The organism is Scandinavium sp. NPDC088450, assembly GCF_044900545.1.
Lineage (GTDB): Bacteria > Pseudomonadota > Gammaproteobacteria > Enterobacterales > Enterobacteriaceae > Scandinavium.
This window is the reverse complement of sequence record NZ_JBJDNI010000028.1, coordinates 1-56,296: the sequence shown is the minus strand read 5'-3', so window position 1 is coordinate 56,296 and position 56,296 is coordinate 1. Positions and strand designations below refer to the sequence as shown.

General features: G+C 54.3%; 58 protein-coding genes (1 of these 58 cut by a window edge). 30 read left to right on the top strand and 28 right to left on the bottom strand.

What is annotated here, in order from left to right; all coding sequences use genetic code 11:
* Window positions 1-359: the 3' portion of a zinc-binding alcohol dehydrogenase family protein gene (locus ACI2I2_RS20405; protein WP_404659625.1), read on the top strand. 586 nt of this gene lie to the left of the window's left edge; 359 of the gene's 945 nt are visible here — the last part of the coding sequence; its start codon lies off the left edge, out of view; the stop codon is at window positions 357-359.
* A 157-nt stretch (window positions 360-516) separates the two neighbouring features.
* On the opposite strand, the gene ACI2I2_RS20400 is transcribed toward ACI2I2_RS20405, so the two are convergent.
* Both ACI2I2_RS20400 and ompW read right to left on the bottom strand, forming a co-directional pair.
* Window positions 517-1,101 carry a YSC84-related protein gene (locus ACI2I2_RS20400; protein ID WP_404659624.1) on the bottom strand — a complete coding sequence of 195 codons (585 nt, stop codon included), beginning with the start codon at window positions 1,099-1,101 and terminating at the stop codon, window positions 517-519.
* Between the two features lie 152 nt (window positions 1,102-1,253).
* Window positions 1,254-1,886: an outer membrane protein OmpW gene (gene ompW / locus ACI2I2_RS20395; protein ID WP_404659623.1), complete on the bottom strand. Its 633-nt coding sequence runs from the start codon at window positions 1,884-1,886 to the stop codon at window positions 1,254-1,256.
* A gap of 379 nt (window positions 1,887-2,265) precedes the next feature.
* On the opposite strand from ompW, the gene ACI2I2_RS20390 reads away from it, so the two are divergent.
* The 3 genes from ACI2I2_RS20390 to yciA are packed head-to-tail and all read left to right on the top strand — an operon-like array spanning window position 2,266 to window position 3,993.
* Entirely contained in the window at window positions 2,266-3,009 is a 744-nt protein-coding gene (locus ACI2I2_RS20390; RefSeq protein ID WP_404659622.1) for a YciC family protein, read from the top strand.
* A 50-nt stretch (window positions 3,010-3,059) separates the two neighbouring features.
* Window positions 3,060-3,602, top strand: coding sequence for a septation protein A (locus ACI2I2_RS20385; protein WP_404659621.1), 543 nt, complete (start codon window positions 3,060-3,062; stop codon window positions 3,600-3,602).
* The gene (gene yciA / locus ACI2I2_RS20380; RefSeq protein WP_404659620.1) at window positions 3,595-3,993 is read left to right on the top strand and encodes an acyl-CoA thioester hydrolase YciA; all 399 of its coding nucleotides are present in this window, start codon (window positions 3,595-3,597) and stop codon (window positions 3,991-3,993) included. The genes ACI2I2_RS20385 and yciA overlap by 8 nt, the downstream gene beginning before the upstream one ends.
* Before the next feature lie 50 nt (window positions 3,994-4,043).
* On the opposite strand, the gene ACI2I2_RS20375 is transcribed toward yciA, so the two are convergent.
* On the bottom strand, window positions 4,044-4,580 hold the full coding sequence (locus tag ACI2I2_RS20375; RefSeq protein ID WP_404659619.1) for a YniB family protein: 537 nt from the start codon (window positions 4,578-4,580) through the stop codon (window positions 4,044-4,046).
* A gap of 260 nt (window positions 4,581-4,840) precedes the next feature.
* On the opposite strand from ACI2I2_RS20375, the gene hxpB reads away from it, so the two are divergent.
* The 3 genes from hxpB (at window position 4,841) to ACI2I2_RS20360 (ending at window position 7,775) form a co-directional block, all read left to right on the top strand.
* Window positions 4,841-5,509, top strand: coding sequence for a hexitol phosphatase HxpB (gene hxpB / locus ACI2I2_RS20370; RefSeq protein ID WP_404659618.1), 669 nt, complete (start codon window positions 4,841-4,843; stop codon window positions 5,507-5,509).
* A 153-nt stretch (window positions 5,510-5,662) separates the two neighbouring features.
* Entirely contained in the window at window positions 5,663-6,253 is a 591-nt protein-coding gene (locus tag ACI2I2_RS20365) for a metal-dependent hydrolase (protein WP_404659617.1), read from the top strand.
* Window positions 6,254-6,383: 130 nt separating this feature from the next.
* Window positions 6,384-7,775, top strand: a complete 1,392-nt coding sequence (locus ACI2I2_RS20360) for an L-cystine transporter (protein WP_404659616.1) — start codon at window positions 6,384-6,386, stop codon at window positions 7,773-7,775.
* 60 nt (window positions 7,776-7,835) lie between these two features.
* Here the strand turns inward: ACI2I2_RS20360 and dpiA are convergent, their stop codons facing one another.
* On the bottom strand, window positions 7,836-8,516 hold the full coding sequence (gene dpiA, locus ACI2I2_RS20355) for a two-component response regulator DpiA (RefSeq protein ID WP_404659614.1): 681 nt from the start codon (window positions 8,514-8,516) through the stop codon (window positions 7,836-7,838).
* Window positions 8,485-10,146 carry a sensor histidine kinase DpiB gene (gene dpiB / locus ACI2I2_RS20350; RefSeq protein WP_404659652.1) on the bottom strand — a complete coding sequence of 554 codons (1,662 nt, stop codon included), beginning with the start codon at window positions 10,144-10,146 and terminating at the stop codon, window positions 8,485-8,487. The genes dpiA and dpiB overlap by 32 nt, the downstream gene beginning before the upstream one ends.
* 363 nt (window positions 10,147-10,509) lie before the next feature.
* Here dpiB and citC point away from each other — a divergent pair, with 363 nt between their 5' ends.
* The 7 genes from citC to ACI2I2_RS20315 are packed head-to-tail and all read left to right on the top strand — an operon-like array spanning window position 10,510 to window position 17,164.
* Entirely contained in the window at window positions 10,510-11,568 is a 1,059-nt protein-coding gene (citC, locus tag ACI2I2_RS20345; protein ID WP_404659613.1) for a [citrate (pro-3S)-lyase] ligase, read from the top strand.
* Window positions 11,565-11,861, top strand: coding sequence for a citrate lyase acyl carrier protein 1 (citD, locus tag ACI2I2_RS20340; protein ID WP_404659611.1), 297 nt, complete (start codon window positions 11,565-11,567; stop codon window positions 11,859-11,861). The genes citC and citD overlap by 4 nt, the downstream gene beginning before the upstream one ends.
* Entirely contained in the window at window positions 11,858-12,742 is an 885-nt protein-coding gene (locus ACI2I2_RS20335; protein ID WP_404659610.1) for an aldolase/citrate lyase family protein, read from the top strand. The genes citD and ACI2I2_RS20335 overlap by 4 nt, the downstream gene beginning before the upstream one ends.
* Before the next feature lie 9 nt (window positions 12,743-12,751).
* Window positions 12,752-14,260, top strand: coding sequence for a citrate lyase subunit alpha (citF, locus tag ACI2I2_RS20330; protein ID WP_404659608.1), 1,509 nt, complete (start codon window positions 12,752-12,754; stop codon window positions 14,258-14,260).
* A 3-nt stretch (window positions 14,261-14,263) separates the two neighbouring features.
* Entirely contained in the window at window positions 14,264-14,815 is a 552-nt protein-coding gene (gene citX, locus ACI2I2_RS20325) for a citrate lyase holo-[acyl-carrier protein] synthase (protein WP_404659607.1), read from the top strand.
* A complete protein-coding gene (gene citG / locus ACI2I2_RS20320) occupies window positions 14,787-15,671 on the top strand; it encodes a triphosphoribosyl-dephospho-CoA synthase CitG (RefSeq protein WP_404659606.1) in 885 nt (294 codons plus the stop codon). Before citX ends, citG begins: the two co-directional genes overlap by 29 nt.
* A 29-nt stretch (window positions 15,672-15,700) precedes the next feature.
* Entirely contained in the window at window positions 15,701-17,164 is a 1,464-nt protein-coding gene (locus tag ACI2I2_RS20315) for an anion permease (RefSeq protein WP_404659604.1), read from the top strand.
* Window positions 17,165-17,276: 112 nt separating this feature from the next.
* On the opposite strand, the gene cedA is transcribed toward ACI2I2_RS20315, so the two are convergent.
* The 8 genes from cedA to osmE form a co-directional block, all read right to left on the bottom strand.
* Entirely contained in the window at window positions 17,277-17,522 is a 246-nt protein-coding gene (cedA, locus tag ACI2I2_RS20310) for a cell division activator CedA (RefSeq protein WP_404659603.1), read from the bottom strand.
* Between the two features lie 197 nt (window positions 17,523-17,719).
* Entirely contained in the window at window positions 17,720-18,478 is a 759-nt protein-coding gene (chbG, locus tag ACI2I2_RS20305) for a chitin disaccharide deacetylase (RefSeq protein WP_404659601.1), read from the bottom strand.
* A 12-nt stretch (window positions 18,479-18,490) separates the two neighbouring features.
* Entirely contained in the window at window positions 18,491-19,837 is a 1,347-nt protein-coding gene (locus ACI2I2_RS20300; protein ID WP_404659600.1) for a 6-phospho-beta-glucosidase, read from the bottom strand.
* A 97-nt stretch (window positions 19,838-19,934) separates the two neighbouring features.
* Window positions 19,935-20,759: a transcriptional regulator ChbR gene (chbR, locus tag ACI2I2_RS20295; RefSeq protein ID WP_404659598.1), complete on the bottom strand. Its 825-nt coding sequence runs from the start codon at window positions 20,757-20,759 to the stop codon at window positions 19,935-19,937.
* A 30-nt stretch (window positions 20,760-20,789) separates the two neighbouring features.
* A complete protein-coding gene (chbA, locus tag ACI2I2_RS20290) occupies window positions 20,790-21,137 on the bottom strand; it encodes a PTS N,N'-diacetylchitobiose transporter subunit IIA (protein WP_404659597.1) in 348 nt (115 codons plus the stop codon).
* Window positions 21,138-21,191: 54 nt separating this feature from the next.
* Window positions 21,192-22,550: a PTS N,N'-diacetylchitobiose transporter subunit IIC gene (gene chbC, locus ACI2I2_RS20285; RefSeq protein WP_404659596.1), complete on the bottom strand. Its 1,359-nt coding sequence runs from the start codon at window positions 22,548-22,550 to the stop codon at window positions 21,192-21,194.
* Window positions 22,551-22,639: 89 nt separating this feature from the next.
* A complete protein-coding gene (gene chbB / locus ACI2I2_RS20280) occupies window positions 22,640-22,960 on the bottom strand; it encodes a PTS N,N'-diacetylchitobiose transporter subunit IIB (RefSeq protein WP_404659594.1) in 321 nt (106 codons plus the stop codon).
* 297 nt (window positions 22,961-23,257) lie between these two features.
* Window positions 23,258-23,593: an osmotically-inducible lipoprotein OsmE gene (gene osmE / locus ACI2I2_RS20275; protein ID WP_330981946.1), complete on the bottom strand. Its 336-nt coding sequence runs from the start codon at window positions 23,591-23,593 to the stop codon at window positions 23,258-23,260.
* Between the two features lie 222 nt (window positions 23,594-23,815).
* On the opposite strand from osmE, the gene nadE reads away from it, so the two are divergent.
* Window positions 23,816-24,643: an ammonia-dependent NAD(+) synthetase gene (gene nadE, locus ACI2I2_RS20270; RefSeq protein WP_404659592.1), complete on the top strand. Its 828-nt coding sequence runs from the start codon at window positions 23,816-23,818 to the stop codon at window positions 24,641-24,643.
* Window positions 24,644-24,795: 152 nt separating this feature from the next.
* A complete protein-coding gene (gene cho, locus ACI2I2_RS20265; RefSeq protein WP_404659590.1) occupies window positions 24,796-25,668 on the top strand; it encodes an excinuclease Cho in 873 nt (290 codons plus the stop codon).
* On the opposite strand, the gene ves is transcribed toward cho, so the two are convergent.
* From ves to ACI2I2_RS20230, 7 genes are all read right to left on the bottom strand, one after another.
* The gene (gene ves / locus ACI2I2_RS20260; protein WP_404659589.1) at window positions 25,624-26,226 is read right to left on the bottom strand and encodes an environmental stress-induced protein Ves; all 603 of its coding nucleotides are present in this window, start codon (window positions 26,224-26,226) and stop codon (window positions 25,624-25,626) included. The genes cho and ves overlap by 45 nt on opposite strands.
* Before the next feature lie 298 nt (window positions 26,227-26,524).
* Complete coding sequence (gene spy, locus ACI2I2_RS20255) at window positions 26,525-27,013, bottom strand: ATP-independent periplasmic protein-refolding chaperone Spy (RefSeq protein ID WP_404659651.1); 489 nt, start codon at window positions 27,011-27,013, stop codon at window positions 26,525-26,527.
* Between the two features lie 339 nt (window positions 27,014-27,352).
* Window positions 27,353-28,312 (bottom strand): succinylglutamate desuccinylase, encoded by a 960-nt coding sequence (astE, locus tag ACI2I2_RS20250; protein WP_404659587.1) that lies wholly within the window; start codon window positions 28,310-28,312, stop codon window positions 27,353-27,355.
* A gap of 10 nt (window positions 28,313-28,322) precedes the next feature.
* Window positions 28,323-29,648, bottom strand: coding sequence for an N-succinylarginine dihydrolase (astB, locus tag ACI2I2_RS20245; RefSeq protein WP_404659586.1), 1,326 nt, complete (start codon window positions 29,646-29,648; stop codon window positions 28,323-28,325).
* Window positions 29,645-31,123, bottom strand: coding sequence for a succinylglutamate-semialdehyde dehydrogenase (astD, locus tag ACI2I2_RS20240; protein ID WP_404659584.1), 1,479 nt, complete (start codon window positions 31,121-31,123; stop codon window positions 29,645-29,647). The genes astB and astD overlap by 4 nt, the downstream gene beginning before the upstream one ends.
* Window positions 31,120-32,154 carry an arginine N-succinyltransferase gene (astA, locus tag ACI2I2_RS20235; RefSeq protein WP_404659582.1) on the bottom strand — a complete coding sequence of 345 codons (1,035 nt, stop codon included), beginning with the start codon at window positions 32,152-32,154 and terminating at the stop codon, window positions 31,120-31,122. Before astA ends, astD begins: the two co-directional genes overlap by 4 nt.
* The gene (locus tag ACI2I2_RS20230) at window positions 32,151-33,371 is read right to left on the bottom strand and encodes an aspartate aminotransferase family protein (protein ID WP_404659581.1); all 1,221 of its coding nucleotides are present in this window, start codon (window positions 33,369-33,371) and stop codon (window positions 32,151-32,153) included. The genes astA and ACI2I2_RS20230 overlap by 4 nt, the downstream gene beginning before the upstream one ends.
* 406 nt (window positions 33,372-33,777) lie before the next feature.
* Between ACI2I2_RS20230 and ACI2I2_RS20225 the strand changes: the two genes are divergently transcribed.
* The 3 genes from ACI2I2_RS20225 (at window position 33,778) to ACI2I2_RS20215 (ending at window position 37,186) form a co-directional block, all read left to right on the top strand.
* Window positions 33,778-35,187, top strand: a complete 1,410-nt coding sequence (locus ACI2I2_RS20225) for a mercuric reductase (RefSeq protein WP_404659580.1) — start codon at window positions 33,778-33,780, stop codon at window positions 35,185-35,187.
* A gap of 134 nt (window positions 35,188-35,321) precedes the next feature.
* The gene (locus tag ACI2I2_RS20220) at window positions 35,322-36,173 is read left to right on the top strand and encodes an aldo/keto reductase (RefSeq protein WP_404659579.1); all 852 of its coding nucleotides are present in this window, start codon (window positions 35,322-35,324) and stop codon (window positions 36,171-36,173) included.
* A gap of 23 nt (window positions 36,174-36,196) precedes the next feature.
* A complete protein-coding gene (locus tag ACI2I2_RS20215; RefSeq protein ID WP_404659577.1) occupies window positions 36,197-37,186 on the top strand; it encodes an aldo/keto reductase in 990 nt (329 codons plus the stop codon).
* Window positions 37,187-37,219: 33 nt separating this feature from the next.
* Here the strand turns inward: ACI2I2_RS20215 and ACI2I2_RS20210 are convergent, their stop codons facing one another.
* Together ACI2I2_RS20210 and ACI2I2_RS20205 are read right to left on the bottom strand one after the other, a co-directional pair.
* Complete coding sequence (locus tag ACI2I2_RS20210) at window positions 37,220-38,113, bottom strand: LysR family transcriptional regulator (protein ID WP_404659576.1); 894 nt, start codon at window positions 38,111-38,113, stop codon at window positions 37,220-37,222.
* Window positions 38,114-38,370: 257 nt separating this feature from the next.
* The gene (locus ACI2I2_RS20205; protein ID WP_404659575.1) at window positions 38,371-38,871 is read right to left on the bottom strand and encodes an Lrp/AsnC family transcriptional regulator; all 501 of its coding nucleotides are present in this window, start codon (window positions 38,869-38,871) and stop codon (window positions 38,371-38,373) included.
* 83 nt (window positions 38,872-38,954) lie between these two features.
* Between ACI2I2_RS20205 and ACI2I2_RS20200 the strand changes: the two genes are divergently transcribed.
* Both ACI2I2_RS20200 and ACI2I2_RS20195 read left to right on the top strand, forming a co-directional pair.
* Window positions 38,955-40,130, top strand: a complete 1,176-nt coding sequence (locus ACI2I2_RS20200; protein ID WP_404659573.1) for an MFS transporter — start codon at window positions 38,955-38,957, stop codon at window positions 40,128-40,130.
* Window positions 40,131-40,317: 187 nt separating this feature from the next.
* Window positions 40,318-41,472, top strand: coding sequence for a hypothetical protein (locus ACI2I2_RS20195; RefSeq protein WP_404659572.1), 1,155 nt, complete (start codon window positions 40,318-40,320; stop codon window positions 41,470-41,472).
* Window positions 41,473-41,553: 81 nt separating this feature from the next.
* Here the strand turns inward: ACI2I2_RS20195 and ACI2I2_RS20190 are convergent, their stop codons facing one another.
* A complete protein-coding gene (locus tag ACI2I2_RS20190; protein ID WP_404659649.1) occupies window positions 41,554-42,006 on the bottom strand; it encodes a GNAT family N-acetyltransferase in 453 nt (150 codons plus the stop codon).
* Window positions 42,007-42,205: 199 nt separating this feature from the next.
* On the opposite strand from ACI2I2_RS20190, the gene xthA reads away from it, so the two are divergent.
* From xthA to ACI2I2_RS20160, 6 genes are all read left to right on the top strand, one after another.
* Window positions 42,206-43,012 (top strand): exodeoxyribonuclease III, encoded by an 807-nt coding sequence (gene xthA / locus ACI2I2_RS20185; protein WP_404659571.1) that lies wholly within the window; start codon window positions 42,206-42,208, stop codon window positions 43,010-43,012.
* A gap of 19 nt (window positions 43,013-43,031) precedes the next feature.
* On the top strand, window positions 43,032-43,706 hold the full coding sequence (locus ACI2I2_RS20180; protein ID WP_404659570.1) for a TVP38/TMEM64 family protein: 675 nt from the start codon (window positions 43,032-43,034) through the stop codon (window positions 43,704-43,706).
* Between the two features lie 10 nt (window positions 43,707-43,716).
* The gene (locus ACI2I2_RS20175) at window positions 43,717-44,877 is read left to right on the top strand and encodes an ABC transporter substrate-binding protein (RefSeq protein WP_404659568.1); all 1,161 of its coding nucleotides are present in this window, start codon (window positions 43,717-43,719) and stop codon (window positions 44,875-44,877) included.
* Window positions 44,850-46,385 (top strand): thiamine ABC transporter permease, encoded by a 1,536-nt coding sequence (locus tag ACI2I2_RS20170; protein ID WP_404659567.1) that lies wholly within the window; start codon window positions 44,850-44,852, stop codon window positions 46,383-46,385. The genes ACI2I2_RS20175 and ACI2I2_RS20170 overlap by 28 nt, the downstream gene beginning before the upstream one ends.
* Window positions 46,385-47,017, top strand: a complete 633-nt coding sequence (locus ACI2I2_RS20165) for an ATP-binding cassette domain-containing protein (protein ID WP_404659566.1) — start codon at window positions 46,385-46,387, stop codon at window positions 47,015-47,017. Before ACI2I2_RS20170 ends, ACI2I2_RS20165 begins: the two co-directional genes overlap by 1 nt.
* A gap of 75 nt (window positions 47,018-47,092) precedes the next feature.
* Complete coding sequence (locus tag ACI2I2_RS20160) at window positions 47,093-48,400, top strand: sulfurtransferase (RefSeq protein ID WP_404659565.1); 1,308 nt, start codon at window positions 47,093-47,095, stop codon at window positions 48,398-48,400.
* A gap of 124 nt (window positions 48,401-48,524) precedes the next feature.
* Here ACI2I2_RS20160 and ACI2I2_RS20155 read toward each other — a convergent pair whose 3' ends face one another.
* Both ACI2I2_RS20155 and ACI2I2_RS20150 read right to left on the bottom strand, forming a co-directional pair.
* Window positions 48,525-49,136 carry a CDP-alcohol phosphatidyltransferase family protein gene (locus tag ACI2I2_RS20155; protein ID WP_404659564.1) on the bottom strand — a complete coding sequence of 204 codons (612 nt, stop codon included), beginning with the start codon at window positions 49,134-49,136 and terminating at the stop codon, window positions 48,525-48,527.
* Window positions 49,129-49,695 carry a carboxymuconolactone decarboxylase family protein gene (locus tag ACI2I2_RS20150; RefSeq protein ID WP_404659563.1) on the bottom strand — a complete coding sequence of 189 codons (567 nt, stop codon included), beginning with the start codon at window positions 49,693-49,695 and terminating at the stop codon, window positions 49,129-49,131. Before ACI2I2_RS20150 ends, ACI2I2_RS20155 begins: the two co-directional genes overlap by 8 nt.
* Before the next feature lie 78 nt (window positions 49,696-49,773).
* On the opposite strand from ACI2I2_RS20150, the gene ACI2I2_RS20145 reads away from it, so the two are divergent.
* A complete protein-coding gene (locus tag ACI2I2_RS20145) occupies window positions 49,774-50,190 on the top strand; it encodes a pyrimidine (deoxy)nucleoside triphosphate diphosphatase (RefSeq protein WP_404659562.1) in 417 nt (138 codons plus the stop codon).
* Here ACI2I2_RS20145 and ACI2I2_RS20140 read toward each other — a convergent pair.
* Window positions 50,150-50,425, bottom strand: a complete 276-nt coding sequence (locus tag ACI2I2_RS20140; protein ID WP_404659561.1) for a DUF1496 domain-containing protein — start codon at window positions 50,423-50,425, stop codon at window positions 50,150-50,152. The two genes, ACI2I2_RS20145 and ACI2I2_RS20140, sit on opposite strands and share 41 nt — an antisense overlap.
* Before the next feature lie 233 nt (window positions 50,426-50,658).
* On the opposite strand from ACI2I2_RS20140, the gene gdhA reads away from it, so the two are divergent.
* Window positions 50,659-52,002, top strand: a complete 1,344-nt coding sequence (gdhA, locus tag ACI2I2_RS20135; protein WP_404659560.1) for an NADP-specific glutamate dehydrogenase — start codon at window positions 50,659-50,661, stop codon at window positions 52,000-52,002.
* A gap of 169 nt (window positions 52,003-52,171) precedes the next feature.
* Here gdhA and ACI2I2_RS20130 read toward each other — a convergent pair whose 3' ends face one another.
* Complete coding sequence (locus ACI2I2_RS20130; protein WP_404659559.1) at window positions 52,172-54,115, bottom strand: DNA topoisomerase III; 1,944 nt, start codon at window positions 54,113-54,115, stop codon at window positions 52,172-52,174.
* A 4-nt stretch (window positions 54,116-54,119) separates the two neighbouring features.
* Window positions 54,120-55,163: a selenide, water dikinase SelD gene (selD, locus tag ACI2I2_RS20125; RefSeq protein WP_330981969.1), complete on the bottom strand. Its 1,044-nt coding sequence runs from the start codon at window positions 55,161-55,163 to the stop codon at window positions 54,120-54,122.
* 271 nt (window positions 55,164-55,434) lie between these two features.
* Here selD and phoC point away from each other — a divergent pair, with 271 nt between their 5' ends.
* Entirely contained in the window at window positions 55,435-56,181 is a 747-nt protein-coding gene (gene phoC / locus ACI2I2_RS20120) for an acid phosphatase PhoC (protein ID WP_404659558.1), read from the top strand.
* The last annotated feature ends 115 nt before the right edge of the window (window positions 56,182-56,296 follow it).

Here is a 56,296-nt window from a genome sequence, read left to right as displayed (position 1 = left end):
CCGCAGAACAGGTAGATGTGGTGATCGACTATCTTTGGGGCAACAGCGCAGAGAACTTGCTAAAAGCGTTGGCGAAATACTCACCAGGCATCGCTCCTGTTCGTTATGTGCAAGTGGGTTCACTCGCGGGGCAGGAAATCAGTTTGCCCAGCGCTGTTCTGCGCTCATCCCCTCTTCAACTGATGGGCAGCGGGATTGGCAGTCTTCCGATGTCAGCCCTGATTCAGGCGACGGGAGATATGTTACAGGCGGCAGTGCCTGGTCAATTTACGATTGCCCACAAAGTGGTTCCGCTGTCACAAGTCGCTGAAGCCTGGCCGCAGGACGACAGTAAAAATCGCACTGTGTTTATCGTTTAGAAATAGCCACAAAAAAGAAGGGGTTGACGCCATTAATGAGAACCATTATCTTTCTCATTACCGAATAGTTGAGCAAAACACTCAGGTATTCGGTACGACATTGCTCACATTGCTTCCAGTATTATTTGCCCGCACTTGTGCGGGCTTTTTTTCTTTGTTATTTATTCAGATCTTCATCCGGCCAGTACTTGTAGCCGTTCAACATCGCCTGAGCAGCCAGCCCTTTCTCAGTCATTTCATAAACGCTAACTTTTGACGGCAGCGACTGAGTATCTTTTGCTACTGCGCTGGCTGAGGTGCCAGCCCCTGCCCCTTTGTCGTCGTATTTTGCGGCCGCATTCGCATCCGCGCCCACGACATAGCCGTTGGTGATGAATTTATTCAGCGTCTCACGATCGTGGAACACCATCACGGTGCTTAACTGTTTCACGCCCACGCCGACACCTGCGCCGCCCTGAGCCATTTTCATGTAAGTGTCTTTGCCGCTGCGCGAATCTTTCACCACGCCATAGCCGCTACCAAAACCAAACAGGAAAATCTTGCTGCTGTTGCTGGAAAATACAGCATAACCCGAGGAATGCGCGATATCGCTGCGTGCTTCAGGATGCAGGTTGTAGAGCTTACTCAGGGTATCTGTGCGCATTTTTTTAATGGTGGCACGCTGTTCGCTGGCCGTGTCGCCTTTAGCGCTGCACCCGGTGATCGCCAGAGCGGCAACAAGAAAAAGTGATTTATAGTTCATTAGAATAGGTCTGCTTCTGGAAAGAGAAGCGCGCTATTCTAGGCGGAACGGCAGAAGATGCGAGAAATGCCCCTTCGTGAAATGTAAGGAATTTATTTTTAAATCATAAAGATAAAATAATGAGCGGCGTCGTGCAGCCGCTCAATGAGGCATCAGAAGCGGTAGCCTGCTGAGAACATAAACACCCACGGGTCAAGACGCGTATGAATCGTCTGGCTCTGGCCGCCGGCTTTAAATTTCACGTCGGTGTCGATATCCATGTACCAGACGGAGGCGTTAATCAGCCAGTCGCGGTTAATCAGATAATCCACCCCAACCTGCCCCGCTGCGCCCCAGGAATCATCCGCGCTAAGGTCAGACAAACCTGCCGCTTTCCCGGTGTCGTTGAAATCGGTGTTAAAGAAAGTGGTGTAGTTGATCCCCGCGCCCACATAAGGACGCACCTTGCTGTCGGCATCAAAGAAGTACCACTGCGCCATCAACGTTGGCGGTAACAGATTCACTGTGGCAATGGTTCCGGTCGGGCCGGTGCCCACTTTGTTACGGAACGGTGTGGCGGCCAACAGCTCGATACCGATGTTATCGGTCGCCATATAAGTAAAGGTCAGACCCATTTGGGTATTGTTATCGACCGTAAAACTGCCCAGCCCAAGCACGTTATCAGAGCCTTCCGTCGGGCGAACCGTTGCGCTACCGGCACGAATAAAGAACTCACCCGCTTCATGCGCCCAGGCTCCACCAGAGAGACTGCTTAAAACCAATGCTGCCACTGCTAACTTTTTCATCTCCACTCCTTCGTTATGGTTTTATCCGCGCGGTGAATATACCCACAAAAGAGTAATAACGATCCAATCGAGATCACATTCAGTCTTGAGATTTAACATTCATTGATCTGGATTAATTTTCGGTTACCAATCAGAGACGAATTAATCGCATCCACATCAATTTTCAGCCTTTTGTCTGTTACAAAAACCTGTTCAAATTTGCGTTGCCCGGCCACGATCAACCGGTAAGCGCGCCCGGTATTCCCGTTAAAGGTCCCGACGGCTTACCGCCTCTTTACAAAGATATGCTTTTCCATACAGGTGTTGATGCTGCTACTTTGCCGCTGGCTGAGTTACAATTGTCGGCTTAATCACAGCAGGTAAGACTCAAGGAGAGTGCATGTCTATCACGGCAAGTTCTGTTTTCCGTGACACGGGTAATTTTTTTCGTAATCAGTTCGTTACCATTTTACTGATTGCGTTGTTGTGTGCGTTTATCACGGTGGTACTTGGCCATGCGTTCTCACCGAGCGACGAACAACTCGCCCTTCTGAAAGAAGGCGATAACCTCGCAGGCAGCGCCGGTTTGTTTGAGCTGGTGCAAAACATGACGCCAGAACAGCAGCAAATTCTGCTGCGGGCTTCTGCGGCTTCCACGTTTTCCGGGCTGATTGGCAACGCCATTCTGGCAGGCGGCGTGTTGCTGATGATTCAGATGGTGTCAGCAGGCCAGCGTATTAGCGCCCTGCGCGCTATTGGGGCCAGTGCGCCAGTCCTGCCAAAGCTGTTACTGCTGATTTTCATCACCACCTTCCTGGTGCAGATGGGTGTGATGCTGGTGGTCGTGCCGGGCGTTTTGCTCGCTATCGTGCTGGCCTTCGCGCCTATCATGATGGTGCAGGATAAAATGGGCATCTTCACCTCCATGCGCAGCAGCATGCGCCTGGCGTGGGCTAACATGCGTATGGTGGCCTCGCCGGTCATGGGCTGGCTGCTGGCAAAAACGCTGCTGCTGATGTTCGCCCCGAACTTTGCCGTGCTGTCGCCAAACGTCGGTGCGGTGGTGGTGAACTGTATCAGCAACCTCATTTCTGCTTTGTTGCTGATCTATTTATTCCGCCTGTATATGCTTATTCGTAACTGATCCCTTTGGCCCGGAGCGTCCGGGCCGCAACTGAATGACGGAAATGATGTATGAAGCAGTTTCTCGATTTTTTACCGCTGGTGGTGTTCTTTGCCTTCTACAAACTCTATGACATCTACGCTGCCACCACGGCGTTAATTGTCGCCACCGCCGTAGTGCTTATCTACAGCTGGGTGCGCTACCGCAAAGTTGAAAAAATGGCGTTGATCACCTTTGTGCTGGTCGCCGTCTTTGGCGGCCTGACGCTGTTCTTCCATAACGATGAATTTATCAAATGGAAGGTCACGGTGATTTACGGCCTGTTCGCTGGCGCGCTGCTCGTCAGCCAGTGGATCATGAAGAAACCGCTGATCCAGCGCATGCTGGGTAAAGAGCTGACCCTGCCACAATTTGTCTGGTCGCGTCTGAATATCGCCTGGGCGGTGTTCTTTATTCTGTGTGGTCTGGCCAATATCTACATCGCCTTCTGGCTGCCGCAGAATATCTGGGTAAACTTTAAAGTGTTCGGCCTCACCGCGCTGACACTGGTGTTCACCCTGTTAAGCGGAATTTACATCTACCGCCACATGCCCCAGGACGACAAGAATGACTGACAGCAGTAACACGCCGGTTGGCGATTTAGTTTTACGCACGCTGGCAATGCCGGCTGATACCAACGCCAACGGCGATATTTTTGGCGGCTGGTTGATGTCGCAAATGGATCTCGGCGGCGCCATTATGGCGAAAGAAATCGCTCAGGGCCGCGTGGTCACGGTTCGGGTTGAAGGCATGACCTTCTTACGCCCGGTTGCCGTGGGCGATGTGGTGTGCTGCTATGCACGCTGCACAAAACGCGGCAACAGCTCGATCACGATTAACATCGAAGTGTGGGTGAAGAAAGTGTCTTCCGAGCCGATTGGGCAGCGCTATAAGGCGACTGAAGCGCTGTTTATCTATGTTGCGGTAGATGGCGAAGGTAAGCCCCGGCCTTTCCCGAAAGGCTGAAGCCAAAGCGCAAAAAAGCGAAACCCGGTCATTGACCGGGTTTTGTCGTTTTAGAGGAAGCCTAACAGCTTAAAGAAGAAGTACCCGGCGACAATCACAATCACCGGCAGCACATACAGCGGGAAGATTTGCAGGAGGATGGTATGGTGCGGCACCACTATTTTGGCTTCGATTTGCTCTTTGGTCAGCCCTTCCGGCCCTTTCGCTTTCTCCAGAATCATCTGGTCCTGAACGCCTTCCTTCAGGAACTTTGCCTGGCGGCTCATACGCGCGCCAGACCCCTGCAACGCCAGGCCGACGAAGATCAGAGCGAAGATTATCCAGAAACTGATATTCAGGCTGTGGTGAAAATCGGGCAGCGGTGAGTTGTACCAGAAGAAGTTGAGGAACGGCGTGTTGAAGCGAATCATCTCGATCATCACGTGCGCGAAGTCGAGCATCACAGCATCAATCCCTGGCTGCTTCTCACTGTGCTCAAACATGAATTTGAACACGGAAATCAGCGTGGAAATCACGGCTGGGATAAAGATAACCCATCCCAAAATGCGTTTCAGTATGGCAATGCGTCCAGCTTGTTGATACGTCATGGTTTCCCCTTGTTCAGACGCGCTTTTTAACTGGATGTAAGTCTACCTGACATTGCTCAAAAAGAAGGAAAAAACGTGGTTTTTCCTTCTTTTTAGTTATCCGCCGAAAATCAATAAATTGATTTTCCTTATTTTTTTCAAAAACCACAATCTTGTGCGGAGAGTCCGCCATGGGTGCGCTTTTCGCCTGCGCTTTAAAAGCGATATGGTGTACGATTAAGGCGAATCTCAGGCTTTTTTACCTCTACAGGAGTTGCCCTATGACAGCCCAGCGTCAAATTCTTGCCGCTATTTTTGATATGGACGGTTTACTGATTGATTCTGAACCGCTGTGGGATCGTGCCGAACTGGACATCATTGCCAGCCTCGGCGTGGACATTTCCCGCCGCAACGAACTCCCGGACACACTGGGCCTGCGCATTGACATGGTCGTAGAACTGTGGTTTGCCCAGCAGCCGTGGAACGGCCCAAGCCGTGAAGAAGTGACAGACACCATTATCAGCCGAGCCATTTCACTGGTGGAAGAAGAACGCCCGCTGCTGCCTGGTGTGCGTGAAGCGATTGCGCTGTGTAAAGCGCAAGGTTTGAAAGTCGGCGTGGCTTCTGCTTCTCCTCTGCACATGCTGGAAAAAGTGCTGACCATGTTTGACCTGCGCGATCAGTTTGATGCGCTGGCTTCCGCTGAAAAGCTGCCTTACAGCAAGCCGCATCCTCAGGTGTATCTGGATTGCGCCGCTAAGCTTGGCGTTTCTCCGCTGGCCTGTGTGGCACTGGAAGATTCCGTCAACGGCATGATCGCCAGTAAAGCCGCGCGCATGCGTTCTATCGTCGTGCCAGAGCATGCAAACTTTGCCGATGCACGCTATGTGCTGGCAGACGTTAAGCTCAGTTCTCTTGAGCAGCTTACCGCCGCACATCTGCTGGGCTAACGCCTTCTCCCGGTAACACCGTTGCCGGGTTTTCCTCTCTTATCGCGGTTCGCACGATAAAGCAGCGTGTGACAAAGAGTTACACCGTCACCTCTTCCGCCTACTGTACAAAAACCCTATACTGTATGAATTGACAGTTTGACGGGTGTTATCATGACAGCGGAAGGCCACCTGCTCTTTTCCATAGCCTGTGCGGTGTTTGCCAAAAACGCCGAGCTGACACCTGTTCTGGCGCAAGGTGACTGGTGGCATATTGTTCCCGCGGCGGTGTTAACCTGCCTGCTGCCGGATATCGACCATCCGAAGTCATTTCTGGGGCAACGCTTTAGCTGGATAGCCAAACCCATCGCCAGAGCCTTTGGCCATCGGGGCTTTACACACAGCCTGTTGGCGGTCTTCGCCAGCCTGACGCTGTTCTACCTCAAAGTCCCGGAAAGCTGGATTGTGCCTGCCGATGCCATTCAGGGCATGGTGCTGGGATATCTGAGCCATATTCTTGCCGATATGCTGACCCCTGCGGGCGTGCCTCTGCTGTGGCCCTGCCGCTGGCGTTTCCGTTTGCCGATTCTGGCCCCGCGTAAAGGTAACCAACTGGAACGAGTCTTGTGCATGGCGCTGTTCGTTTACGCCGTCTGGATGCCGCAATCCATGCCCGAAAACAGTGCAGTTCGCTGGTCATCCAACCTGATTAGCGCCCTGCAATTTCGCTTCGACCGCTTTATAAATCACCAGACTGAACATTAAACCAGCGAAACCATCACTTTCGTCATAAACCATTCCATTTGGATATAAGCGCCACATCACACTTCTGCTACTCTTGCGCCATAACAATCGACTCGATTTTGGGTCGGAGAATGACATCAGGAGAACGGGGATGAACTTTCCATTAATAGCGAACGTTGTGGTGTTCGTGGTGTTGCTGTTTGCGCTGGGGCAAACCCGACATAAACAGTGGAGCCTGGCGAAAAAAGTGCTGCTCGGTCTGGCGATCGGCGTGGTCTTTGGTCTGGCGCTGCAACTCATTTACGGTGCCGATAACCCGGTACTGAAAGACTCTATCCAGTGGTTCAACGTTGTCGGTAACGGCTATGTGCAACTGCTGCAGATGATTGTGATGCCGCTGGTCTTCGCCTCGATTCTGAGTGCGGTCGCGCGTCTGCATAATGCTTCTCAGCTGGGCAAAATCAGCTTCCTGACTATCGGCACTCTGCTGTTCACCACGCTGATTTCTGCGCTGGTCGGTGTGCTGGTCACCAACCTGTTTGGCCTGAGCGCTGAAGGTCTGGTGCAGGGTACTGCTGAAACTGCCCGTCTGAACGCGATTCAAAGCACCTATGTGGGCAAAGTTGCTGACCTGAGCGTGCCGCAACTGCTGCTCTCTTTCGTGCCGAAAAACCCGTTTGCGGATCTGACTGGGGCAAACCCAACGTCAATCATCAGCATCGTGATTTTCGCCGCATTCCTGGGTGTCGCGGCGCTCAAACTGCTGAAAGACGATGAGCCGAAAGGCAAGCGCGTGCTGACCGCTATCGACACCCTGCAAAGCTGGGTGATGAAGCTGGTTCGTCTGGTGATGCAGTTGACCCCTTACGGTGTGCTGGCGCTGATGACCAAAGTGGTGGCCGGTTCTAACCTGCAGGACATCATTAAACTCGGCGGTTTCGTGGTGGCGTCTTACCTCGGTCTGGCGATCATGTTTGTGGTTCACGGCCTGCTGCTGGGTGCCAACGGCGTTAACCCGCTGAAATACTTCCGTAAAGTCTGGCCGGTGCTGACCTTTGCCTTTACCAGCCGTTCCAGCGCCGCGTCTATTCCGCTGAACATTGAAGCGCAAACCCGTCGTCTGGGCGTGCCGGAATCTATTGCCAGCTTCTCTGCTTCCTTTGGTGCCACCATTGGTCAGAACGGTTGTGCGGGTCTGTACCCGGCGATGCTGGCAGTGATGGTTGCCCCAACGGTAGGCATTAACCCACTCGATCCGCTGTGGATTGCGACTCTGGTAGGTATCGTCACCGTGAGTTCTGCGGGTGTGGCTGGTGTCGGTGGTGGTGCAACGTTTGCCGCGCTTATCGTGTTACCTGCGATGGGTCTGCCGGTCACGCTGGTTGCGCTGCTGATTTCCATCGAGCCGCTGATCGATATGGGCCGTACTGCCCTGAACGTGAACGGTTCCATGACTGCAGGCACGCTGACCAGCCAATGGCTGCGTCAGACAGATAAAGAAGTAATGAACAGCGAAGATGAAGTCGAGCTGGCGCATCGCTAAGCCCCACTTTGTTTTACACCTGAACGGTGAGCCAGAGCGAATCTGGCTCACCGTTTTTTATTATGAGCCCCGATAAATTCGCTGCGGCCGCCCTACTTTTCCGTAAACAATCTCCGCCACAATCTGCTGTTGGCTGGCAGCAAATTCCAGATAACGCCTCGCCGTCGTTCGACTCAATTTCAGTTCCTGAGCGACCGTTTCAGCCGTGTGGCGTGTCTCGCTGTCGGCAAACAAAGCCAACACTTTTGCCAGCGTCAACGCGTCGATCCCGACAGGTAGCTCCACTTTGGGTTCACCCCGCGCATAGGCATTGAACATCTGGTCAATTTGCCGTTGGCTGGCGCTGGTCGCCGTCGCGAGCATCAGCATACGTTGCTGATAGCGTTCCAGCGTCTGCTCCAGTCTTTCATAGGAAAGCGGTTTGACGAGATAATCAAACACCCCACCGCGCACCGCTTCCGACACGGTATTCATATCACTCGCCGCCGTCGTGAACACCACGCCGCAAGGGTTGTGGGCCAGCGCCAGCTCGTGCAGCAGTGTGATGCCTTCGCCATCAGGCAGGTAATTATCCAGCAGGATCAGCGCCGGTTTAAAACGCGCAATCATGACGCGCGCCTGAGCCAGATTCCCCGCCAGCCATACCTGCCCGCAGCCGCGAAACTGGCGGATGAACTCGGCATGCATTTCCGCCAGCGGCGTTTCGTCTTCAACTATTAAAATCGTGAGAGGTTGTACCATCGCTTAAAATCACTTTCGGCATAAAAACAGAAAATAAAGCGCCGCAGGGATCATTGTCTTCCTGAATGATCACGCCGCCACAGCGCGCTACGTAGCTGGAAATCAAATACAGGCCAATCCCGTGTTCACCCGTTTCATCCGGCTTGGTGCTCACGCCCTGCTCAAAAATTAGGTCGCGCAGTGCGGGCGAAACCCCACATCCCTGGTCGCTGACCTCGATCACCACGTCGTGGCCTTCATCACTGAGATAAAGGTCAACGCTTTTATCACCCTGCGGGTTATGCAGACTGGCTTCGAAAGCGTTATCCAAAAGATTACCGACAATCGCGGCAAATTCGGTACTGTCCAGGCCGACGGGAAGCTGGCGTAATTGGCTGCCTGCCACAATGTTCAGGGTCAGCCCGAGTTCATTGGCGCGTTGTACTTTGCCAAACAGCAAGGCCGCCACCTGTCGGTCGTCGAAGGAGGCACGAAGCGTGTCAATCAGCGCTTGCTGGGCCTGCGATTCGCCCTTCACCATCTCAAGCACCCGGTCGTACTCTTTCATTTGCAGCAAGCCGCTGAGCGTCGCCATCCAGTTAAGATGTTCATGGCGCAGCGCTCGCAGCCCTTCGATGTACTGTTTCACCTGGGTGAGTTGCGCGTTGAGGGTACTGATTTCATCCTTACTGCGAAAACTGATTATCGCCCCCAGCATCTCATTCCCGGAACGGATTGCCCCCCGGTTGGCGATCACGCTCAGCCCGTTAAAGGTGCACATCACATCCTGTCGCTTCTCGGCAATTTTCTCGGTAAAAAACGCACAGGGATGCACGACTTCGCAAATCGGCTGACCCAGCCATTGTCTTCCTGGCGAACTCAACCTCAGCATCTTGCGCGCGTTCCGGTTGATGGCGGTGATATGCCCTTGCGGATCGACGGCGATGAGGCCTTCGAACACGGAACCAAATAAGGCTTCTTGCTGACGTACAACGCGGGCAATCTGTCTGGGTTCCATGCCCAGCATCTGGCGGCGTATATGCGTCGCGAACAGCCAGGAAAGCAGCAGCAGAATAATCAGGATCAGCACGAACACACCGGCCAGCGGCAGCAAATAATCTAACCGCCAGCTGTCAATCTTGCTGACCAGATACCCCAGTGAGACAACACCAATCACCTTGCCTTGCTCATCGAAAATGGGTGTTTTAGCTCGCATCGCCATCCCAATGGAGCCTTTGCCGGTGATGAAATAGCTTTCGCCTTTTTCCAGCGCGCCGGGTTTGCTCCACTGCATCGGATAGCCAATTTTCTCGGGATTGGGGTGATACAGCCGGATGGAGTGGCTGTCGCCAATGACGACATAATCAAAGTCGGATCCGCCCGCCAGTTTGTTCGCGATCACCGCCAGGCGTTGGGTATCCCGCTTTTTCACCGCCGCAATCAGGCTGTCGTTGGAGGCGATAATTTTGGCCTGATTCATCGCCATATCACGCACGTGGCGGGTGAGATAGTCTTCGAAACTGGCCGACAGATACTGACCCAACGCGGTCACTAATAAGGTGGAGATCAGCAGAAGCAACAGAAATATTCTGAGCGGAAAAGCAAGGCGGCGGAAAAAAACAAATCCTTTTGCTGTTTGTTGGCCTGCTATGTTCACGTTATTACCCCGATACCGTCATTCCCACTGTCACCCCAAAAATGTAATGGATTTGTTTTTACCGCGTCCAGTTATCGCGGTGGAATTCGTTAGGGATTCCACAAATAAAATAAATTAAGAGAATAAACACCACGCTATTAGCGCCATTAACGGCAATAAAGAAAATAAAAACCATTAAGTGCAGTTAAATCAGGCAAGTCTTTGTGAAACAAGTCAAAAACGAAGCCATAAATAGCCCGTACTATCGCCGCGTGAAGGAAGAGAAACCACCTTCCTTCCGCAAATGTTATTAATTTGCAAAGAATTATCATCCCTTACGTTGCTAAAAGCCACGTGAATAACAGGACGTTATAAACCATGTTTGCCGAACCCGTATTTACTCAGGTCAAGCGCGCCGAGCATAAGAAAATAGCCGCCATCACGCAGTTTCTGCGTGATAACGATTTGAGTATTGATACCACGGTCGACGTGTTTATTACCGTAACCCTTAACGATTGTCTTATCGCCTGCGGAGGCATTGCTGGCAATATTATTAAGTGTGTTGCAATCAGTGAATCTCACCGCGGAGATGGCCTGGCGCTGAGGCTTGCCACCGAATTAATTAATCTCGCCTACGAAAGGCACTGCACCCAGCTTTTTATTTACACCAAAAGCCACAACGAAACGCTGTTTAAGCAATGCGGCTTTTATACGCTCGCCAGCGTCCCCGGCGTGATGGTGCTGATGGAAAATAGCGCCACTCGCCTGCAACGGTATGCCAGTTACCTTACGACGTTACGCAAACCTGGAAACAAAATTGGCTGCATTGTGATGAACGCCAATCCCTTCACCCGCGGGCACCGCTATCTGATTCAGAAAGCTGCGGCTGAATGTGACTGGCTGCACGTCTTTTTGGTGAAAGAAGACACCTCCCGATTCCCTTATGAAGACAGGCTGACTCTGGTTCGTGCCGGAACAGCCGATATCCCGAAGCTGACGGTGCATCGCGGTTCGGAATACATGATTTCACGCGCCACCTTTCCCTGCTATTTCATCAAAGAGCAGAGCGTCATTAATCAGTGTTACACCGAAATTGACCTGCAAATCTTTCGCCAGCGCCTGGCCCCGGCGCTGGGCATCACTCACCGTTTTGTCGGGACTGAGCCCTTCTGCACGGTCACGGCAGGTTACAACCACGATATGCGTCAGCGTCTGGCCAGCGCTTCAGACGCCGCGCCGCCCATCACGCTGGTTGAAATTGAACGCCTGCAATACCACGGCATCGCGATTTCCGCCTCCTGGGTGCGTCGGCTGCTGGTCAAAAAAGATCTGGCGACCATTGAACTGCTGGTCCCCGAGCCCACCCGGGCCTATCTGCAACAGATGCTCACCCCGAGCAAGCCACCGATTTCTGCATTAGTCACAGGTGAAAAATGAACATAACCCAAGCAGCCGTTGCCGGCACCCTGGAATCCGGCGATGTCATGATCCGAATCGCCCCGCTCGATTCACCGGAGATCGACCTGCAAATTAACAGCAGCGTTGAAAAACAGTTTGGCGACGCTATTCGCGCCACGATTTATGAGCTTCTCAAGCGCTATGACGTACAAGGCGTGCAGTTGATGGTGGACGACAAAGGCGCGCTCGATTGCGTACTTCGCGCCCGTCTGGAAACGCTGCTGGTGCGTGCCAGCGACGTTAGCGCCCTGCCGTGGGAGGAACGCTCATGAAACCCCGTACTCGCCGCAGTATGCTGTTCATCCCTGGCGCGAACGCCGCGATGGTCAGCAACGCCTTTATCTACGGTGCCGATGCGCTGATGTTTGACCTGGAAGATTCGGTCATTCTGCGAGAAAAAGATGCCGCACGACGCCTGGTGTATCACACCCTGCAACATCCGCTTTATCAGGACCGGGAAACCATCGTGCGTGTCAATGCCCTGGACTCTGAGTACGGCCTTGCCGATCTCGAAGCGGTGGTTCGCGGCGGCGCCGACATTGTGCGTCTGCCTAAAACGGACACCGCCCAGGACGTTATCGACATTGAAAACGAAATTGCCCGCATTGAAGCGCAATGCGGTCGCGAAGCCGGAAGTACCGGACTGCTGGCGGCGATTGAATCGCCACTGGGGATCACTCAGGCGGTTGCCATCGCGCACGCCTCACCCCGCTTAATCGGCATTGCGCTGGGTGCTGAAGACTACGTTCGCAATTTGCGCACGGAGCGCTCAGCGGAAGGCACCGAATTGTTGTTTGCCCGCTGCTCCATTTTGCAGGCTGCGCGTGCCGCCGGGATCCAGGCCTTTGATACCGTCTATTCCGATGCCAGTAACGACGCGGGTTTCCTGCATGAAGCCGCGCACATCAAGCAACTTGGCTTTGACGGCAAATCGCTGATTAACCCCCGTCAGATTGACCTGCTGCATAACCTCTACGCCCCCACGCAAAAAGAAGTCGATCACGCCCAACTGGTGGTGGAAGCCGCCGAAGCCTCTGCCCTTGAAGGCCGTGGCGTAGTGTCACTGAACGGAAAAATGGTCGACAGCCCGGTCATTGAACGCGCGCGCCTCGTACTCGCTCGCGCGGCACTTTCCGGCCTTCGTGAAGAATAAGGACGCATCATGACTCTCAATTCAAGACTGGCACGCATGACTGCCTGGCACGGTCAAACCCCGGCGTATCACTCTGTTTCCAAACTCAACCAACAGACTCAAAAGCCGCGTGATAAAAAGCTCTGCGCCACTCTGGAAGAAGCGATTCGCCGCTCCGGGCTGCACGATGGCATGACCATTTCGTTTCACCACGCCTTTCGTAATGGCGATTTGACACTGAACACAGTGATGAACGTTATCGCCAAAATGGGCTTCAAAAATCTGACGCTGGCCTCAAGCTCACTCAGCGACTGCCATGCCCCATTGATTGAACACATCCGCAATAACGTCGTGAGCCGGATTTACACTTCAGGATTGCGCGGCCCATTGGCTGAAGAGATTTCTCGCGGCTTACTGGCAGAGCCGGTACAAATTCACTCTCACGGTGGACGCGTGCAACTGGTGAAAAGCGGTGAGCTGAACATTGATGTCGCCTTTCTTGGCGTGCCGTCCTGCGATCCTTTTGGCAACGCCAACGGCTACACGGGTAACGCCTGCTGCGGCTCGCTAGGCTACGCCAGAGTCGATGCCGAACACGCCCACCAGGTGGTGTTGCTCACCGAGGCTTTGCTGCCCTATCCGCACAGCCCTGCCAGCCTGAGCCAGGATCAGGTGGATTTGATTGTCAAAATTGAGCAAGTCGGTGATGCCGATAAAATCGGTGCCGATGCCACCCGTATGACGTCCAACCCTCGCGAACTGCTGATCGCCCGAAGTGCTGCCGAAGTGATCGTGAACTCGGGTTATTTTAAAGAGGGTTTTTCCCTGCAAACCGGCACCGGGGGCGCTTCTCTTGCGGTAACGCGTTTTCTGGAAGACAAAATGCGCCAGCGTCAGATCCATGCTGCGTTTGCCCTTGGCGGCATCACTTCCACCATGGTGGAGTTGCATGAAAAAGGGCTGATTCACAAGCTTCTCGATGTGCAGAGTTTTGATCGCGCAGCCGCCGCTTCTCTCGCCCGGAACCCCAATCATATTGAAATCAGTGCCAATGAGTACGCCAACTGGGGCTCGAAAGGCGCTTCGGTTGACCGACTGGATGTGGTGGTCCTGAGCGCGCTGGAAATCGACACGCAGTTTAACGTCAATGTCCTCACCGGGTCTGACGGCGTGATTCGCGGCGCCTCCGGCGGCCATTGCGATACGGCCGTTGCCGCAGCGCTGTCGATTATTGTTGCTCCGCTGGTGCGTGGTCGCATCCCGACCCTCGTCAATCAAGTGACCACCTGTGTCACCCCGGGGTCGAGTGTCGATATTCTGGTTACCGATCATGGGATTGCCGTGAACCCGGCTCGCCCGGAACTAGCCGAGCGCCTGAAAGCTGCGGGGTTGAACGTGGTGTCCATTGAGGGGTTAAGGGAGCGCGCAGAAACGCTCACGGGTAAACCAAAAGCGATTGAATTCACCGACAGAGTGATCGCCGTGGTGCGTTATCGCGACGGGTCGGTTATCGACGTTGTCCATCAGGTGAAGGAGTAAAAGATGCCTCTGTATCTGACTTCTGCCTGCAATAGCGCCGTGAGCTTAGCCGACCTTCTCGCCAGCCGGGATGTCCGTCAGGCTCGTCAACAACTGTGGCTTAAGAAGTACGCCACTCCGCTGATTTCGTTTACCACCCTGGCTCCGGGGCCAGTGAAAGACAGCAGCCTTACGCGAAGCATTTTCAATCATGGCGTGCGGACGCTGCGGGACTGGCTTGAGGATTCAGGCTGGGAAATTAAAAACCAGCTTTGCCTTGGACTCCCGACAGGTGCGGAAGGTCTGCTGGCGGTAGATGCCCAGGCACAGGCGCTGAAAGCGGCGGCCATCGAACTGGAGCAACACGCCCCGCTGGGTCGATTGTGGGATATCGACGTCTTCACCGCCCAGGGAAAATTGCTTTCGCGCAGTGCATTCTCGCTGCCCCCGCGTCGCTGCTTGCTGTGTGAACAGGACGCGAGGATTTGCGCCAGAGAACGCAAGCATTCGCTCGCCGATTTGCTGAACCGCATGGAGGCGTTGCTGGATGCTGCCGACTGTTCACCTCACGCCTGAGTCCACTTTCGCCGAATACGTCAGCCATCATGGATGGCGGGCGATGATGGCCGAGGTGAATTTGTCCCCTAAACCTGGCCTTGTCGATCGCTTCAACTGCGGCGCGCACAAGGACATGGCACTGGACGATTTTTACCGCAGCGCGGAGGCTATCCGCCCATGGCTGGCCCGCTTTGTTCATTACGGCGCTGAGAGTGCAGGTCTGAATGAGCGTCAGGTTCTGCCTGGTTTACGTAGGCTCGGTCAGGCCTGTGAAGCCGACATGTTTCGCGCCACCGCTGGCGTGAATACGCACAAAGGCAGCATTTTCTCTTTGGGCCTGCTCTGCGCCGCAGCAGGCCGCCTTTATCAGCGCCAGGTTCCCGCTTCCCCACCAGCGCTTTGCTCTACCGTTGCAGCGTACTGTCGCGGCCTTACCGCGCGTGAATTACAGGCTAACAATCCTCTGCAAACAGCGGGCCAGCGGCTGTATCACCAGTTAGGGCTAACGGGCGCAAGAGGCGAAGCAGAAGCGGGCTTCCCGCTGGCTTTAACGCTGGCTCTGCCTCATTTGCAGTCGCTACGTGCGCAAGGCATCGACCCGGAACTGGCTCTGCTCGACACCCTGCTGTTGCTGATGGCGCATAACGACGACACCAACGTGGCTTCTCGCGGCGGCGAGCAAGGGCTGAACTGGCTTCAACAGCAGGCCAAAAGATGCCTGTCACAGGGCGGCATTCGTCGCCCTGCCGATCTGCACCGTCTGCAAGAATTCGACCATCTCTGTATTGCCCGCAACCTCAGCCCTGGCGGCAGCGCCGACCTGCTGATCGTGACGATTTTTTTAAGCGAATGCTCCCTGATGTTTCAACGTTAAGTTAAAAAATCCTTACTGGAGAATCAGTTATGTCTGTTTCAAAAGATAAAATATGGAAGTTGATAGCGCCGCTGCTGGTGATGGCGGTGATGCTGCTGATCCCGGTTCCCGACGGCATGCCGCCACAAGCGTGGCACTACTTCGCGGTGTTCGTGGCGATGATTGTCGGGATGATCCTCGAACCCATTCCTGCGACGGCGATAAGCTTTATTGCGGTGACGATTTGCGTCATTGGCAGTGATTATCTGCTGTTCGATGCCAAAGAACTGGCGGACCCGGCTTTTGATGTGGGGAAAGAGTCGCTGAAATGGGGGCTGGCGGGCTTTTCCAGCACCACCGTGTGGCTGGTTTTCGGCGCGTTCATTTTTGCTCTGGGTTACGAAGTGACCGGACTTGGCCGTCGTATTGCACTGTTCATGGTCAAGTTTATGGGCAAGCGCACGCTGACGCTGGGTTATGCCATCGTGATCATCGACATTCTGCTGGCCCCGTTTACGCCGTCGAACACCGCACGTACTGGCGGGACCGTTTTCCCTGTTATCAAAAACTTGCCGCCGCTGTTCAAATCTTTCCCTAACGACCCATCGTCTAAACGGATTGGCGGCTACCTGATGTGGATGATGGTTATCAGTACCAGCCTCAGTTCCTCGATGTTCGTCACCGGGGCGGCACCCAACGTACTGGGGCTGGAGTTTGTCAGCAAAATCGCCGGCATTCAGATCAGCTGGTTGCAGTGGTTTCTGAGTTTCCTGCCGGTGGGGATTATTCTGCTGATCGTCGCCCCCTGGCTCTCGTACGTGCTGTACAAACCTGAAATCACTCACAGCGAGGAAGTCTCTGGCTGGGCGAACGATGCGCTAAAAGAGATGGGGGCGCTATCGGGCAAAGAGAAAACCCTGATTGCTCTGGTCTTATTAAGCCTTGGCTTGTGGGTGTTTGGCGGGGAATACATTGATGCCACTGCCGTTGGCCTGCTGGCCGTTTCGCTGATGCTGGCTCTGCATGTGGTGCCGTGGAAAGAGATCACCCGTTACAACAGCGCATGGAATACGCTGGTCAATCTGGCGACGTTGGTGGTAATGGCGAGCGGGCTGACCCGCTCCGGGTTTATCAACTGGTTCGCCACCACCATGAGTTCGCATCTGGAAGGTTTCTCCGCCAATACCACGGTTATCGTACTGGTTCTGGTGTTCTATTTTGCTCACTATTTGTTTGCAAGCCTGTCTGCGCATACCGCTACGATGCTGCCGGTGATCCTCGCTGTAGGCAAAGGCATCCCGGGCGTACCAATGGAACATCTGTGTATTTTGCTGGTGCTGTCGATAGGGATTATGGGCTGTCTGACGCCGTACGCCACAGGGCCTGGGGTCATCATCTACGGCTGTGGTTACGTGAAGTCGAAGGATTACTGGCGTTTAGGGGCCATTTTTGGCGTGATTTATATCTCGCTGTTACTGCTGGTCGGCTGGCCTGTGCTGGCGCTCTGGAGCTAAACCTGTCGATTTATTGCCCGGCGGCACTTCGTTTGCCGGGCCTACGAATGGAGACCGGCCCGGTAAGGCAACGCCACCACCGGGCAAGAGTTCGCAGGCACTCAGAGGCCCGTCACTCTTCTTCCACTTCGCCTTCCTGACGCATCTGAACCGCCCAGCGCTGCGCAGACTCCGGTACGCTAAACGCCTGAGAACGCTGAAAACGATCGCCCATCAGCACAAACGCCACATACTTCCCCCTCAGCAGCCAGACATCCCGATAGCCATCGACTTTCGAGGCTTGATCGGGCGGCGCCGGTTCGACACGCGGCACGTAGCTGATGACAGGACGAGTATTTTGTTGACGCAGCGGTTTCATAAGCGGAAAAGCACCAGAAAACAGAGACAGAAAGAAGCAATGATAGCCGATCCCACGGCCCTGCGTCGCGCCTTGTGTGCGGATCCTGTCGACGACGGTGAAATGCAGGCAAAAAAATGCCGGGTGCTGACAATGACCCGGCCTAACCCCTAACAGGATGCCCGCGGGAGGAACGCCGGGCATCAATAAACACAGAACTATACGTCGCGATACGTCCCAAGACGGTATCCGCGCTCTGCCACCGCATATTTCAACGAGGGAGAAGTCAGCACGTCCAGCTCAGCCAGACGCGGGTAGCAATACGCGCTGCCCATAAGGGTGTTGTCCACCAGCGCCGGGTGACACATCACTTCCAGCGAACTTTCCCCTGCGCGAACCGAGGCGTCCAGCGTTTGCAGGAATAACGCTTCGCTGATGGCATCGCCATAGAATTCGCTGGTGAAACCGGCACTGCTGCGCACGCCCAAATCGTCCAGGCCATCGCGCTGTTGCAGGCTGCGGTCAATACGCATCGCCACACCCTTCGCTTTTGCAAATGCTGCCACAATCGGGAAAATCTGCGGGATCATATGCACGTGATGGTGACTGTCGAAATGCGTCGGCTCGCAGCCGAACAAATCCACAAAGCGGTGATACTGGCAGTCGAGCTCGCGGGCGATTTCTTCCAGCGGCAGCTTGTCTTCTTCCGCCATCTGCCAAATCCACTTGCCGAGTTTGCCTTCACGGGTCAGCCCCGGCATCGGTGAAAGCGGCATTCCCAGCGTCAGCACAAAGTGCATACCGACCGCCAGTTCGGGTAAACAGCGGCTCAACTGAGCCGCATGTTCGATTTCCGCGCCGTTCACCAGCGCGGTTGTGGAGGTCACCAGACCGTTTTTGCAGGCGTCGACAATCCCGTAGTTTTGCCCTTTGCTCAGGCCAAAATCATCCGCATTGACGATTAACACACGTTCCATCTGCCACTCCTTTTACTGCTTGAGGGTTTTCACCGTGTCGGCAAAGTTCGGCAGCCACTTTTCGTGCGCCAGAATCAGCTCACGGGCCAGCACTTCTGCGTCTTTATCAGAGTGGATCAGCGGGCTAAGGTTCAGTGCCAGCAGCACATCGTTAAACTCACCGCTCAGCGCCGCATGGCTTGCCGCCACTTCGAAGCCTTTAATGGTATGGATCAGACCCAGCACTTTGTCGTCAAAATGGGTCAGACGTGGGTGCGGTTTCGCCCCTTCGCTGCCTAAAATACAGGTCATTTCTACAGCCCAGTCTGCCGGGATATTGTCGACGTGACCGTGATGCGGCACGTTGACGTAATGCTCGGTCTGCTTGTTGTTGTAGATAGCGTTAATCACTTCACAAGCGGCATCAGAATAGTAAGCTCCGCCGCGCTGCTCCAGCTCTTTCGGCTTGATGTTGAGGTCCGGATCTTTGTAGAGATCGAACAGCTGTTTTTCAACTTTCTGCACCACCTGCGCACGTGCGCCGCCTTTGTAGTACTCGCCCATTTCGATAGCCAGCATCTCTTTCTGTTTGAAGTAGTACAACAGATAAGAGCACGGCAGCAGGTTCAGGGAACGAATCAGGCCTTCGCTGAAAGGCATATCGAAGATGTTCTTCACGGTGTTGGCGGTGAGCTTGCCGGAAGCCACGCCGTCGAGCAGTTCAGCGAAACGAGATTCGCCGTTCACAATCACATCGCGAATGAACACCATGTGGTTCAGGCCGAACAGATCGATCGAGAGATCGTCTTTTTCGGACAGCTTCAGCACATCAGTGATGAACATTTTCATGCCGACCGGAATGTTACACACGCCAATAAAACGCTTGAAGTTGGTGTGACGATACACCGCTTCCGTCACCATCCCGGCCGGGTTAGTGAAGTTGATAACCCACGCGTCCGGGCAGATTTCCTGCACGTCTTTAATGATGTCAAACACCACTGGAATGGTGCGCAGGCCTTTAAACAGACCGCCCGCGCCGTTAGTTTCCTGGCCCAGATAGCCGTGGCTCAGCGGAATACGTTCATCTTTTTCACGTGCCTGCAATTGGCCCACGCGCAGCTGGGTGGTCACAAAGTTAGCGTCCTTCAGCGCTTCGCGGCGGTTGAGGGTTTTATGCACCGTCATCGGCACGCCCGCTTTCTGCACCATGCGCTCGCACAGGGCGTGAATGATGTCGAGTTTTTCCTGCCCACCTTCCACGTCCACCAGCCACAGTTCTGTTACTGGCAGTTCGTGATAGCGTTTGAGAAACCCTTCCAGTAATTCCGGGGTGTAGCTGCTGCCGCCGCCAATGGTCACGACTTTTAATTTCTGGCTCATAACTTTCTCCCTCGTGATCCGCACCTTAAGGTGTAAAAATCCCTCCACAGATGCGGATAGCTAAACGAATTCGGTGTGTGCGGCGAACCGCACAGCGTTAATTAATAACGGTGAGCTGTTTTCGATAATTGCTTGGCGTGAATGAGGTCAGCTTCTTGAAGGTCTTAATAAACAGACTCGGACTGCTGTAACCAGATTCATACGCAATATCGGTCACCGAGTAATTGGTAATTTCCAGTTGCTTCATGGCGAAGTTGATGCGGATATCATTAATAATCTGCATCGGCGTCTTGCTGTAATAGCGTTGGGTCGCTCGGGTTAAATACTCCTGAGACTTACCGGATAACGCCACCATATTTTCCAGCGCGCCTTCGCCGAATTTATGTTTATCGTGCATCTCTTCGACAGTGGTTTTCAGCCATTGTGGAATAACATCCTGGGCTTGCTCTTCGCGGAAATGGCGAAGGCGGTTAACCACATAAAAAGAGACAACTTCAATAAACTCGTCAAATTCATTTTCGCGGAAATTGAGTGAGGCAATAACCGACTCTATATAGCTGAGAAAGGTACTTTTGACCGAATAGACCTGGGAGGCCACCAGGAAAGCTGGCATCAGCGGCTGATAATGCTCCTCGAAGAAGCGCTTGCTGATGCCCACGTTCAGGATGCGGGTCGCGCCGAACTCATAGAAGCTCTGGTGGTGTGACCCCATCGGGATAAACACGAAATCCCCTCGCTCCAGCATTACCCGTTTGCCATTGATCTCCTGATAATAGCGCCCGGTCAGTACGAGGGTGAACTCGTAGTAGTCATGCTGGTGCAACCCGCTGATGCTTTCCGTCTTGTTGTAGATGAAGACATGAAAATCTTTACCGTTAAACAGCTGTTGTTCAAGTGCGGTACTGATTTCCAGGGTCGTCATCTTAGGTTGCCTCATGGTGAATTCTGCGCCTTATTGTACCTTCTCGTGAAGCTCGATCAATTCAGCAACCAGTTCGCGCGCCAGCATTGAGGTCATAAGATGATCCTGCGCATGAACCAGCACCAGGCTGACCTTCATTTTGCCTTCGCCTTCATCACTTTCGATGAGCTGAGTCTGTACACGATGCGCTTCACTCAGGGCTACGCGAGACTGTTCCATGGTCGCTTTTGCGGTGGCGAAATCGCCTTGCTTTGCCTGCTTCAGTGCGGTATACGCCAGGCTGCGCGCCTGTCCGGAGTTAATGATGAGTCCCATCACTACTTCTTCGAGGTCGTTTTCCTGCACCTCTTCGGCCACGATTTTATCCAGATCGAACATAATATTTCCCTTTTACGTCTTGCGGAGCGGGAGAGCCCCCCGCTCCGCGTTACCTCAGAATTTCAGTGCGTTAGCGATGTCTTCTTCGCTTTCTTGCTCGTCAATCACCGCCTGGGCCTTGTTAGAGACCACCACGAACGGCAGGTAAACCAGTACCGATACCCCGAGGTTGAACAGTGCCAGCAGCAGTGCCGCAATGCTTCCGTTGGTGTTGAAGAATGCGCCCAAACCGGTTGGCATCGTCCACGGTGCCAGGTTAGTGATTGGCGGGATAAGCCCCAGACCGTACGCAGACATGGTGATGGCGGCCAGCAGCGGTTGAATCAGCACGAACGGGATGAACATTACCGGGTTCATGATGATGGGCAGACCAAACAGAATCGGTTCGTTAATCTGGAAGATGCCTGATGGCAGCGCCAGCTTCGCCACCTGGCGGTGATCCGCACGGCGAGAAGCGATGAAGATAGCGATAATCAGACCCAGTGTCGCACCGGTACCGCCCAGGAAGATGTAGGAGTCCAGCATCGGTTTCGCCCACATATGGAAGCTCTTACCGGCTGCCAGCGCCGCTTCAACTGAACCGTACTGCTGATAAATCGCGATGTTTTCCAGCGCCCATGGGGTCATGATGCCGTTGTCCAGCGCCGTCAGGGCTAGCGAACCGTGCACACCGAAGAACCACAGCAGCGAGGTGAAAATCACATACGCCCAACCGACCACGGCACCCATCGACGCCAGCGGCGTGGAGATAGAATCCATGATTATCTGGTGGAAGTTGGTCTGCCAGTGGGTCAGCGCCCAGGCGATGATGCCGAAAATAGACAGAATGATGAAGCCCGGGATAACCGCGGAGAACGAGCGGGACACGGAGCCCGGCACGCTGTCAGGCAGTTTGATGACCCAGTTGCGACGGACGATAAAGGTGAACATCTCCGCCACCACCAGACCGATAAGAATACCGGATATGATGTTTGCGCCACCCAGCCAGTTAGCCCCTACCGCATAGGCTTCACCTACGCTGTATGGCGTAACGGTCATAAAGGCAGCGACAGAAAGCAGGCCCGCCGCAAACGGGTCAACTTTACGTTCTTCAGCCAGCGCCATGCCGATAAAAAAAGGCGCCATCAGCGACATAATGCCCAACGTACCGTTGTACACGTTGCCGCCGATGGCTTTAAAACCATTCAGGGTTTCAATGGTGGAAGCGTCTAACCGAATACCTAATGAATAGAAGAACGAGCCTTCGCCAAAACTCAAAAAGACGTTATTGATAAGCACAAACATTGCCCCTGCGAGGGTCAATGGCATTAACTTAATAAAGCCGTTTTTAATGGCGTTAACGTGAGGCTGCTTTCCTATTTTAACAGCAAAAGGAAGGAGTACCTTTTCAAGAGAGCTAATAACTTTACTCATAGAAAATACCCTTAAAGGCCGCAATAAACATTACGGCGTTAATGTGTGTGAAATTACTCTTTGACGGGAAAATTTAAATAAATCAAAAATTATTGCGCTGAAGCTTTCTTAATTGCGGCGACGGCGGCTTTAAGCACACCTAAACCATCGACTTTGCCGTACAGAATTGAATCAATCACTTCTACCGGTTTATTAGGTAGCAGACGCTGAATTTCCGGAAGCATATAAGCGATTTGTGGGCCCAGTAATACCACATCAGCCGCTTCGCCTTTTTCACCCGCGAGGGTTTCAGGGAACGCTTCAATCACCACAGGCACTTCGTACTTCTCCGCTTGTGCGCGCATTTTCGACACCAACAGGGAGGTGGACATGCCCGCAGAACAGAACAGATAGATGTGTTTCTTTTCCATACTCGCTTCCTCAATTTGCCTTTTGAGCCCGTCTCCCGCTGCGTCATCCTCTGTACATCGGGGCCGGGTAATGATGGTAACGAATTGTTACTTTGTGTTTATGGGATTGAGTATACGGCATCAGAAAGCAGCAAGATAATTCCTGGCACAACCAAATTGTCTCTCATTGACCTCCGGTTATGACTACCCTCACATTTTGGCCAAATAATTCGCGCAATTAAATAAGCATGATTTCTCATAAAAAAACCCGACCAGGCGGTCGGGTTTTCGTAGAACTCAACAAAATGACTGATTCTGTTACTTCGCTTGTGGGTCGGTGTCGTACTCTGCGCAGGTCTGGTAACCGGAATTGATCACGCGGCCGGTATCATCCAGCGCAACGAAATAGGTTTCAGCTTTACCATCCCGTTGACCCAGGATGTAAGTCTGACAAGTACCACGCGCATGAATCATGGTAATTTCAGATGAAGGTTTACCGGCAATCTGGGCGACCTGTTGACGGGTCATGCCCTTTTTCACGTCTTTCACGACCGGCTGAGTGAACTGATCGGTGGTTCGGTCATAGGCGGTACACCCCGCCAGCATAGTCAGTACGGCTGCTGCACCTAAAAATCCTGCTACGTTCTTGTTCATATTCCGTCCTCTTTTTTATCAGTGTGTTATAAGCCTGGAATAAAGTGCGATCTTTTTCAACCTGAGGACAAAGATGGCATATCTTTCAGATAAATCTACTTAAACAACGATATCCTGCTAAATCGCCGCCTTTTAAGGCAGTCAAAACTGTGATCCTTGTCGTTTTGCGGGCAAAGAGGTAGCTTTAACGGATACACGACAACCTTTTTCGGGGAGGGGTAAATGGCTCTGCAACAAGAGATTATCGCGGCACTGGGCGCGAAACCGCAGATTAACAGTGAAGAAGAAATTCGCCGCAGCGTGGATTTTCTGAAGGCCTATCTGAACACTTATCCATTTATTAAGTCACTGGTGCTCGGCATCAGCGGCGGCCAGGATTCGACCCTGACCGGCAAACTGTGTCAGACCGCCATTAATGAATTGCGTCAAGAAAATGGTGACGAGAGCCTGCAGTTTATCGCGGTGCGCCTGCCCTATGGCGTACAGGCGGATGAACAGGATTGCCAGGATGCGATTGACTTTATCAAGCCGGACCGCGTGCTGACGGTCAATATTAAAGGTGCCGTGCTGGCGAGCGAGCAAGCGCTACGTGAAGCGGGTATCGAACTGAGCGATTTTGTTCGCGGTAACGAGAAAGCACGTGAACGCATGAAAGCCCAGTACAGCATCGCGGGCATGACCAAAGGCGTTGTCGTGGGTACCGATCATGCCGCAGAAGCCATCACCGGGTTCTTTACCAAATACGGCGATGGCGGCACCGACATCAACCCTATTTTCCGCCTCAACAAACGCCAGGGAAAACAGCTTCTGGCCACATTGGGTTGCCCGGAGCATCTGTATAAGAAAGCCCCAACCGCCGATTTGGAAGATGACCGCCCTTCTCTGCCTGACGAAGCCGCGCTGGGCGTCACCTATGACAACATTGACGATTACCTCGAAGGGAAACACGTTGATGCAGGCACCGCCAAAATCATTGAAGGCTGGTATCTGAAAACCGAGCATAAGCGTCGTCCGCCAATCACGGTGTTCGACGATTTCTGGAAGCGCTGATTTCCCCTGTTGCCGGATGACGCTCTGCTTATCCGGCCTGCACAAAACCTGTGCCTTGTAGTCCGTGCAAGCGAATGCGCCGCCCGGCAATACGGATGATTTCCCCGGCCCAAGCTGCTACACTGTATGCATAACCAGCATCAGGAGTCCGTGTGGCCAGGCGTCTTTCTGCGCCGCGCCTCGAATTTGAGGCCGCGGCAATTTATGAATATCCCGAACATCTGCGACCGTCGCTGGAAGCCCTGCCTTCCCTGCCCGGCGTTTACGTCTTTCATGGCGAAAGCGAAACGCTGCCGCTTTATATCGGTAAAAGCGTCAATTTGCGCAGCCGCGTGCTCTCTCATCTGCGAACGCCGGATGAAGCAGCCATGCTCCGCCAGGCGCGGCGCATCACCTGGACACGCACCGCAGGTGAAGTTGGCGCGTTATTGCTGGAAGCGAAACTCATCAAGGAACAGCAGCCGCTGTTCAATAAACGCCTGCGTCGTAACCGTCAGCTTTGTTCGCTGTTGATGGACGGCACTCAGCCTCAGGTCGTCTATGCCAAAGATATCGATTTTTCGCATCAACCGGGTTTGTACGGGTTGTTCGCCAATCGTCGCGCGGCGCTGGAAGCGTTAAAGAGTGCCGCCGATGAACATCAGCTTTGTTATGGATTATTGGGGCTGGAGGCGGTAACACGAGGACGAGGTTGTTTTCGTTCAGCCCTGCGCCGTTGCGCTGGTGCATGCTGCGGGAAAGAAAGCGTTGAAGCCCACCATCAACGGCTGCTGGCAGCACTTGCCCGCCTACAGTTGGTGTGCTGGCCGTGGCAAGGCGCGATTGCCCTCAAAGAGCAGGCTGATGACCAGACCGACTATCACATTATTCACAACTGGCTGTGGCTGGGCTCTGTCACTGCATTGAGTGAAGCCAAAACGCTGACTCAGTTACCCGCGGGTTTCGATCATGACGGCTATAAAATTCTCTGCAAACCGCTGTTATCCGGCGAGGCTGAGATTATCGATCTGCTGGCTGACGGGTAACGGGAAGCCAGGCTGCCAGCTAATTTCGCTATACAGAATTTGCCCTTCATCTTTCAGCAAACGCAAGGTGTGACGCCCTTCCTGCCAGCACGCGCCCTGATCAGCAGTCAGCAGTTTATCGCCGAGCTGCCAGGCTCCGCTCAGCACGAAGACCATCCCACCGCGAGTACCAAACGTCGTGAAGGTGCGATCGGCCACACGCACTTTGGCCTGGCAGCGATCGCGCCGGGTCATGATGTTCAAATCCATCGACATCTGCCCTTCAGAAAGCTGCGCACGCACGGTTTGCTCACCGGCGAAACTAAAGGGCTGGAAGCGTTTTAAGGTGTGACGAAACGCCGTGCCACCATCCAGTGTCACTTCGCCACCTTCCAGCAGCGTAATCACTCTGTCTACCCCAGGGAATGCGGAAAACTCTCCGTTACCGGCAATGGACGCGATACTGGCGCGCCAGTTGAAATCGCGCGTAGCAGGCGGAAAGCAGCACAGCTCCCGCGTTTCACCTGCCCCATTCTTCCATAAACTGACCGGCATCTTGCGGATATCAAAGTATTCCATCATCACTCCTGAAGGACTTTCTGGACGGCTTTACTGTGCCGCCTTGTTGATTATCAGTTATTCACCACAGACGGATTATCGGCAGGGATTGACGATAGCCTTAGCCTCTTTGCTTTCGAACGCAGCAAAAAGCGGCTAACGGGCTGATATCCGGTAGAAAAGAGTCAAAGGTGATAGCAGGAGAATACCGGGAAACGGGCAACTGGCAAGAGGGGAAAAAAGAAAAACCGCCGGTCCTGCCCACAGCGATTCACAGCGTGTGGGCAAGACCGGCGGTCTTTAAGACGGTGCGACTGAATTATTCAGCAGCGGGAGCCATTTTACCGTCCATGGTGTGACGTTCTGTCAGACGCTTCTCAAAATTGGCATTAAATTGTTTTTTCTGATCCGGAGTCAGAATGTTGTAAATCTTGTTCTGAGTTTCCATGCGGGAGAGCGCCATGGCTTTGTGCTGCGCTTCCATTTTGTTCACCATCTCTTCGGCTTTCGCTTTATCGAAGGTGTCGCTGGCAATCAGGCTGTGCATCGCACGGCGGTCATCCTGAGAAGGACGCTGCATTTTGCCGCGCTGTTCTTTCATGATGTCGCGAATCTGGGTTTTCTGCGCGTCGGTCAGGTTCAGGCCTTTGAACATCATGTCGTGATGCATGCCTGGTTTGCCTTTGTGATGCATCATCGGCGCGTTGTCGGTGGTGGTTGCCGTCGCGGTGTCTGCAGCATGAGCGAAGTTAGCAGCGCCCAGCGCCAGGGTAGAGGCAATAATCAGAGAAGTCAGCTTTTTCATAATACGTTCCTTACTTTCAGTTATTTTTTACGGCGCATTGCCGTGTTGACGGGATTAACTTTACGGGGTTGAACGTCAATGAGTCAGAGCAAACGTAAAACACTGAAAGTATAAAAGCGGCGTTTTAACCAATTATGGAGAAAATAAGGATAAAGTGTGGAGTATTGCGAAGAGATATTAGTAACAGGCTGTTCTGGAAGGAATTATGAAGAAGTCTACACCACGCCTGTTTAATTTAAAAGCATTACCCAGGAATACTCTGTAAAATTTTCAGTCAACACTTTCTGTTCAACATAAAAAAGAAAAGTGGCAGTCAAAAACGCACTGCCACCCCTTCGTTATTTACGCTTCGCGCACTAGCATTAATCCCGCCCGTAACCCCGGCGCGACATTAGGATTAGGGAAAAGCACATATTCCGTATCATGCCCGGCGACCCAGCGAGTCTCTCCTTCTTCCGCCAGCAACGTGCCTTGCGCAAACGGCGTGAAGTTCAGCGTTTGCGCGGACATGTGCAACTGGAAAGTGTCGTCATGCCGGGTTATCTGCTGCGCCACCCGGTACTTCATCGGTATCGGCGCAGAAGCTATCTCGCCTTGCAACAAGCTGGTAAGCGCACGTTGCGTAGCCGCAAACTGGCTCAAATCGTTCTCACCAAACGGCAGCGCCTTGCCCAGTTCCAGTGTGCAAGCGAGCGCGTTGAAACGTTCCGTGCTGAAATGGGTAAAAGTGCCTCCCGGGCTTTTATGAAACACCAGAGCTTCCAGCCCGGCGGCGCCCAGCCAGTGCAAAAAGTCTTCATCCCACGGCGCTTCTCGCTGGGGCAACACACCAAATCGTACGTGATGGGAGCCGCGAATGGCGGTATGCATATCCAGATGCCAGCGCAGGGAATCCAGCGGCTGCCAGAACTGCCCCAAAGCGGTTTCAAGCCTGGCCGCCCTCGCCGTCTCAAGCGACGGTACAAACTCATGCCAGCGGCCGCCAAACATCCGGTTCATGTCGCTGTGCAAATAACGTTTGTTCTCCACCAGCGCAGGCGGGTTGCCCAATACCAGTAACATTCGCCAGCGCAAGGTAATCTGCCCGGCAAACAGCGCCTTGAGCAGCAAATCCATTATCTCCACTGGCGCGGTTTCGTTGCCATGGATCCCCGCAGACAGCACCAGCGCCTGCGAGCATTCGTCGAACGGTGTCAGCTCCAGAATGCCGATATCGTGCCACTGCCAGTGGAATTGCGCTGTCTCGCCGCGGGTTTGCTGCGGCTTTTCGCCGGTCAGCGTCAGCGCCAGAAACGACTGCATGGTGCCTCCTTTACTGCTGGAACGGATAAACCGAGCCCAGACCAAGAATTTGCGTGAGTGTGTCCAGCGCTTCCCGGCCTTCGCGCAGCAGTTGCGGATCAGCGAGATCGGCTTGAATCAGGCGGTCACGGTAGTATTTATCCACCCAGGTATTCAGCGTGTCGAACAGCGAGTCATTCATCAGCACCGCCGGATTCACTGCCTTCAGCTCCTGCTCGTTCAGCACCACTCGCAGCCGCAGACAGGCCGGGCCGCCGCCATTCGCCATGCTTTCGCGCAGGTCGAAGACTTTCAGCTCGTTGATGGGGTTATCCTGCGCCAGCACGTCGTTGAGATACGACCAAACGCCCGGGTGTTCCTGTGACTCTTTCGGCAGCACCAGCATCATGCTGCCATCCGGCTTGCTTAGTAACTGACTGTTGAACAGATACGTCGCGACGGCATCGTCCACGGAAACCCGCGCGGTCGGTACTTCCACAGGGGTAAAGCCTGGGACGCGTTCACGCAACTGAGCATACAGCTGCGGCTGATTCAGGAAAGCCTGCTGGTGACAGAACAGCACCTGACGGTTGCTGACCGCAATCACATCGTTATGAAATACGCCCTGATCGATAACCGCCGGGTTTTGCTGGGCGAAGATCAGCTGCTGAGGGTTCACCTGATTCAGCCGCGCTACTGCCTGGCTGGCTTCAAGGGTCTGACGAGCAGGATAACGCTGCGGTTGCTGATGACCGCCCTCTTCGCGCCCATACACAAACAGCTGCACGCCAGGCTGACCGTATTCACCGCCAAGACGGTTATGGTTGGCTGCGCCTTCATCACCAAACATCGCCACCTGCGGCAAAGCGCCATGCACCGCGAAGTTTTGCTCATTGGCGAAAATCGCGCGTAGCACCGCTTTAGTGGTTGGCGCTTCGCTGGCACGGTGGAATTTGTTGTTCAGGTTAGCGACCGTCAAATGCACTTTACCGTCCAGCGCATCGGCTGACGGGCAGACTGTCGCCGCATTCGCCACCCACATCGACGAGGCTGAGCTCACGGCGGAAAGCAGTTGTGGTGCCTGTGTGGCGGCTTTCTCGACCACTTGCTCATCGCTGCCGCTAAAGCCAATCTGGCGTAAAAGCGGCACATTCGGGCGTTCCTGCGGCGGCAGAACGGCTTGCTGATAGCCTGAATCAGCCAGCGCTTTCATTTTCAGCAAGCCCTGTTTCGCCGCCAGCTGCGGGTTAGAGACGCGAAAACGGTGTTTTGTCGATGCTTCATTGCCGAACGACAGCCCGGCGTAATGGTGCGTTAAGCCAGGCAGACCATCAAAATTCACTTCCCAGGCTTTCATGATGACACCTCAGAGGAAAAATCCAGCCCAGGATTGAGCGAGCCCGGCAGCGTCAACGCCGCAGATTCAAGGCTCGCCATCGGCCATGCACAATAATCCGCGGCATACCATGCGCCTGGTTTGTGGTTACCCGAAGCGCCCACGCCGCCAAACGGTGCGGTACTGGCTGCGCCCGTCAGCGGTTTGTTCCAGTTGACGATCCCGGCGCGCGCTTCCAGCAGCAGCTGATCAAATTTTTCGCGCTCAGCGGAAATCAGCCCACAGGACAGGCCGTAACGAGTGTTATTCGCCATCGCGATGGCCTCGTCAAAGCTTTCATAGCGCCACACGCAAAGCAGCGGGCCGAACACTTCTTCATCCGCCACGTTTGTCGCCTTGCTCATGTCCAGGATACCCGGCGTGACTAATGAGGTCCCTGCTTCCAGCAAGCGCGGTTCCAGCAGCGTGACCGCGCCATTCGCCACATGCTGTTCCCACGCGCTGCGTACATTTTTCGCCGCCTGTTCTGAGACCAGCCCGCCGATAAACGGCTGAGGTTCTGCATTCCAGCTGCCTGGAATAATACGGCGACTGACTTCCACCAGACGGTTAAGGAAGGCATCGCCCACTTCGCCACGTTTCACCAGCAGACGCCGCGCACAGGTACAACGCTGCCCGGCGGTAATAAACGCCGACTGAATGGTCAGATGCACCGCCGCATCGATATCCTGCGGCTCATCGACGATCAGCGGGTTATTGCCGCCCATTTCCAGCGCCAGGATTTTTTGTGGCTGTCCGGCCAGTTGACGGTGCAGCGTAAAGCCCGTATTTGAGCTGCCGGTAAACAGCAAGCCGTCGAGGTCGCTTTGTCCGCTGAGCGCTTCACCCACAGCGCGACCGCCCTGCACCAGGTTCAGTACGCCCGCAGGCAAACCGGCTTGCTCCCACAGTTTCACTACGGCCTCACCGCTCATCGGCGTTAATTCGCTCGGCTTGAACACCACAGTGTTCCCCGCCAGCAGCGCAGGCACGATATGGCCGTTAGGCAAATGCCCCGGGAAGTTGTAAGGGCCAAACACCGCCAGCACGCCATGAGGACGGTGACGCAGCGTTGCCGCGCCATCCGGCATCGCGGTTTCCTGCTCGCCGGTGCGGCTGTGATAAGCCTTCACGGAAATGGCGATTTTGTTGATCATCGCGCCAATTTCTGTCGCCGCTTCCCAGCGCGGTTTACCGGTTTCGCGGGCAATGATTTCTGTCAGCGTTTCTTTATTGGCTTCCAGCAAACCGGCAAATTTCTCGGCAATCGCCTGACGAGCGCTGAAAGGCTGTTTTGCCCAGCCAGCAAAGGCGCTGCGTGCTGCTCGCACGGCTTGCGCGACTTGTTCCGCGTCGGCGTCGTTACCGCGCCACACCGCTTCGTGGGTGACAGGATTGTTTTTGCTGCGGGCTTCAGCACGCCCGGTGACCCAGTCGCCATTGATCCATAAACTCATGCTTTTTTCTCCTCCGGGCAAAGACGCACCAGCCGGACACGGTCGCCCGCGTGGCACTTCAGGGCATCTAATTGTTTGGCGCTTAACAGCAGTTTTTCAGTGTGGGGATCGGCCTGAACCAGCATCGCACGGAAGTTGCCGTATTGTTCATTTGCCACCAGGCAGGTCGGCAACTCACCTGGCGCAGGCTGGCCTTCGCCCACTTCCACCAGGCGACTTTTACGGATGGCCCGCACGCGGTCGACATCGCACTCAAGCGTTGGCCCGCCGTCGAAAATGTCGACATAGTTGCGATAGCGGAAGCCCTCTTTTTCCAGCACCGCACGCGCTGGCGCGGTTTGCGGGTGGACTTCACCAATCACCGCTCGCGCTTCCGGCGTCAGGAAATCGGTGTAGATCGGATGCTTCGGCATCAGTTCAGCGATAAACGCTTTTTGCCCTGTGCCACACAGGTAATCGGCACGGGCAAACGGCATGGAGAAGAAGCGCTGGCCCAGGCTTTCCCAGAACGGCGAATAGCCATGGTCGTCGATAACGCCGCGCATCTCGGCCACCACTTTGTCGTTAAAGCGATCGCGGAAGGCCGCCATAAACAGGAAACGGGATTTCGACAGCAGATACCCGTTGCCTTCTTTACGCCACGCCGGGTCGAGAAACAACGTGCAGAGCTCGCTGCTGCCGGTGTGATCGTTACTCAGAAACAGCGTCGGCAGTGCGTTATAAACATTCAGTTCTTTTGACGCATGCACCAGCGTACCGACGCGGTAGTTGTACCAGGGATCGTGCAATCCCACCGCCACTTCAATGGCGCAAATGCCCGCCACGCTGCCGGTTGAGGTATCTTCCAGCACAAAAACATAGCCCTGATCGCCTTTTTCCAGGCTGCCGTTCCAGGTGTTAATCGAGCGTTCAATACGTGCCGAGAGCGTGGCCTCATCCACTGGCAGCGACGTCAGGCCGCCGCCGGTTTTCCCTGCCAGAGCCATCAGGCCGGACAAATCCTCACGTCCGACCGGGCGGATGACCATCATGATGTCACCCCAGCGACAAAGCTTTCGCAGGTTTTGGCGAAGCGGTCGAGGCCCGCATTCACTTCTTCTTCACTGATGATCAGCGCTGGCGCGAAACGCACCACGTTGGCCCCGGCGATCAACACCATCAGGCCGTGTTCGGCGGCAAGCTGGCTAATTTGTTTCGCTTTCCCGGCGTATTCGGCCTTCAATACACAGCCGATCAACAGCCCCATGCCGCGAATTTCGTCGAACAGGCCGACTTTGTTATTAATGGCGGTCAGACGCTCGGCGAACCACTGGTGGCGTTGTTTCACCCCGTTCAGAACGTCATGAGTGTTGATCGTCGCCAGCACTTCGTTTGCCACCGCGCACGCCAGCGGGTTACCGCCATACGTGGTGCCATGAGTGCCAACAGTCATCACGCTGGCAAATTCATTGCGTGTTAACAGTGCGCCAATCGGGAAACCGCCGCCCAGCGCTTTGGCGGTAGACAACACATCAGGCGTGACACTGTAACGCATATAGGCATACAGTTCGCCCGTGCGGCCTACACCCGTCTGCACTTCATCGAAGATCAGCAGCGCATTATGTTTGTCGCACAAAGCACGCAGTTCTTGCAGGAAAGCTGGTGTTGCAGGTACCACACCGCCTTCACCCTGAATCGGCTCGACGATCACCGCGCAGGTATCGTCGTTAATCAGCGCACGCGCAGAGTCGATGTCGTTGTAAATCGCATGCTGGATTTGCGGCGGCAACGGCGCAAAATCCTGAGAATAAGAAGGCTGCCCGCCCGCACTGACGGTAAACAGCGTGCGGCCGTGGAACGCATTTTTGAACGCCACGATGCCGCTTTTCTGCGGGCCAAATTTGTCATGAGCATATTTACGCGCCAGCTTCAGCGCCGCTTCGTTGGCTTCGGCCCCGGAGTTACAGAAAAACACTTTCTCGGCGAAGGTGGCATCAATCAGTTGTTTTGCCAGCTTCAGCACAGGTTCGTTGGTGTAGCCATTCCCGGTGTGCCAAAATTTGCCAGCCTGTTCAGTCAACGCGCGTACCATCACCGGGTGCGCATGCCCAAGTGCGTTCACAGCAATACCACCTGCAAAATCAATATACTCTTTGCCCTGCTGATCCCACAGGCGCGAGCCTTCCCCACGTACCGGAATAAAAGGCGCCGGGGCGTAAACCGGCATCATCCAATCGTCAAAATTTCCACGCGATACTGACTGATTCATAGCAACCTCTTCCGGTAAAAATAAAGTTATTGTGATGTTAATGAAAATGAGTGTTTGTGCTGTAAATGTATATTGCAGGCATCGTGCCAGCCAGCGACAAAACTGCATAAACGGAAGTGGACAACAAAATATCAATGACTTACAACCTAACGCTATTCATATCAAATGCATAAAAAGTGAATAAATACGAGACAAAGCGCCATTAGCAGCATTAATAATCGCAACGTTATGCATTAGTAAAACTTAATTCACGATCTGTGATCGCCTGCGAGATTTATCGTCAACCTGCGCACTAAAACGGAGCACAATGCGCCAAAAAAGCGCATTTCTCTGTGGGTTTGTCAGGGTGATCGCCCTGCACTACGCTCAATCAGTGTGCAAAACAGCCTGACAACCGAGGAACCTTATGCGTCATTATGATTCTGTGCTGATAGGCGCAGGCCAGGCCGCTCCGTCACTGGCGGTGGAACTGGCTTCGCGTGGACAACATGTGGCCATTATCGAAGGCAATTTCTATGGCGGCACCTGCGTAAATTTTGGCTGTACGCCGACCAAAACCCTGCGTAAATCTGCCCGCATTGCTCATCTGGCGCGCCATGCCGCAGAATTTGGCGTGAACATAGGGAACGTAGACGTGGACTTTTCAGCTGCGATTAAGCGGATGCGCGAACGCGTTGAATGCTCACGAACAGGTTTGACGCAGTGGCTGGAAGGCACGAAAAATCTGGACATGTTCCACGGTTGGGGCAGCTTTAAGGGTCGCGATGGCGAGCGTTTTCTGCTGGAAGTGAACGGTGAAACGTTAAGTGCGGCACAGGTTTATCTTAATACCGGCACTCGCGCGTTTGTTCCAACCCTACCGGGCATCGACAGCGTGCCCTGGCTGGACAATGCCAGCCTGCTGGCGCTGGAAACCTGCCCTTCGCATCTGCTGATTGTCGGTGCCAGCTATATCGGGCTGGAACTTGGGCAAATTTATCGCCGCTTGGGCGCTGAAGTGACCATTATTCATCGCGCTGGACGAGTGGCCGAGAGGGAAGATAACGATGTGAGCGAAGCCATCGCTGACGTGTTATCTGCGGAAGGCATCACCTTTCATTTTAATGCCTCCGTCACTGGCCTTTCTTCTGAGAATGGCGGCATAAAAGCCACGCTCAGTGATGGCTCAGCGCTTACCGGCAGCCACATTCTGTTTGCCACAGGGCGTGTACCAAATTCTGACAGACTTAATCTTGCCGCAGTGGGTGTCGAAACGGATTCGCGTGGATTTATCCGCACGGATGCACACTTCAATACCAACGTGCCGGGGATAAAAGCGCTCGGCGACATCAACGGGCGCGGCGCTTTTACCCACACCAGCTATCACGACTACCAGATTGTGTCGGCAGAAATCGAAGGCCAAACGCCCGTAGGCCAGTGGCAGGACGCTGATCAGCGTGTGATTTCGTATGCCATGTTTACCGACCCACCGCTCGGGCGCACCGGCATTACGCTCGAGCAGGCCAAAAAACTGGTCGCTGACGGCAGGCAAATTCTGGTGGCTAACTTCCGCATGGCGGATGTCAGCCGGGCCAAAGAAGAAAGTGAAACGGCCGGGATTATCCGCCTGATTGTTGATGCCGAAAGTGAACGCTTTCTCGGTGCCACGTTTCTGGGCATCGGCGGCGACGAAATTATTGCGGTTATTACCAATTACATGGCGACGGGCGCGAGCTATCGGTTAATGCTTCAGGCGCTGCCCGTCCACCCCACCGTAGCCGAATTTTTACCGACAATCCTCTCTCGCTTAAGCCCTCTTTCTGCTGATCAGCAATAGCCTCACAGGCTGTGGCGCCGTTCACAGCCTGCCTCATTCATGAATCATTCTGATTAACCTTAGCGAATTACTCCCTCTAATCGTATTAATCGCTCTGCGTTAAGCTCTCTGCATTCCCAAAGAAGGATTACGCTATGCAAACAGTTACCCTGAATAACGGTGTTTACATGCCCCTGCTGGGTTTTGGTGTGTTTCAGATGACAGACGCCGCCGAATGCGAGCGGGCGGTGATTGAGGCCATCGAAACCGGCTATCGCCTGATTGATACGGCGGCGTCTTATCAGAATGAAACCCAGGTCGGCAATGCGCTGAAACAAAGCGGGCTGGCACGCGATGAGCTGTTCGTCACCACCAAGCTGTGGCTTCAGGACACCCATTATGAGGGTGCGAAAGCACAGTTCGAGCGCTCGCTCAATCGCCTGCAGCTGGATTATGTCGACCTTTATTTGATTCACCAGCCTTACGGTGATGTCCATGGCGCATGGCGTGCAATGGAAGAACTCCAGCAGGCGGGGAAAATTCGCGCGATTGGCGTGAGTAATTTTCACCCCGACCGCCTGGCCGATTTGATCGCTTTCAACACCCTTACGCCAGCGGTGAATCAAATAGAAGTGAACCCTTTTAATCAGCAATTGCAGGCCGTGCCGTGGATGCAAAGCCGGGGTATTCAGCCTGAAGCCTGGGCACCGTTTGCCGAAGGGAAAAACGGCCTGTTCGAACATCCCGTGTTAACAGCCATCGGTAAGAAATACGGCAAAAGCGTGGGCCAGGTTGTTCTGCGCTGGATATTCCAGCGCGGCATTGTGTCGCTGGCGAAAACCGTCCGCAAAGCGCGAATGGAAGAGAACATCGACATCCTCGATTTCGAGCTCACGCCGGACGAAATGCTGCACATTACCGCCCTTGATACCGCCACCAGCGCATTCTTCGATCACCGTGATCCTACCAAAGTGGAATGGCTGACCGGCCGCAAGCTTGACGTGTGATCCGCAACTTAAGAGGCAATCAAATGCAAAAACGTGTTCTCGGCCAATCTGGCCTTGAAGTCTCCGCTTTAGGCCTGGGCTGTATGGGGCTCAGCTTCGGCTACGGCCCGGCAACAGATACCCGTCAGGCCGTCGAACTTATCCGCTCCGCGGTCGAACGCGGCGTGACGTTCTTTGATACCGCTGAAGTGTATGGCCCATATCTCAATGAAGAGGTTGTCGGCGAAGCGTTAAAACCGTTTCGTGATCGCGTGGTGATTGCCACTAAGTTTGGCTTTACCTTCGGGGATGACAATAAACAGCAGATCCTTAACAGCCGTCCGGAACATATTCGTGAAGCGGTGGAAGGCTCATTGCGCCGCCTGAAAACGGACGTGATTGACCTGCTGTACCAACACCGCGTCGACCCGGACGTGCCGATTGAAGATGTTGCCGGAACGGTGAAGCAACTTATCGACGAAGGCAAAGTGAAACACTTCGGCCTGTCTGAGGCTGGCGCACAGACGATTCGTCGGGCTCACGCCGTTCAGCCTGTCACAGCGTTGCAAAGCGAATACTCGATGTGGTGGCGCGAGCCTGAGCAGGACATTCTGCCCTTGCTTGAAGAGCTGGGGATTGGCTTCGTGCCCTTCAGCCCATTAGGCAAAGGCTTCTTAACCGGCGCGATTACCTCTGGCACCACGTTCGGCGCGGATGACTTCCGTAGCAAAGTGCCACGTTTTGCTGCCGAAGCCATTGAGGCGAATGAGAAACTGGTTGCGCTACTGGGCGAGATTGCCGCAGAGAAAGGCGTGACGCCGGCGCAAATCGCGCTGGCCTGGCTGCTGGCACAAAAACCATGGATTGTGCCGATTCCAGGTACCACCAAGCTTCACCGTCTGGATGAAAACCTGGGAGCAACCCACATCAGCTTTACTCAGGATGAGTTGCGTCGCATTACTCAGGCGCTGGAAAGCGTGAAAGTGGTCGGAGAGCGTTACCCGGCGGCCATGCAGGCGCGGGTCGGTCGCTAACTTCTGACGGGTTTATGGTTCGCTATAAACCCGTTATTCCGTATGACGTAAGGCCTCAATCAGCAGGGCAAATGCAGCCGGATGCTGTTTGCGGCTTGGGTAATAAAGATAGTAACCGGGGAACGTCGGGCACCACTCGTCCAGCACTTGCACCAGTTCCCCGCTTTTTAGGTGCTCCGTGACTGTATCTTCCGGCACGCTCGCCAGGCCAAAACCTGACAGTACCGCATCAATTCTTTCTGACAGTAAATTCAGCGTTAACTGCCCTTCCACCCGCACGCGCAGCGGTTTGCCCTCACGTTCAAACTCCCAGTGATAAAGCCCGCCCGCCGTCGGTAAACGCATATTGATGCAGCGATGATGCTGAAGATCATGCGGCGTAACAGGCGCAGGATTCTCAGCAAAATAGTCCGGCGAACCGACCACCACCATTCGCATATCCGGCCCAATTTTTACCGCAATCATGTCTTTATCAACACTCTCGCCAAGGCGAACGCCTGCATCGAAACGCCCTTCGACAATATCGACAAAGCCGTTATCGGCAATCAGCTCAACGTTGATTTGCGGGTACTGTTTCAGAAAAGGTTTTAGCTTCGGCCACACCAAACTGCGAGCGGAGTGCTCACCAGCGGATAAACGAATGTTCCCGGAAGCGTTGCCGTTCATCTGCAACAGCGCTTCAAGCTCCTGCTCAAGATCGGCAATGCGCGGTTCCAGACAAGCCATGATCCGCTCCCCGGCTTCTGTCGGCGCCACACTTCGCGTGGTGCGGGTCAGCAAGCGCAGGTTCAAACGCTCCTCCAGTGCCTTAACCGCATGGCTAAGCGCAGACTGAGACACACCCAGTTTGCTAGCCGCCCTGGTGAAACTCCGCTCTCTGGCCACCACCAAAAAAATCTGCAGTTCGTTGAAGTTCTCTTTAAGCACCGTGCATCCTTTATCAGGCTGGTTAGCTGGCCTTCGCCACGACATTGGGGGACAGTATAAGCATAAAGGTTGCTGGGCTTGAAATTCTGCTGTGGTGGGTTAGTTGGGGTTTGGGGAACGCTGGTCATCGCTGAGAACGCCCCCTAGGCTTCTTGTCGGGCGACTTAGTGCCAAAAGCGGAAATTGCTGGAGGGTTTTATTTTGGTCAAGTAGGCTAAAGCTCAACGTTCCAACATTTGCTCCCCACAATTTTCCCGCTAATCAGGGGACGGGCCACGTTCCAGAAATGTGGAGAGTGCAATATAACTACGAACCGATCTCACTCCATCCACACTCTGGATCTCCATTAAAAAGTTTTCAAGCGACTCGGTATCAGCTGCCCGAACCTTGATCAGAACACAACCGTCACCTGCAACGGTATGAAGCTCTTCAACCTCCCTGCGGCTGGTAAACTGCAGAAGCGCTCGCGTTGCATGATAACTACTTGTGTCTACGACAAGAAACGTCAACAGCGTTCTGCCAAGCTTACAACCATCAAGTATCGCCACAGTACCCTTAATGACTCCATCACGTTTCAACCGCTTTACCCGGTCATGGACAGCCGGAGCTGATAAATTAACGATTTCGCTTAACTCGGTATAACTGCGGCCAGCATCCTCTGCCAGAGCACTTAATATTTTTCGGTCAATTGCATCAAGATTTGCAGGTTTGTGCTTTAACTGCCGAATGCTATCTGTTTCTTTATCTAATGCACTCACAAGGGCTCCAGAACTGAATATAAATATGAATATAATCAATTTTACCTAATTAAATTCAGTTAAGCACACAATTTGGAGTTTCAATGCCCATCGCACTATTCGCGCTAGCCACTGGCGCATTTGGTATAGGTCTGACAGAGTTCGTGATTGCCGGTATTCTTCCGCAGATAGCAACTGACTTTGGCGTCAGTATCCCGTCAGCCGGGACAATGGCCACATCCTACGCTCTGGGTGTTTTCGTTGGCGCACCGCTTATGACAGTGCTGGGCGCAAGGATACCGCGAAAAGCCATGCTGATAGCGCTGGCCATTATTTTCACCCTTGGCAACGTCATTACAGCTTTGGCACCCACATTATCAGTGGCCATCGTGGGCCGTGTCATTACCTCCTTTAATCATGGTGCCTTCTTTGGTATCGGGTCGATTATCGCAGCATCACTGGTTGCGCCGGGTCGCCAGGCAAGCGCCATTGCGTTTATGTTTACGGGGTTGACCGTGGCTAATCTGGTTGGCGTACCGTTGGGAACCTGGCTGGCTCAGGCGTTCAGCTGGCGTCTGGTCTTTTGGGTTATTGCAGGCATAGGTTTGTTTACGATCTCGGCTATTGCCTCGCTCATTCCCCATCTTGAAAAGGGCAAACCTATCGCTTTAAGTACCGAAATGCGCGCCTTTATTGACCCACAAGTTCTGCTGGTTATGGGAATTACTGTCTTCGGCCCGGCGGCCTTTTTTACATCAATCACCTATATCGCACCAATGATGACCGGGGTCGCAGGTTTCTCTGACTCAGGTGTGGCTTGGCTCATGGTTCTGTTTGGGCTGGGTCTTGCCGTCGGTAACTGGATGGGAGGACATTTCGCTGACCGTTCGCTATTTGGTACGCTTTTTGTCACTCTCGCTGCTCAGGGTATAGTGCTACTTATTTTCTGGATCGGTGTAGAAAATAAGCTGGTCGCCGGTGTTTCCATTTTCCTCATGGCAGCGTTTGGTTTTGCGACCGTCTCTCCCATTCAGAAACTGGTTATGGATCGTGCCAGCCATGCAGGAGCACCTACAATGGCATCTTCCGTTAATATTGGTATGTTTAATCTGGGTAATGCGCTTGGTGCTTGGGTAGGAGGAGCCACCATAGCTGCCGGATTCGGTCTGGTCTCGCCAAACTGGTCTGGGGCCCTTCTGTCGTTTATCGCGCTCGGCCTGGCTTTTCTCGCATGGTTAAGTGCCCGCAAGGAATTTGCAGTGCGTGTAAGCTCATATTGACCATGTCTGACAACGCTTAAATCAGAAACCTCCAAAGAATTGGACGTCTTGCAGATAGCTGGGCGTCCATTTCGGTTTTGGGTTCAATGCCCCCTGTATTGAACAGCGTCGTAGTCAAATAAGAGGTTAGATAACAATATATGTTAATCAATACGGAGCAGATCACTTTCTCTGTACGGCAGGCACTATGCAACGCAGAACTTTTATCAAAATCGCCTCAGCCACAGTAGCCCTGACTACACTTGCACCTTTAGCCAGTTATACCTATGCAAAAGGAACCGTATCAATGAAGTATCGTGGTGTTATCTACGATGTTGGCCTGAGATTTACCGCCAACTCCCCACTTTCAGTGCCTTCATTCAACCCTGAACTGGTTGCCCATGATATCAAAGCGATTGCCACGCAATTACATGCGAATGCCATTCGAATCGAAGGTGAAGACATTGATCGTCTGGTGTCCGCCACGCGTATCGCACACCAGGAAGGATTAACCGTATTCTTTAATCCCTGGAAGATGAATGTTCCTGTCAACGAACTACCCGCCTATTTCGCTGAAGCCGCCAGCGCTGCCGAATTACTTCGTCAGGAAGGAATAAATCTCGTCTTCGTGGCGGGTTGTGAAATGTCTTTGTTCAATGAGGGCATCCTGGACGGCGATTCGGTTATCGAGCGCACCGAAGGTGTCATTGAAATGATAACCGCGAGACAGACAGGTGTTTATGACGACAAGATCCGCGAGAGAATTGCGCTTTTCAATGACACTCTCAAGCAGATCATGCAGGGTGTACGTTCAGCATATCGAGGCAAAGTAACCTATTCACAAGGCATGTGGGAACAAGTCGAATGGAGTCAGTTCGATATTGTTGGTATCGATCATTATCGCGCCGGTGAATCAGCTGAAGAGTACGTGAGTATGCTGGAGCACTACCGCCTGAATAAACCTCTGGTCATTATGGAGGTCGGGTCTTGCGCCTATGAAGGTGCCGGCAAGCTTGGGGCAGGTGGCTTCATGAATTTACTGGGCACTAATCCTGATGGTTCAGGCATTTTTACCAATAACATCGTACCCACTCGCAGCGAGCGTGAACAGGCAGATTACATAGAGGAACAGCTTAGTTTGCTCAGTGGCCCCGAAGCCGAAGTTGAGGGCGTTTTCATCTACGTTTTCTCGTTCCCAATCTTCCCTCATGGTGAAGGAGCCAGGGATTTGGATATGATGAGCTTCTCTCTGGTCAAGACATATCCAGCTAACGAATCGAAAGGTAGAGAAATGCCGCCATGGGAACCTAAGGAAGCATTCTGCAGACTGTCAAAAATATACCAATCAATATCGGCCAAGTAACAGCAACCACGGTGTCCGTTGTTCGCTCATAGCGGACCCAGCCCCCCATCAACTCCGAACAATAACCCCCCACTACCGCAATTAGCACAGCCCCTTTGCAAAACACACAGCTTCTTCCCTGCCAATATAAGGGCCATAATTTTCAATACGGGCATACCCATTCTTTTCGTAAAAATTGACAGCCCTGTGGTTGATGCATCGGGTTTCTAGCCAGAGCTCGCTGTATCCCATTTCGCTGGCTGAGGTTTCCAGAAAGGTGAGCAACGCTTTGCCAACACCAGGCACGCTTCGGTCTGAATACATCCTTTTAAGCTCGGCGATGTTTTCCGTTAACGGCCGGATAGCGCCACACCCTATCGCATCGCCTTGCGCATTCCTTGCCAGCACCCATAACGACTTGTCTTCCTTCATTGCGTCGACGGTGAAATTGCTTTTGCCGGTATCACCCGTTATCGCGGCAAGTTCAGATGACAGCATATCGATTAAACGCTGAGATTCTGAACTGAGAGGATCTGATTTCTCTACTATTATCATGGTTATACCCTGTGCAAAGGTTCGGGCCAGCATATAACATCCTGCCGGTAAGCGCCTCAGCCTCACCCCATGAGCGGGAAGTTAAGTGCAACATTCTCTTCCTGCTTCTCTTCGCCCGACAAAACACACCGCATAAAGCCAGCCGCCAGAAATTCTGCTAACATCCCTGCATCATTCACCCTGCAAAGTGGCTGCGACTATGAAATTTGTCTCTTTTAATATCAACGGCCTGCGCGCCCGTCCTCATCAGCTGGAAGCGATCGTTGAAAAGCATCAACCTGACGTGATTGGCCTTCAGGAGACCAAAGTTCACGACGACATGTTCCCGCTCGAAGATGTCGCCAAACTCGGGTACAACGTCTTTTATCACGGGCAAAAAGGTCATTACGGCGTGGCGCTGTTAACCAAAGAGACGCCGATCGCCGTGCGCCGTGGTTTTCCGGGCGATGATGAAGAAGCGCAGCGTCGCATCATCATGGCGGAAGTGCCTTCCCAATTTGGCAATCTCACCGTGATTAACGGCTACTTTCCGCAGGGCGAAAGCCGCGACCATCCTGTGAAGTTCCCTGCAAAAACCAGGTTTTATCAGGATTTGCAGGACTATCTGACGGGCGAACTGAAAAAAGAGAACCCGGTGCTGATCATGGGCGATATGAACATCAGCCCGACGGATTTGGATATTGGCATTGGTGAAGACAGCCGTAAGCGCTGGCTGCGCACCGGCAAATGCTCGTTCTTGCCGGAAGAACGTGAGTGGATGGAGCGCCTGCTCGGCTGGGGTCTGGTGGACACCTTCCGTCACGCGAACCCGGAAACGCAGGACAAATTCTCGTGGTTTGACTACCGTTCCAAAGGCTTCGACGACAACCGTGGTCTGCGCATAGACCTGCTGCTGGCAAGCCAGGGGCTGGCACCGCACTGCATCGAAACCGGCATCGATTACGAGATCCGCAGTATGGAAAAACCGTCGGATCACGCACCGGTCTGGGCGACCTTTAAGGGCTAAGCTCAGGTAATCCGCCAAAGTGAATACACGTAAACTGGGGCTGCTGGCGTTGCTGGCAGCCTTTATTGTTGCTGTTTTAGTCTGGCTGCCACGCGATTGGCTTTCATTAAGCGCCGTGCAGCAGTCTCACGCTACTTCCGTCAGCTGGTATCACGCGCATCCTCAACTTGCTTGTGTCGCTTACTTCCTGATTTATGTGCTGGTCACCGCGTTGTCCATTCCAGGCGCTACGCTTATTACTCTGCTCGGCGGCGCTGTGTTGCCGTTTTGGTTGGCGGTCGTGATTGTCTCTTTCGCCTCCACAACAGGTGCGTTGCTGGCGATGCTCGTCAGCCGTTACCTTCTGGCCGATTGGGTCAGTCAGCGCTTTCCCGCTCAAATGCGCAGAGTGAATGACGGCATTGCTCGCGATGGTGCGTTTTATCTTTTTGCGCTGCGGATGATGCCGCTGTTTCCGTTCTTTTTGGTGAACCTGTTGGCCGGTGTCACGCGATTAAGTCTGTGGCGCTATTGGTGGGTCAGCCAGTTAGGCATGCTGCCCGCGACGCTGATTTATCTCAATGCAGGCCGTCAGTTAAGTCAGCTACACTCGCTGGCCGATATTCTCTCCGGAGGAATGCTTTTCGCATTCGCTCTGATTGGCCTGTTGCCGTTGATTTCTCGCCGTCTGCTGGGCCACTTTCTTCATCGTTAAAGGAGTACGTATGCGCCGTGTGCGTTATGGGATCTTTTTCGCCGGGTTGCTTGCCAGCAGCCCATTACTCGCCAATACCTCGTGGCAGCAAACCGAAGCACAGGCGCGCGGGCAAACCGTCTGGTTTAATGCCTGGGGCGGCGATCCGGCGGTGAACCGCTATCTCGACTGGGTCAGTGGGGAAGTGAAACGCGATTACGATATCACTTTGCGTATCGTGCATATTGCCGACGCGGCCGATACGGTAAAGCGCATTCAGACAGAAGCGAAAGCAGGCCGTACGCACAACGGTTCGGTCGATTTGCTGTGGGTGAACGGGGAAAACTTCCGTACCCTGAAAGAGGCAGATTTGCTGAAAACAGGCTGGGCCGAACAGCTACCAAACTGGCGGTACGTTGATGTGCAAAAACCAGTTCGGGAAGATTTTTCCGTGCCGACTGACGGCGCGGAATCACCGTGGGGAAGCGCACAATTAACGTTTATCGCCCGTCGCGAACAAACGTCACAGCCGCCGCTTTCCGCCGCTGATTTGCTCAGTTTTGCTGCCGCTCACCCCGGCACGGTGACTTATCCTCGCCCACCAGATTTCACCGCAACGGCGTTTCTGGAACAACTTCTGCTGGTGCTCACCACGCAGCCTGATGCACTAAAGCTGCCGCCGAATGCTGAAACCTTTGCCGAGGTGACTGCGCCGCTGTGGGCGTATCTGGATAAACTGCATCCACAACTTTGGCGAAAAGGCACCGATTTCCCGGCATCACCGGCGAAAATGGATGCCATGCTTGCCAACGGTACGTTGCGGCTTTCTCTGACGTTCAACCCCATGCACGCTGCGCAAAAAGTCGCTAGCGGTGAATTGCCAAAAGACAGCTACAGCTTTGGCTTCCGTAAAGGCATGATCGGCAACGTTCATTTCGTCACCATTCCGGCAAATGCCCGCTCCCCGCAGGCTGCACAGGTTGTGGCTAATTTCCTGCTTTCCCCGGCGGCTCAACAACGCAAAGCGGATGCTGCTTTCTGGGGAGACCCGACAGTGCTGGATATGCAAAAACTTCCGGAGCCCTGGCCTGAAGTCACGTCAGAACAAACGCCTGCGGTATTAGCGGAACCGCATGCCGCCTGGGTTAACGCGCTGGAGCAGGAATGGCTGCGCCGTTACGGTACGCACTGATTTCCCTGCTGTGGGCAACAATGGCGCTGATTTATCTGCCGTTGTTGCCTGCACTCAGCCAGCTTGCGCAACCTGCCTTTTCGCTGGCTGACTGGCAAACGCTGCTTCACGATACGCAGTTGCCACAGGCACTGCTTGCAACGCTTGTCTCTACGTTGATTGCCGTGGTTGGAGCGTTGCTGATTGCATTATCCGTGGTCGCTGCGCTTTGGCCTTCGCAACGTTGGCAGCGTCTTGCCTCGCAGCTTCCTCTGCTGCTCGCCGTGCCGCATGTTGCTTTTGTCACCGCCGCCCTGTTGCTCTTTGCCGAAGGCGGCTGGCTGTTTCACCAGTTCCCCACGCTGACGCCGTTTATCGATCGCTATGGCATTGGGCTCGGCCTGACGCTGGCGGTCAAAGAGAGCGTGTTTTTACTGTGGACGCTCTATGCCCTACTCAGCGGCAAACGGCTCACGCAACAAAGCCTGGTGCTACGCGCTCAAGGTTACGGGCGCTGGCAAATTCTGGCCTGGCTGGTATTGCCGCAATTGATGCCACAACTGCGGATCGTGCTGCTGGCAACGACAGCCTGGACGCTTTCTGCGGTAGATGTGGCGATTATTCTTGGGCCAGGAAACCCGCCGACACTGGCGGTTCTTGCCTGGCAATGGCTCTCACAGGGTGATACCCAGCAACAAACGCAAGGGACGCTGGCTTGTCTGCTTTTGCTATTAATCCTGGCGGTGATAATTTTGGCTGCCATGCTGGTCTGGTGGCTGTTTCGTCGAACCATTCCTGATTTTCAGGGCGTTCGCCGCCCCGCTTCTTATGACTTTGCTGGTCGCGTGTTTGCGTGGCTGTTGCCGCTCTCTGGCTTACTCTGTGTCTTGACGCTCGCGCTGCTTTCCCGCCTGGATGGTGTCGCAATGACCAGCCTGTTCAACAGCCTGTGGCTGGCGCTCAGTGCTTCACTGTTGGCGGCAATGCTCAGCTTGCTGTGGCTTGAATATGGCCCACAGCGTTATACAGTATGGATCTGGCTTCCGCTGATGTTACCCGCGCTGCCGCTGGTTGCCGGGCAATATCAGCTGGCATTATGGAGCTGGCAGGATGGCGAGGCCCTTACCGTTCTGTGGGGGCACTTGCTGTGGGTGGTGCCGTGGACGTTATTTATTCTGCATCCCGCCTGGCATAGACTCGACCCGCGAATTTTGCTCGTCGCTCGCACGCTCGGCTGGGGGCAATGGCGCTGTTTCTGGGTAGTGAAATGCCCTCTTCTGCTGCGCCCTGTTCTTAGCGCTGTTGCGGTCGGGTTCTCGGTGAGCATTGCGCAATATTTACCGACCGTCTGGCTGGGTGCCGGGCGAATCACTACGCTTACCACTGACGCCGTAGCGCTGAGCAGCAGCGGCAGCACGCCTTTACTGGCAACTCAGGCGCTGTGGCAACTGTTGCTGCCGGGCCTCTTTTTCGGGGTGATCGCCTTGCTGCTCAGGCTGACAGGCCATTACCGACAAGGACTTCGTTGATGTTAATCGTTAAAAACCTGGCCCTGACCTGCGGCTCCTCACCGTTACTTCGTGGCGTAAACTTCCAGGTTGAGAAAGGCGAAGTGCTGACGTTAATGGGCGATTCCGGCAGCGGAAAATCCACCCTTTTTTCGTGGATGGTTGGTGCGTTGCCTGAAGCCTTTCAGGCTTCGGGTGAACTCTGGCTGGCCGATAAACGCCTGGATGGGCTGCCAACCGAAACCCGGCGCGTCGGCATTCTGTTCCAGGACGCTTTGCTGTTCGATCACTTCAACGTTGGGCAAAACCTGCTGCTCGCCCTTCCGTCGTCGGTCGCTCGTCAGGAACGGCGGCTAAAAGTTGAGACCGCACTGGAAAGTGCCGGATTAGATGGTTTTTACTCACGCGACCCTGCCACACTTTCAGGCGGACAACGTGCCCGCGTTGCGTTGCTGCGCTCGCTGTTAGCTCAGCCCGATGCCCTGCTGCTTGATGAGCCGTTTAGTGGCCTCGATGCAACGCTTCGCGATAGCTTCCGCGCGTTCGTTTTTAGCCAGATTCACCAGCAAAATATTCCCGCTGTGCTGGTCACTCACGACATGGCAGATATCCCGCCAGAGGGCCGTTGTCTGCAACTTGAAAGCTGGCGCTAATCTGTTTCAGCGCAAGGATTTTCTCCATTCGGAGGTTCAGAATGACGCTTCATTTCACTCCTGTCGGGCAATTCGATGAAACGTGTTTCTCAACTGACCGCGCTGGCCCTGCTGATCGGGCTGTCTTCCTCTGCTTCCTTTGCTGCTGATAAGGCTTCGACCTTGACGCTAAGCGAACTGCAACAACAACACGGTGTCGCCATTGATACGCGCCTGAGCGCGTTTTACAACGGCTGGCCGCAAGCACTCAATGGCAGTGAAGGTCATGAACCTTCTGCGCTCAACCTTTCGGCAACCTGGCTTTCAGCAATGAACGACGAACAGCTGGCCGCCTGGATAAAACAACACCAGTTGCAGCCTGCCACGCCTGTCGCGCTGTATGGTGCAATCCAGGATAACGAAGCCGTTGCTGCTCGCCTGAAAAAAGCCGGAATGACGCACGTCACCCTGCTTAGCGATGCCTTACAACAGCCTGAAAGATTGCAAAAACTGCCGCACTTTGAACAGCTGGTTTACCCACAATGGCTGCACGATTTGCAACTGCAAAAGGTGGTCACTGCCGCGCCAGAAGGCGACTGGAAAGTGTTTGAAGCGGCCTGGGGCGCGCCAAAACTTTATCTGCTGAGCCACATTCCAGGTGCCGGCTACATCGACACCAACGAGGTGGAAAGCGAGCCGCTGTGGAATAAAGTCTCTGACGACAAGCTGAAAGCATTGATGGCAAAACAAGGCATTCGCCATGACACCACGGTTATCCTTTACGGACGTGATGTTTACGCGGCGGCCCGCGTGGCGCAAATCCTGCTGTATGCCGGCGTGAAGGATGTCCGTCTGCTGGATGGCGGCTGGAAAACCTGGTCTGATGCCGGTTTGCCTGTTGAGCGCGGCATGCCTGGCAACATCACGCCCGCCCCGGACTTCGGCGCGCCAATCCCAGGCAAGCCACAGTTGATGCTTAACGAGCAACAGGCTCGCGGCTTGCTGCATCGTCAGGATGCATCGCTGGTCAGCATACGTTCCTGGCCGGAATTTATTGGCACCACCAGCGGCTACAGCTACATCAAGCCAAAAGGTGAGATTGCTGGCGCTCGTTGGGGCCACGCAGGCAGCGACTCCACGCACATGGAAGATTTCCATAATCCGGATGGCACCATGCGCACTGCCGATGACATCGCAGCGATGTGGAAAGCGTGGAATATTGTGCCGTCACAACAGGTGTCTTTCTACTGCGGCACCGGCTGGCGTGCTTCCGAAACGTTCATGTATGCCCGCGCCATGGGCTGGCAGAACATTTCGGTGTATGACGGCGGATGGTATGAATGGAGCCAGAACCCGAAAAACCCGGTTAGCCGTGGTGAGCGCGGGCCAGAGACTACGAGGTAAAAGCAAAACGGTAGCTTTAAGGCTACCGTTTTTAGTGTTTGCTCCCTCGCCCTGTGGGAGAGGGCCGGGGTGAGGGCATCAGGCAGCGCCAATTTGGGTAAGCGTCAGTGCCGCCGGCAATCAATCAAACCTGCTTCAACGTCTGATAGCCACTCCAGATCCTCGTCAGCGTCGTCAGCCAACACAGTGCGCCAAAAATCCCTGCCAGCCATGCAAAATACTGTGGGAACAGGCAGCACAGTACGAAGAGTAAAATCGTTTCCGTCCCTTCCGTTAAGCCCCCCAAATAGTAAAACGATTTGTGCGCGTAGCCCGGATTATCAATCTGATGTTTTGCCGCCAGCGCGGCGAAGGCCAGAAAGCTGCTGCCAGTGCCGATAAACGCAAACAGCAGCCAGCCACCCGCCACGGCGTTCGCCTGAGGATCGGCGAGAATAAACCCGAACGGTACCAGTGCGTAAAACAGAAAATCGAGCGAAATATCGAGAAAACCACCTGCATCTGCCAGCCCGCGGCGACGAGCCAGCGCGCCATCCAGCCCGTCCAGCAGGCGGTTGAGCAAAATTGCCACCAACGCTGGTAGATACCAGCCTAACGCCAGAAACGGTAGCGCCAGCACGCCGATGGCAAAGCCTGTTAGCGTCACACCGTCTGCCGAAATGCCCTGCTGCTCAAGCTTCGCAGCAAGGTCATTGAGGGCCGGTTTCAGGCGCGGATGTAAATGACGGTCAAGCATGGGGGTTCCTTTCACTGCTGCATAATCCCTGAGAGGGAATCTCCAGCGCGGCGTTAAATCGGGCAGACAGATTCTGGAAAGCCACCAGCGCAGTCATTTCACAAATCTGCTCGTCGTTATAGAAGTTTTTGAGCGCACTTTTTTGATCTTCACTGATAACGGGCGGCGTGGCGGTCATCGCATCGGCATAGGCCAACGCGGCGCGTTCGGCCTCACTGAATAGCGGGGAGTTTTGCCACTGAGCGACCGATTGCACTTTCTCCAGCGCATCGCAGCGTTGCGCCAGCCGCAGCGTGTTCGCGTCAATGCAGAATGCACAATGACACTGCTGCGACACTCGGGTCATCAGCATTGCCCGCAGTTCGGGCGACAAACGTGCCTTTTTGCGTTCCAGCCAGCCCACAAACAACGCCACCAGCCAGAACAAACGCGGCATGCGCCCCCACCAGCGTGTGGGATACAGCACGTCGCCATAATGTTTTATTTGCATCCTGGTGATAGGCGACAGCGAAGCCGGTATTTTGCTGAGCGGCGGTACCCATGGCTGAGGATTTTTCACCCTAACACTCCTGCAGATCTTCAGATTTATCAACGGCAGAGATAGTATGGCACGCCATCACCAGGAACCTTGACCTCTATGCTGAAAACGATTGATGTCGTCGCTGCCATTCTCGAAAGGAATGGATTAATTCTGCTGGCCCAGCGTCCGCCTCATGCAGACCAGCCAGGCATGTGGGAGTTTCCCGGCGGAAAAGTTGAAACGGGTGAAACGCAGCCCGAAGCGTTAATTCGCGAGCTACGTGAAGAACTGGGGATTGAAGCGTTACCTGCTGAGTATGTTGCCAGCCACCAGCGTGAAGTGTCCGGGCGCATTATTCATCTGCACGCCTGGCATGTGCCGGACTTCAGCGGCGAGCTGACCGCGCACGAGCACAGCCAGCTTGAATGGGTGCAGCCGGAACAGGCGTTTGGCTATGCGCTCGCGCCTGCGGACATACCACTGCTGGAAGCCTTTATTGCCTTACGCGACGCCAGACCAGAGGATTCGTGCTGAGGGTTTTATCATCACGCTGACACTGCAGTAATACCCCTTCGGCCTTGATGACCGCGCCTTCCGAGTAGTTGGCGTTCTCATAAATGCAGCACTGGCTGCAAGGCTGCCCACGCTGTCCGCCGCTGCTGAACACTTCCGGGGGCACATTCACTTCGACATCCGGACGAATGCGCTGATCGGCCTGCACGCCGCTCGCCATCAGCACCAGCAAACCAGCCATCAGAGTTCTTTTCATCGTCATTCCTTTTTTCGGGTTTCAGATAACAGTATCGGCTCAGGCCGGGCTTTTCTTAAATTTTAGCTCTCATCGGTTTTTGTTATGACAAACGCCCGGTTATAAATTTTCCCTTCTTCACGCTATTTTTCCTTGCCTGCCGCCTCGTCTGCGGGGATAGTCGAAAAAAACGCCTTAAACACAACAACTACATCAACATCATACCGTTAACACCATAAGAGGAACTTATCGTAATGGAATCGACGCTCTCTCTGGAAAACTTTCTGCAACGCGTACAGCAACGTGACCCGCACCAACCTGAATTTGCCCAGGCTGTGCGCGAGGTCATGTCGACACTTTGGCCGTTCCTTGACGCCAACCCTCGCTACCGTGAGATGTCTCTGCTGGAGCGTCTGGTCGAGCCGGAACGCATCATCCAGTTCCGCGTAACCTGGGTTGACGACCGTAATCAGGTGCAGGTCAATCGCGCCTGGCGTGTGCAGTTCAGTTCGGCGATTGGTCCTTATAAGGGCGGGATGCGTTTCCACCCTTCCGTTAACTTGTCGATCCTGAAATTCCTCGGCTTTGAACAGACGTTTAAAAACGCCCTCACCACTCTGCCAATGGGCGGCGGTAAAGGCGGCAGTGATTTCGATCCGAAAGGCAAAAGCGAAGGCGAAATCATGCGCTTCTGCCAGGCACTGATGAGTGAACTGTATCGCCACCTCGGCGCAGACACTGACGTTCCTGCTGGTGATATCGGCGTGGGCGCGCGCGAAGTCGGCTTTATGACCGGGATGATGAAAAAGCTATCTAACAACACCGCTTGTGTGTTTACCGGTAAGGGCCTGTCGTTTGGCGGCAGCCTGATTCGCCCGGAAGCCACCGGTTACGGGCTTATCTATTTCACTGATGCGATGCTCAAACGCCACGGGCTGGGCTTTGAAGGTATGCGCGTGGCAGTGTCTGGCTCAGGCAACGTGGCACAATATGCGATTGAGAAAGCCATGGCGTTGGGCGCTCGCGTGGTCACGGCTTCTGATTCCAGCGGTACCGTGGTCGATGAAGCAGGTTTCACGCCTGAAAAACTTGCCCGTCTGGAAGAGATTAAAACCAGTCGCGATGGCCGGGTTGCCGATTACGCCCGTGAGTTCGGGCTGCAATACCTGGAAGGCCAGCAGCCGTGGTCTGTGCCTGTTGATATCGCCCTGCCGTGCGCGACCCAGAACGAACTGGACGTGGAAGCGGCACGCACGCTTATCGCTAACGGCGTGAAAGCCGTGGCTGAAGGTGCCAATATGCCAACCACCATCGCCGCAACGGATTTGTTCCTCGACGCGGGCGTTCTGTTTGCCCCTGGCAAAGCAGCGAATGCGGGCGGCGTGGCGACTTCAGGCCTTGAAATGGCGCAGAACGCGGCGCGTATGGGCTGGAAAGCAGAGAAGGTTGATGCTCGCTTGCACCACATCATGCTGGATATTCATCAGGCGTGCGTGGAGTACGGTGGCGAAGCCAAACAAACGCATTATGTGCGTGGCGCGAACATTGCCGGTTTTGTGAAGGTCGCTGATGCGATGCTGGCTCAGGGTGTGATTTAAAAGACGGTGCCGGTGACCTGCATAATGAGTAGGTCTGGAGTGGCCTGATGCCCTCTCCCCGGCCCTCTCCCACGGGGAGAGGGAGCAAACACTAAAAACGGCAACTCAAAAGTTGCCGTTTTGCTTTTACCTCGTAGGTCGGGTCAGGCGTAGCCGCCACCCGACATTCTTACAACTCTGCCGGTGCTTGTGGCTCCGCAGGTTTTTTCTTCCGCGTCTTACTGAACGTTTTCTTCTTCGGCTGCTCGCCGCCAGGCGCAATTAAGCCTCGGAACTGCTTCACCGGCGTGCTTCGGGCCTGCTGAATCAAGTCGTACAGCGTGCCGACAAGTGGCTGCATGAAGTCCTGATAGCGGCACTGTTTCTCGCTGATTTGCGTCAGCACGGATTCCCAGTGCGCAGTCATATCCGGCCGGGCCGCCATTTCCGGCAGCGAATGAATCAACGCTCTTCCTGCGTCCGACGAGTGGATATAACGCCCTTTCTTAGTCAGAAAACCGCGTTTGAACAGCAGTTCGATGATCCCCGCACGCGTCGCCTCTGTGCCCAATCCGTCTGTGGCTCGCAGGATCTTCTTCAGATCTTTATCCTGCACAAAGCGCGCGATACCAGTCATGGCCGACAGTAGCGTCGCATCGGTGAAGTGGCGCGGTGGCTGCGTCTGACGCTCTATCACTTCGCCCTTTTCACACAATAGCTCGTCGCCTTTCGCCACTACAGGCAACGGCGTGCCGTCGTTTTCTTCATCGCGTTCTTTATTCCCCAGCAACGTGCGCCAGCCTGCTTCCGCCAGAAAACGCGCTTTGGCGACGAACTTGCCGTTGGCAATATCCAGGTCAATCTGACATTTGCGGAACACCGCATCCGGGCAGAATTGCATCAGATACTGACGGGCGACTAACTCGTACACCTTCGCTTCGTTATCCGTCAGACGAACAGAAGAGCTACGCGCCGTCGGAATAATGGCGTGGTGCGCATCGACCTTTTTATCATCCCAGCAGCGATTGCGAATTTCCGGGTCAACCACGGGCTGCGGCAGCATATCCGGTGCATGAATGCCGATGGCATTGAGTACGGCTTGCCGTCCGGCAAAGTGTTCATCCGGCAGATAACGGCTGTCCGAACGCGGATAGGTGATCAGTTTGTGGGTTTCATACAGCTTCTGGCAGATATCCAGCACGTTCTGCGCACTGAAACCAAAGCGCTTCGCCGCTTCAATCTGCAACGCCGAGAGCGAGAACGGCAGCGGAGCCGGTTCTGATTCCCGTTTATCGTTATAGCCGGTGACCATCGCAGGCTGCCCGGCAATACGCGCAACCACATGATCGGCCAGCGGACGATGCAACAAACGCCCTTCTTCATCCTGATACGGTTCGCACGCCTCGCTTGGCAACCAGATAGCGGTGAAACGCTCATCCGCAGGCGTGACGATGTGCGCTTTTACATCGAAGAAGTCTTTCGCGACGAAGTTCTCAATCTCTTCATCGCGACGCACTACCAGGCCCAACACCGGAGTCTGTACGCGGCCCACGGACAACACGCCTTGATAGCCTGCGTTGCGGCCCAGCAAGGTGTAAGCGCGCGTCATGTTGATGCCGTACAACCAGTCAGCACGGGCGCGAGCCAGCGCGGACACGCACAGCGGGATAAACTCGCTATTCGCACGAAGGCGCGAAATCGCACGTTCCACCGCCTGCGGGTTGAGATCGTTTATCAGGCAACGTTGCACCTGCTGGCGCTTTTCGGCGGGCAGATCCAGATAATCCAGCACTTCATCCACCAGCAGTTGCCCTTCTCTGTCCGGGTCACCTGCGTGGATAACTTCAGTGGCTTTACCGAGCAACTGCTTGATCGCGTTCAACTGTTTGGTCACTGACGGCCGCGGTTGCAGCCGCCATTTTTCCGGTACGATCGGCAAATCCATCAGGTTCCAGCGCGCGTAACGGCTGTCGTAAACATCCGGTTGCGCCTGTTCCAGTAAATGGCCGATACACCAGGTGACCACCTGGCCGTTACCACATTCGATATAGCCATCGCCTCTGCGATGCGGTTTAGGCAGCACATCGGCAATGGCACGAGCCAGACTCGGTTTTTCCGCGATAAACAAACGCATGGGGTTAGCGGATCTCGATCATCGGACGCCCACCGCGTGCGGTCACCAGTTCGCCAATGGCGGTCAGGGTGATGCCATACTCAGCAGCGGTCGCTTTCATCTCGGTTTCCGCTTCAGGCGTGACAGCCAGCAGCAAGCCACCCGACGTTTGCGGGTCACACAGCAGATTACGCCACGCTTCAGGCATTTCGCCCATCAGATGGCCGTAGCTCGCGAAATTACGGGAAGTACCACCCGGTACCGCACCTTGCGCGATGTACTCTTCAACACCCGGCAGTTTTGGCACGTCGGCAAAACGAATTTGCGCCTGCACGCCTGCGCCCTGACACATTTCACTGAGATGCCCGAGCAGACCAAACCCGGTGACATCGGTCATCGCTTTAATGCCGTCGATATTGGCGAAAGCAGCACCGGCGATATTCATCTGACACATCACTTCCGTCGCCAGCCCCTGGTGTTCAGGTTTGAGCAGCGATTTTTTCTCTGCGGTGGTCAGCACACCAATGCCGAGTGGTTTCGTCAGAAACAGCTTACATCCGGCCTGCGCCGTGCTGTTTTTCTTCACCCGCTCTGTTGGCACAATGCCCGTGACCGCCAGCCCAAAAATAGGTTCTGGCGCGTCGATGGAGTGCCCACCGGCCAGAGCAATCCCCGCCTGCTGGCAGGCAAAGCGCCCGCCTTCAATCACTTCACGGGCGATTTCGGGCGCAAGGGTGTTGATGGGCCAGCCCAGAATAGCGATCGCCATGATCGGCTTCCCGCCCATCGCAAAAATGTCGCTGATGGCGTTGGTGGCAGCGATGCGGCCAAAATCGAACGGATTGTCGACGATAGGCATGAAGAAATCGGTGGTACTGATAACCGACGTTCCGTTGCCTAAGTCATACACCGCCGCATCGTCGCGGGTTTCGTTACCGACAAGCAGGTTCGGGTCGACAAACTTCGCCTGGGAACTCAGCAGAATGGTTTCCAGCACTTTGGGGGAAATTTTACAACCGCAACCGGCTCCGTGGCTGTATTGCGTCAAACGAATGGCTTGCTCGCTCATGGACATCTCCTGTCATTGCAATCCCGTTATGTTAGCGCCCATTTGCGTGGGTGATAAGTGCGACAGTCTGAAATCGCGCGCTGTTGCTCACTATCCGCGCAATCCCTCCTATCACGCTCACCCTGTTGTCCGCTTTAATACATTCACCCATCTTATGTATCTGCAATTTTGCGAGGTACCGCAATTTTTTCTGCGTCGTTTTTCTTTCTACTGTTTATGACAGAAATGTTACAGCCTGCTTGGGACGATTTGATAACGAAAGGAAACCTCGATGAAAAAAAGTCTTTTGGCGTTTTGCGTCGCCAGTTTGTTCTCTGTAAATGCCTTTGCCCTGGTGCCGTCCGGCAATGATGCCACCACCAAACCTGACCTTTATTACCTGAAAAACGCCCAGGCTATCGACAGCCTTGCCCTGCTGCCACCGCCACCGGAAGTGGGCAGCATTGCCTTCCTCAACGATCAGGCCATGTATGAACAAGGCCGTCTGCAGCGCAATACCGAGCGAGGTAAGCAGGCTGCGGAAGATGCGAACCTGAGCAGCGGCGGCGTGGCGAATGCCTTCTCGACGGCCTTTGGTTCGCCGATTACCGAGAAAGACAGCCCTGAACTGCACAAACTGCTGACCAATATGATTGAGGATGCGGGCGATCTCGCTACCCGTTCGGCTAAGCAGAAATACATGCGTATTCGCCCGTTTGCGTTCTATGGCGTGCCAACCTGTAACACCAAAGAGCAGGATGAGCTGGCGAAAAACGGCTCTTATCCGTCAGGCCATACCTCGATTGGCTGGGCAACAGCGCTAGTGCTGGCAGAGATTAACCCGACTCGTCAGAACGAGATCCTTAAACGCGGATACGATCTGGGCCAAAGCCGTGTTATTTGTGGTTACCACTGGCAAAGTGATGTGGATGCGGCACGTATCGTAGGCTCTGCAGTTGTTGCTACGCTGCACACCAATCCGGCTTTCCAGCAGCAGTTGCAGAAAGCCAAAGACGAGTTTGCAAAAACGCAGAAATAGTGGATATCCCCTCTCCCCGGCCCTCTCCCGCGGGGCTGAGGGATCCCCAGTAATATGGTCATTCGCCTGTGACCATATTACTGTACTCTTTCCCTAATAATTTCAGCGCATTAAC

Coding starts and splice junctions, on each gene's coding strand:
- ACI2I2_RS20400 (WP_404659624.1), bottom strand. CDS start 1,101: ATGAACTATAAATCACTTTTTCTTGTTGCCGCTCTGGCGATCACCGGG.
- ompW (WP_404659623.1), bottom strand. CDS start 1,886: ATGAAAAAGTTAGCAGTGGCAGCATTGGTTTTAAGCAGTCTCTCTGGT.
- ACI2I2_RS20390 (WP_404659622.1), top strand. CDS start 2,266: ATGTCTATCACGGCAAGTTCTGTTTTCCGTGACACGGGTAATTTTTTT.
- ACI2I2_RS20385 (WP_404659621.1), top strand. CDS start 3,060: ATGAAGCAGTTTCTCGATTTTTTACCGCTGGTGGTGTTCTTTGCCTTC.
- yciA (WP_404659620.1), top strand. CDS start 3,595: ATGACTGACAGCAGTAACACGCCGGTTGGCGATTTAGTTTTACGCACG.
- ACI2I2_RS20375 (WP_404659619.1), bottom strand. CDS start 4,580: ATGACGTATCAACAAGCTGGACGCATTGCCATACTGAAACGCATTTTG.
- hxpB (WP_404659618.1), top strand. CDS start 4,841: ATGACAGCCCAGCGTCAAATTCTTGCCGCTATTTTTGATATGGACGGT.
- ACI2I2_RS20365 (WP_404659617.1), top strand. CDS start 5,663: ATGACAGCGGAAGGCCACCTGCTCTTTTCCATAGCCTGTGCGGTGTTT.
- ACI2I2_RS20360 (WP_404659616.1), top strand. CDS start 6,384: ATGAACTTTCCATTAATAGCGAACGTTGTGGTGTTCGTGGTGTTGCTG.
- dpiA (WP_404659614.1), bottom strand. CDS start 8,516: ATGGTACAACCTCTCACGATTTTAATAGTTGAAGACGAAACGCCGCTG.
- citC (WP_404659613.1), top strand. CDS start 10,510: ATGTTTGCCGAACCCGTATTTACTCAGGTCAAGCGCGCCGAGCATAAG.
- citD (WP_404659611.1), top strand. CDS start 11,565: ATGAACATAACCCAAGCAGCCGTTGCCGGCACCCTGGAATCCGGCGAT.
- ACI2I2_RS20335 (WP_404659610.1), top strand. CDS start 11,858: ATGAAACCCCGTACTCGCCGCAGTATGCTGTTCATCCCTGGCGCGAAC.
- citF (WP_404659608.1), top strand. CDS start 12,752: ATGACTCTCAATTCAAGACTGGCACGCATGACTGCCTGGCACGGTCAA.
- citX (WP_404659607.1), top strand. CDS start 14,264: ATGCCTCTGTATCTGACTTCTGCCTGCAATAGCGCCGTGAGCTTAGCC.
- citG (WP_404659606.1), top strand. CDS start 14,787: ATGCTGCCGACTGTTCACCTCACGCCTGAGTCCACTTTCGCCGAATAC.
- ACI2I2_RS20315 (WP_404659604.1), top strand. CDS start 15,701: ATGTCTGTTTCAAAAGATAAAATATGGAAGTTGATAGCGCCGCTGCTG.
- cedA (WP_404659603.1), bottom strand. CDS start 17,522: ATGAAACCGCTGCGTCAACAAAATACTCGTCCTGTCATCAGCTACGTG.
- chbG (WP_404659601.1), bottom strand. CDS start 18,478: ATGGAACGTGTGTTAATCGTCAATGCGGATGATTTTGGCCTGAGCAAA.
- ACI2I2_RS20300 (WP_404659600.1), bottom strand. CDS start 19,837: ATGAGCCAGAAATTAAAAGTCGTGACCATTGGCGGCGGCAGCAGCTAC.
- chbR (WP_404659598.1), bottom strand. CDS start 20,759: ATGACGACCCTGGAAATCAGTACCGCACTTGAACAACAGCTGTTTAAC.
- chbA (WP_404659597.1), bottom strand. CDS start 21,137: ATGTTCGATCTGGATAAAATCGTGGCCGAAGAGGTGCAGGAAAACGAC.
- chbC (WP_404659596.1), bottom strand. CDS start 22,550: ATGAGTAAAGTTATTAGCTCTCTTGAAAAGGTACTCCTTCCTTTTGCT.
- chbB (WP_404659594.1), bottom strand. CDS start 22,960: ATGGAAAAGAAACACATCTATCTGTTCTGTTCTGCGGGCATGTCCACC.
- osmE (WP_330981946.1), bottom strand. CDS start 23,593: ATGAACAAGAACGTAGCAGGATTTTTAGGTGCAGCAGCCGTACTGACT.
- nadE (WP_404659592.1), top strand. CDS start 23,816: ATGGCTCTGCAACAAGAGATTATCGCGGCACTGGGCGCGAAACCGCAG.
- ves (WP_404659589.1), bottom strand. CDS start 26,226: ATGGAATACTTTGATATCCGCAAGATGCCGGTCAGTTTATGGAAGAAT.
- astE (WP_404659587.1), bottom strand. CDS start 28,312: ATGCAGTCGTTTCTGGCGCTGACGCTGACCGGCGAAAAGCCGCAGCAA.
- astB (WP_404659586.1), bottom strand. CDS start 29,648: ATGAAAGCCTGGGAAGTGAATTTTGATGGTCTGCCTGGCTTAACGCAC.
- astD (WP_404659584.1), bottom strand. CDS start 31,123: ATGAGTTTATGGATCAATGGCGACTGGGTCACCGGGCGTGCTGAAGCC.
- astA (WP_404659582.1), bottom strand. CDS start 32,154: ATGATGGTCATCCGCCCGGTCGGACGTGAGGATTTGTCCGGCCTGATG.
- ACI2I2_RS20230 (WP_404659581.1), bottom strand. CDS start 33,371: ATGAATCAGTCAGTATCGCGTGGAAATTTTGACGATTGGATGATGCCG.
- ACI2I2_RS20225 (WP_404659580.1), top strand. CDS start 33,778: ATGCGTCATTATGATTCTGTGCTGATAGGCGCAGGCCAGGCCGCTCCG.
- ACI2I2_RS20220 (WP_404659579.1), top strand. CDS start 35,322: ATGCAAACAGTTACCCTGAATAACGGTGTTTACATGCCCCTGCTGGGT.
- ACI2I2_RS20215 (WP_404659577.1), top strand. CDS start 36,197: ATGCAAAAACGTGTTCTCGGCCAATCTGGCCTTGAAGTCTCCGCTTTA.
- ACI2I2_RS20200 (WP_404659573.1), top strand. CDS start 38,955: ATGCCCATCGCACTATTCGCGCTAGCCACTGGCGCATTTGGTATAGGT.
- ACI2I2_RS20195 (WP_404659572.1), top strand. CDS start 40,318: ATGCAACGCAGAACTTTTATCAAAATCGCCTCAGCCACAGTAGCCCTG.
- ACI2I2_RS20190 (WP_404659649.1), bottom strand. CDS start 42,006: ATGATAATAGTAGAGAAATCAGATCCTCTCAGTTCAGAATCTCAGCGT.
- xthA (WP_404659571.1), top strand. CDS start 42,206: ATGAAATTTGTCTCTTTTAATATCAACGGCCTGCGCGCCCGTCCTCAT.
- ACI2I2_RS20175 (WP_404659568.1), top strand. CDS start 43,717: ATGCGCCGTGTGCGTTATGGGATCTTTTTCGCCGGGTTGCTTGCCAGC.
- ACI2I2_RS20170 (WP_404659567.1), top strand. CDS start 44,850: ATGGCTGCGCCGTTACGGTACGCACTGATTTCCCTGCTGTGGGCAACA.
- ACI2I2_RS20165 (WP_404659566.1), top strand. CDS start 46,385: ATGTTAATCGTTAAAAACCTGGCCCTGACCTGCGGCTCCTCACCGTTA.
- ACI2I2_RS20160 (WP_404659565.1), top strand. CDS start 47,093: ATGAAACGTGTTTCTCAACTGACCGCGCTGGCCCTGCTGATCGGGCTG.
- ACI2I2_RS20155 (WP_404659564.1), bottom strand. CDS start 49,136: ATGCTTGACCGTCATTTACATCCGCGCCTGAAACCGGCCCTCAATGAC.
- ACI2I2_RS20145 (WP_404659562.1), top strand. CDS start 49,774: ATGCTGAAAACGATTGATGTCGTCGCTGCCATTCTCGAAAGGAATGGA.
- ACI2I2_RS20140 (WP_404659561.1), bottom strand. CDS start 50,425: ATGAAAAGAACTCTGATGGCTGGTTTGCTGGTGCTGATGGCGAGCGGC.
- gdhA (WP_404659560.1), top strand. CDS start 50,659: ATGGAATCGACGCTCTCTCTGGAAAACTTTCTGCAACGCGTACAGCAA.
- ACI2I2_RS20130 (WP_404659559.1), bottom strand. CDS start 54,115: ATGCGTTTGTTTATCGCGGAAAAACCGAGTCTGGCTCGTGCCATTGCC.
- selD (WP_330981969.1), bottom strand. CDS start 55,163: ATGAGCGAGCAAGCCATTCGTTTGACGCAATACAGCCACGGAGCCGGT.
- phoC (WP_404659558.1), top strand. CDS start 55,435: ATGAAAAAAAGTCTTTTGGCGTTTTGCGTCGCCAGTTTGTTCTCTGTA.